Annotated in this window: 46 protein-coding genes, 1 tRNA gene and 3 pseudogenes; 21 read left to right on the forward strand and 29 right to left on the reverse strand. The window is 71.0% G+C overall.

Going from position 1 to position 57,671, the window contains the following annotated elements:
• Nucleotides 1-73: 73 nt before the first annotated feature.
• Both ACWG52_RS38310 and ACWG52_RS38315 read right to left on the reverse strand, forming a co-directional pair.
• Entirely contained in the window at nt 74-1,438 is a 1,365-nt protein-coding gene (locus ACWG52_RS38310) for a glutamate decarboxylase (RefSeq protein ID WP_161296521.1), read from the reverse strand.
• A gap of 150 nt (nt 1,439-1,588) precedes the next feature.
• A complete protein-coding gene (locus ACWG52_RS38315) occupies nt 1,589-3,583 on the reverse strand; it encodes a hypothetical protein (protein WP_453127333.1) in 1,995 nt (664 codons plus the stop codon).
• Between the two features lie 137 nt (nt 3,584-3,720).
• Here ACWG52_RS38315 and ACWG52_RS38320 point away from each other — a divergent pair, with 137 nt between their 5' ends.
• Nucleotides 3,721-4,926, forward strand: a complete 1,206-nt coding sequence (locus tag ACWG52_RS38320) for an SMI1/KNR4 family protein (protein WP_389817416.1) — start codon at nt 3,721-3,723, stop codon at nt 4,924-4,926.
• 156 nt (nt 4,927-5,082) lie between these two features.
• Here the strand turns inward: ACWG52_RS38320 and ACWG52_RS38325 are convergent, their stop codons facing one another.
• From ACWG52_RS38325 to ACWG52_RS38335, 3 genes are all read right to left on the reverse strand, one after another.
• Nucleotides 5,083-5,994, reverse strand: coding sequence for an ADP-ribosylglycohydrolase family protein (locus ACWG52_RS38325; RefSeq protein ID WP_453127335.1), 912 nt, complete (start codon nt 5,992-5,994; stop codon nt 5,083-5,085).
• 217 nt (nt 5,995-6,211) lie between these two features.
• Nucleotides 6,212-6,787, reverse strand: coding sequence for a hypothetical protein (locus ACWG52_RS38330; protein ID WP_390168667.1), 576 nt, complete (start codon nt 6,785-6,787; stop codon nt 6,212-6,214).
• A gap of 204 nt (nt 6,788-6,991) precedes the next feature.
• A tRNA-Ala gene (locus ACWG52_RS38335) sits at nt 6,992-7,065 on the reverse strand.
• A gap of 439 nt (nt 7,066-7,504) precedes the next feature.
• Between ACWG52_RS38335 and ACWG52_RS38340 the strand changes: the two genes are divergently transcribed.
• A complete protein-coding gene (locus tag ACWG52_RS38340) occupies nt 7,505-8,140 on the forward strand; it encodes a carbonic anhydrase (protein ID WP_453127337.1) in 636 nt (211 codons plus the stop codon).
• A gap of 289 nt (nt 8,141-8,429) precedes the next feature.
• Here ACWG52_RS38340 and ACWG52_RS38345 read toward each other — a convergent pair whose 3' ends face one another.
• Nucleotides 8,430-9,662 carry a GNAT family N-acetyltransferase gene (locus tag ACWG52_RS38345; RefSeq protein WP_389817404.1) on the reverse strand — a complete coding sequence of 411 codons (1,233 nt, stop codon included), beginning with the start codon at nt 9,660-9,662 and terminating at the stop codon, nt 8,430-8,432.
• A 464-nt stretch (nt 9,663-10,126) separates the two neighbouring features.
• On the opposite strand from ACWG52_RS38345, the gene ACWG52_RS38350 reads away from it, so the two are divergent.
• Nucleotides 10,127-10,633 carry a hypothetical protein gene (locus ACWG52_RS38350; RefSeq protein WP_390168671.1) on the forward strand — a complete coding sequence of 169 codons (507 nt, stop codon included), beginning with the start codon at nt 10,127-10,129 and terminating at the stop codon, nt 10,631-10,633.
• Nucleotides 10,634-10,711: 78 nt separating this feature from the next.
• Here ACWG52_RS38350 and ACWG52_RS38355 read toward each other — a convergent pair whose 3' ends face one another.
• From ACWG52_RS38355 to ACWG52_RS38385, 7 genes and pseudogenes are all read right to left on the reverse strand, one after another.
• Entirely contained in the window at nt 10,712-11,293 is a 582-nt protein-coding gene (locus tag ACWG52_RS38355; protein WP_389817399.1) for a TMEM165/GDT1 family protein, read from the reverse strand.
• 309 nt (nt 11,294-11,602) lie between these two features.
• Nucleotides 11,603-12,416, reverse strand: a pseudogene (locus tag ACWG52_RS38360) (ECF transporter S component).
• Nucleotides 12,416-14,059: an ABC transporter ATP-binding protein gene (locus tag ACWG52_RS38365; protein WP_453127340.1), complete on the reverse strand. Its 1,644-nt coding sequence runs from the start codon at nt 14,057-14,059 to the stop codon at nt 12,416-12,418. The pseudogene ACWG52_RS38360 and the gene ACWG52_RS38365 overlap by 1 nt, the downstream one beginning before the upstream one ends.
• Nucleotides 14,056-15,243 (reverse strand): annotated as a pseudogene (locus ACWG52_RS38370) (energy-coupling factor transporter transmembrane component T). The gene ACWG52_RS38365 and the pseudogene ACWG52_RS38370 overlap by 4 nt, the downstream one beginning before the upstream one ends.
• A gap of 4 nt (nt 15,244-15,247) precedes the next feature.
• A pseudogene (locus ACWG52_RS38375) lies at nt 15,248-16,178 on the reverse strand (hypothetical protein).
• Nucleotides 16,175-16,561, reverse strand: coding sequence for a hypothetical protein (locus ACWG52_RS38380; RefSeq protein WP_389817393.1), 387 nt, complete (start codon nt 16,559-16,561; stop codon nt 16,175-16,177). The pseudogene ACWG52_RS38375 and the gene ACWG52_RS38380 overlap by 4 nt, the downstream one beginning before the upstream one ends.
• Before the next feature lie 96 nt (nt 16,562-16,657).
• A complete protein-coding gene (locus tag ACWG52_RS38385) occupies nt 16,658-17,104 on the reverse strand; it encodes a hypothetical protein (protein ID WP_389817391.1) in 447 nt (148 codons plus the stop codon).
• 531 nt (nt 17,105-17,635) lie between these two features.
• On the opposite strand from ACWG52_RS38385, the gene ACWG52_RS38390 reads away from it, so the two are divergent.
• Genes ACWG52_RS38390 through ACWG52_RS38400 form a run of 3 tightly spaced genes read left to right on the forward strand, consistent with a single transcriptional unit; the run spans nt 17,636 to nt 20,434 of the window.
• The gene (locus tag ACWG52_RS38390) at nt 17,636-18,508 is read left to right on the forward strand and encodes a CPBP family intramembrane glutamic endopeptidase (RefSeq protein ID WP_389817388.1); all 873 of its coding nucleotides are present in this window, start codon (nt 17,636-17,638) and stop codon (nt 18,506-18,508) included.
• 22 nt (nt 18,509-18,530) lie between these two features.
• Nucleotides 18,531-19,838, forward strand: coding sequence for a sensor histidine kinase (locus ACWG52_RS38395; RefSeq protein WP_389817385.1), 1,308 nt, complete (start codon nt 18,531-18,533; stop codon nt 19,836-19,838).
• Nucleotides 19,790-20,434, forward strand: coding sequence for a response regulator transcription factor (locus ACWG52_RS38400; protein WP_386022235.1), 645 nt, complete (start codon nt 19,790-19,792; stop codon nt 20,432-20,434). The genes ACWG52_RS38395 and ACWG52_RS38400 overlap by 49 nt, the downstream gene beginning before the upstream one ends.
• Nucleotides 20,435-20,552: 118 nt before the next feature.
• On the opposite strand, the gene ACWG52_RS38405 is transcribed toward ACWG52_RS38400, so the two are convergent.
• Both ACWG52_RS38405 and ACWG52_RS38410 read right to left on the reverse strand, forming a co-directional pair.
• Nucleotides 20,553-21,203: a hypothetical protein gene (locus ACWG52_RS38405; RefSeq protein ID WP_389817382.1), complete on the reverse strand. Its 651-nt coding sequence runs from the start codon at nt 21,201-21,203 to the stop codon at nt 20,553-20,555.
• A 263-nt stretch (nt 21,204-21,466) separates the two neighbouring features.
• Nucleotides 21,467-22,060 carry a hypothetical protein gene (locus ACWG52_RS38410; RefSeq protein WP_389817520.1) on the reverse strand — a complete coding sequence of 198 codons (594 nt, stop codon included), beginning with the start codon at nt 22,058-22,060 and terminating at the stop codon, nt 21,467-21,469.
• A 485-nt stretch (nt 22,061-22,545) separates the two neighbouring features.
• Between ACWG52_RS38410 and ACWG52_RS38415 the strand changes: the two genes are divergently transcribed.
• The 4 genes from ACWG52_RS38415 (at nt 22,546) to ACWG52_RS38430 (ending at nt 24,988) form a co-directional block, all read left to right on the forward strand.
• On the forward strand, nt 22,546-23,019 hold the full coding sequence (locus tag ACWG52_RS38415; RefSeq protein WP_390168677.1) for a lamin tail domain-containing protein: 474 nt from the start codon (nt 22,546-22,548) through the stop codon (nt 23,017-23,019).
• 135 nt (nt 23,020-23,154) lie between these two features.
• Entirely contained in the window at nt 23,155-23,526 is a 372-nt protein-coding gene (locus tag ACWG52_RS38420) for a hypothetical protein (protein ID WP_389815879.1), read from the forward strand.
• Nucleotides 23,527-23,674: 148 nt separating this feature from the next.
• Entirely contained in the window at nt 23,675-24,133 is a 459-nt protein-coding gene (locus ACWG52_RS38425) for a hypothetical protein (RefSeq protein ID WP_390141674.1), read from the forward strand.
• Between the two features lie 351 nt (nt 24,134-24,484).
• Nucleotides 24,485-24,988: a hypothetical protein gene (locus tag ACWG52_RS38430; RefSeq protein WP_453127345.1), complete on the forward strand. Its 504-nt coding sequence runs from the start codon at nt 24,485-24,487 to the stop codon at nt 24,986-24,988.
• A 157-nt stretch (nt 24,989-25,145) separates the two neighbouring features.
• On the opposite strand, the gene ACWG52_RS38435 is transcribed toward ACWG52_RS38430, so the two are convergent.
• The 3 genes from ACWG52_RS38435 to ACWG52_RS38445 all read right to left on the reverse strand — a co-directional run bounded on the left by ACWG52_RS38435 (nt 25,146) and on the right by ACWG52_RS38445 (nt 32,118).
• A complete protein-coding gene (locus tag ACWG52_RS38435; protein WP_390141673.1) occupies nt 25,146-27,335 on the reverse strand; it encodes a hypothetical protein in 2,190 nt (729 codons plus the stop codon).
• A 78-nt stretch (nt 27,336-27,413) separates the two neighbouring features.
• Entirely contained in the window at nt 27,414-31,742 is a 4,329-nt protein-coding gene (locus ACWG52_RS38440; protein ID WP_453127347.1) for a hypothetical protein, read from the reverse strand.
• A gap of 4 nt (nt 31,743-31,746) precedes the next feature.
• Nucleotides 31,747-32,118 carry a hypothetical protein gene (locus ACWG52_RS38445; RefSeq protein ID WP_390141671.1) on the reverse strand — a complete coding sequence of 124 codons (372 nt, stop codon included), beginning with the start codon at nt 32,116-32,118 and terminating at the stop codon, nt 31,747-31,749.
• Between the two features lie 754 nt (nt 32,119-32,872).
• On the opposite strand from ACWG52_RS38445, the gene ACWG52_RS38450 reads away from it, so the two are divergent.
• Nucleotides 32,873-33,187, forward strand: coding sequence for a hypothetical protein (locus tag ACWG52_RS38450; RefSeq protein ID WP_453127349.1), 315 nt, complete (start codon nt 32,873-32,875; stop codon nt 33,185-33,187).
• A gap of 214 nt (nt 33,188-33,401) precedes the next feature.
• Here the strand turns inward: ACWG52_RS38450 and ACWG52_RS38455 are convergent, their stop codons facing one another.
• Nucleotides 33,402-33,713, reverse strand: coding sequence for a transposase (locus tag ACWG52_RS38455; RefSeq protein WP_453127350.1), 312 nt, complete (start codon nt 33,711-33,713; stop codon nt 33,402-33,404).
• An 853-nt stretch (nt 33,714-34,566) separates the two neighbouring features.
• On the opposite strand from ACWG52_RS38455, the gene lanL reads away from it, so the two are divergent.
• The 5 genes from lanL (at nt 34,567) to ACWG52_RS38480 (ending at nt 40,215) form a co-directional block, all read left to right on the forward strand.
• The gene (gene lanL / locus ACWG52_RS38460) at nt 34,567-37,245 is read left to right on the forward strand and encodes a class IV lanthionine synthetase LanL (protein WP_390168686.1); all 2,679 of its coding nucleotides are present in this window, start codon (nt 34,567-34,569) and stop codon (nt 37,243-37,245) included.
• A 43-nt stretch (nt 37,246-37,288) separates the two neighbouring features.
• Nucleotides 37,289-37,447 (forward strand): VenA family class IV lanthipeptide, encoded by a 159-nt coding sequence (locus ACWG52_RS38465; RefSeq protein ID WP_167745581.1) that lies wholly within the window; start codon nt 37,289-37,291, stop codon nt 37,445-37,447.
• Between the two features lie 108 nt (nt 37,448-37,555).
• The gene (locus ACWG52_RS38470) at nt 37,556-38,653 is read left to right on the forward strand and encodes an ATP-binding cassette domain-containing protein (protein ID WP_453127352.1); all 1,098 of its coding nucleotides are present in this window, start codon (nt 37,556-37,558) and stop codon (nt 38,651-38,653) included.
• Nucleotides 38,654-38,727: 74 nt separating this feature from the next.
• Nucleotides 38,728-39,525 carry an ABC transporter permease gene (locus ACWG52_RS38475; RefSeq protein ID WP_389815889.1) on the forward strand — a complete coding sequence of 266 codons (798 nt, stop codon included), beginning with the start codon at nt 38,728-38,730 and terminating at the stop codon, nt 39,523-39,525.
• 81 nt (nt 39,526-39,606) lie between these two features.
• A complete protein-coding gene (locus tag ACWG52_RS38480) occupies nt 39,607-40,215 on the forward strand; it encodes a DUF7691 family protein (protein WP_389815853.1) in 609 nt (202 codons plus the stop codon).
• A 206-nt stretch (nt 40,216-40,421) separates the two neighbouring features.
• On the opposite strand, the gene ACWG52_RS38485 is transcribed toward ACWG52_RS38480, so the two are convergent.
• The 5 genes from ACWG52_RS38485 to ACWG52_RS38505 all read right to left on the reverse strand — a co-directional run bounded on the left by ACWG52_RS38485 (nt 40,422) and on the right by ACWG52_RS38505 (nt 46,585).
• On the reverse strand, nt 40,422-40,871 hold the full coding sequence (locus ACWG52_RS38485) for a spore-associated protein (RefSeq protein WP_389815850.1): 450 nt from the start codon (nt 40,869-40,871) through the stop codon (nt 40,422-40,424).
• Between the two features lie 393 nt (nt 40,872-41,264).
• Nucleotides 41,265-42,053, reverse strand: a complete 789-nt coding sequence (locus ACWG52_RS38490) for a hypothetical protein (protein ID WP_453127354.1) — start codon at nt 42,051-42,053, stop codon at nt 41,265-41,267.
• 250 nt (nt 42,054-42,303) lie between these two features.
• Complete coding sequence (locus ACWG52_RS38495) at nt 42,304-43,509, reverse strand: vWA domain-containing protein (protein WP_390141680.1); 1,206 nt, start codon at nt 43,507-43,509, stop codon at nt 42,304-42,306.
• A 122-nt stretch (nt 43,510-43,631) separates the two neighbouring features.
• Nucleotides 43,632-44,912 (reverse strand): AAA family ATPase, encoded by a 1,281-nt coding sequence (locus tag ACWG52_RS38500; RefSeq protein WP_389815844.1) that lies wholly within the window; start codon nt 44,910-44,912, stop codon nt 43,632-43,634.
• Between the two features lie 230 nt (nt 44,913-45,142).
• Nucleotides 45,143-46,585, reverse strand: a complete 1,443-nt coding sequence (locus tag ACWG52_RS38505; protein ID WP_390141655.1) for a hypothetical protein — start codon at nt 46,583-46,585, stop codon at nt 45,143-45,145.
• A gap of 533 nt (nt 46,586-47,118) precedes the next feature.
• On the opposite strand from ACWG52_RS38505, the gene ACWG52_RS38510 reads away from it, so the two are divergent.
• The gene (locus ACWG52_RS38510; protein ID WP_453127356.1) at nt 47,119-48,447 is read left to right on the forward strand and encodes a hypothetical protein; all 1,329 of its coding nucleotides are present in this window, start codon (nt 47,119-47,121) and stop codon (nt 48,445-48,447) included.
• Between the two features lie 534 nt (nt 48,448-48,981).
• On the opposite strand, the gene ACWG52_RS38515 is transcribed toward ACWG52_RS38510, so the two are convergent.
• On the reverse strand, nt 48,982-50,346 hold the full coding sequence (locus tag ACWG52_RS38515) for an SMI1/KNR4 family protein (protein WP_390141677.1): 1,365 nt from the start codon (nt 50,344-50,346) through the stop codon (nt 48,982-48,984).
• A gap of 223 nt (nt 50,347-50,569) precedes the next feature.
• Between ACWG52_RS38515 and ACWG52_RS38520 the strand changes: the two genes are divergently transcribed.
• On the forward strand, nt 50,570-51,856 hold the full coding sequence (locus ACWG52_RS38520) for a DUF2716 domain-containing protein (protein WP_453127358.1): 1,287 nt from the start codon (nt 50,570-50,572) through the stop codon (nt 51,854-51,856).
• Nucleotides 51,857-52,045: 189 nt separating this feature from the next.
• Nucleotides 52,046-53,002: a transposase gene (locus ACWG52_RS38525; RefSeq protein ID WP_453129100.1), complete on the forward strand. Its 957-nt coding sequence runs from the start codon at nt 52,046-52,048 to the stop codon at nt 53,000-53,002.
• 72 nt (nt 53,003-53,074) lie between these two features.
• Here ACWG52_RS38525 and ACWG52_RS38530 read toward each other — a convergent pair whose 3' ends face one another.
• Nucleotides 53,075-53,215 carry a hypothetical protein gene (locus ACWG52_RS38530; RefSeq protein WP_389815824.1) on the reverse strand — a complete coding sequence of 47 codons (141 nt, stop codon included), beginning with the start codon at nt 53,213-53,215 and terminating at the stop codon, nt 53,075-53,077.
• Between the two features lie 13 nt (nt 53,216-53,228).
• Nucleotides 53,229-53,441 (reverse strand): hypothetical protein, encoded by a 213-nt coding sequence (locus ACWG52_RS38535; protein ID WP_453127361.1) that lies wholly within the window; start codon nt 53,439-53,441, stop codon nt 53,229-53,231.
• A gap of 59 nt (nt 53,442-53,500) precedes the next feature.
• Here ACWG52_RS38535 and ACWG52_RS38540 point away from each other — a divergent pair, with 59 nt between their 5' ends.
• Nucleotides 53,501-53,713 (forward strand): hypothetical protein, encoded by a 213-nt coding sequence (locus tag ACWG52_RS38540; protein ID WP_389815819.1) that lies wholly within the window; start codon nt 53,501-53,503, stop codon nt 53,711-53,713.
• Nucleotides 53,714-54,008: 295 nt separating this feature from the next.
• Nucleotides 54,009-54,143 carry a hypothetical protein gene (locus ACWG52_RS38545; RefSeq protein WP_390168693.1) on the forward strand — a complete coding sequence of 45 codons (135 nt, stop codon included), beginning with the start codon at nt 54,009-54,011 and terminating at the stop codon, nt 54,141-54,143.
• 23 nt (nt 54,144-54,166) lie between these two features.
• Here ACWG52_RS38545 and ACWG52_RS38550 read toward each other — a convergent pair whose 3' ends face one another.
• Entirely contained in the window at nt 54,167-55,831 is a 1,665-nt protein-coding gene (locus ACWG52_RS38550) for a glycoside hydrolase family 64 protein (RefSeq protein WP_389815816.1), read from the reverse strand.
• Between the two features lie 116 nt (nt 55,832-55,947).
• The gene (locus ACWG52_RS38555) at nt 55,948-57,207 is read right to left on the reverse strand and encodes a family 16 glycosylhydrolase (RefSeq protein WP_389815813.1); all 1,260 of its coding nucleotides are present in this window, start codon (nt 57,205-57,207) and stop codon (nt 55,948-55,950) included.
• Nucleotides 57,208-57,671: the final 464 nt, after the last annotated feature.

The following is a 57,671-nucleotide window of genomic DNA, read 5'->3' on the forward strand; positions in this document are numbered from 1 at the left end:
CGTCGCCGGTCGCCGGTCGCCGGTCGCCGGTCGCCCATGGCCCGTCACGTGGACAACCGCCCGACGCAGTGCGTCAGTAGCCGGTGCCGCGCTTGACCTGGGTCCGCTCGATGCTGTGGGCCGCCCCCTTGTCGTCCAGCGTGCGGCATGCGTCGGCGATGTCCTGGGTCAGGCGGTCGACCTGTTCGCGGCTCAGGGTCTCCTTGACCAGGGCGCGCAGGATCTTCACCCGTTCGGCGTTGGGCGGGAGGGTGTAGGCCGGCACCATCCAGCCCCGCTCGGCCGAAAGCTGCCAGGCGATGTCGGACTCGTCGTACGCGTGCTTGCCGGCGAGCCGGAAAGCGACCAGCGGCAGCTGCTCCAGGTCGCTCCCGATCACTTCGAAGCGGCCGCTGTCGCGCAGGTTGTCCGCCAGCGCGCGGGCGTTCTCCTGCATCGCCTTCATGACGTAGGTGTAGCCCTGGCGGCCGAGCCGCACGAAGTTGTAGTACTGCGCGAGCACCATCGACGCACCGGTGGAGAAGTTCAGCGTGAACGTCGCGTCGGTCTTGCCCAGGTAGTTCTCGTAGAAGACGAGGTCCTTGGCGAGGTCGGCCTCTTCGCGGAAGATCAGCCATCCGATGCCGGGGTAGACCAGTCCGTACTTGTGTCCCGAGACGTTGATCGAACGGACCTGCTCCAGCCGGAAGTCCCATTTCGAGTTCGGGTAGAGGAACGGCCAGACGAAGGCGCCGCTGGCGCCGTCGACATGGATCGGAATATCGAGGTCCCGCTTCTTGCGAACGTCCCGCAGGAGCTTGTCGATCCCGACGACGTCGTCCTTGTGGCCGGTGAAGGTGGTGCCGAGGACGGCGACGACACCGATCGTGTTCTCGTCGAGGCGGGGCTCGACGTCCTCCGGGCCGATCGTGTACTTGTCCTCGGCGAGCGGCACGATCCGCGGCTCGACGTCGAAGTAGCGGCAGAACTTCTCCCACACGACGTGGACGTCACCCCCGAAGACCAGGTTGGGCCGGTCGGTCGAAAGGCCGGCTGCCTGGCGGCGCTCGCGCCACTTCCACTTCAACGACAGCGCGCCGAGCATGATCGCCTCGGAGGAGCCCTGGGTCCGGCATCCGGTCGTCCGGCCGGGCGCGTGGAAGAGGTCCGCGAGCATGCGTACGCAGCGCTGCTCGATCTCGGCGGAAATGGGGTACTCGGCGTGGTCGATGAAGTTGCGGTGAAGGTTCTCGGCGATCAGCCGTTGGGCCTCCGGCTCCATCCACGTGGTGACGAACGTGGCGAGGTTGCGCTGCGGGTCGCCCTCCATGGCGAGGTCCACATCCACGAGCCGCATCGCGTCCGTCGCGGCCATGCCTTCTTCGGGGAAGGTCTCCGAGGGAGCGGGCACCGTCAGGAATCGGTTGCCGAACAGAGCCGAGTCGTCGCGCTTGGTCATGTCTCGATTCAACAGCGCCGGAGCCTGCCGGGGTCGAGGGACACACCGCGAGGCCGGTGACACCGTCACAGACGGGCCAGTCGCGCGGCGAGGAGACCTGGAACAGGCCGCCCGCACTGTCCGGACCGGCGGGCCCCGCACCTCCTGGGCTCAGTCGCGGCCGCCCGTCCCGCCGTCGAGGGCGGTGATCCGGGCTCCGCTCGCGAGCCGGGCCGTCAGGGACACGGGGGCGTCCGTCGCGCCGACGGGGGCCACGAGGCTGCGGCCGCCGGTCTCCGCACGGACGGTTCCGCTCGCGGTGATGGCGGTGACTTCCCGGCTGCCTGCCGCGAGCAGGTACCAGTGGCCCGCCGGGGAGCGCCAGCGGGTGCCCGCGAGCAGGTGCTGGCCGAAGCGGCCGCAGGCGGCGGTGGACCGGGCGCGGGCGACTTCCTGCGGTGGTCCGGAGGGCGGGCGCAGCTGGACGAGGACGTCGCCCGGGCCGGCCCAGCCGGAGGCGCGGGTGCAGCTCCAGACGGCCCGGCCCGCGCCGTCCGGGAGGTCGGAGTCGGCGAAGTCCCAGACGTTGACGGCCCGCACCCCGCCCCCGCTCAGGGTGCGCAGTCCGCACGCGCCGGCCGCCCAGGCGGTGCGGGCCGCGGCTCCGGTGGCCTCGCGGGGCTGCCGGGCGGGCACGGCGCCGGGGCCGTCGGGCAGCGGGGTGTAGGTGAGGTGGACGGGGGTGAGCGTGCCCAGGTCGGTCAGGACGAAGGAGTGCTTCTCCACGATGCGGGCGGAGGAGGTGAGTTCGACGACGGGCCAAGCGCCGCAGCCCCCGCTCCCACTCGGTACGGGGACCGGGGCGGTGACCCCGTCGGCGGCGATCGTGAGGGGCCGGGCGGTGTCGGCGGCGCGGAGCAGGTCGCGGGTGCCGGCGGAGGCGATCCAGGGCGCGAGCAGGTAGCGCGCGGCCGTGCCGTCGGGGGTTCGGGTGAGGGTGAGGGCGGCGGCGGTGGTGACGCCCGCCTCGTCGGTGCGGGCGACGTCGAGGGTGCGCGTTCCGCGCGGCCGCCCGGCCGATTCGGTGTAGCGCGCCACGCGGTCGCCCTCGGCGTCGAGCAGCAGCACCACGGCCGTCGCCCCCGGGTCGCCGGGCACGTTCCCCGCGTACAGCAGGTGGGGCGGGTGCGCCGGCGGTTCGGCCGGGGTGCCCGGCGCGGAGGTGGTGCGGACCCCGCCGGGCCGGGCCGCCCAGGCGCCCAAGGCGCGGGTGAGCAGTGCCCGGTCGGCGGTGCGGTCGCCCCGGGCGGGCCAGGCGGTGAAGTCCACCCGGGCGGTGTCCGCCCACGCCTCGGCCGGTACGCGGGCCAGTCGCGCGGGATCCAGCACCCCGGCGGCGACCGCTCCGGCGGCCGGGACCGCCTGGCCGCGCGGGGGCGAGCCGCCGGCGACGAGGACTCCGGCGGCCAGGACCGCCACCACGGCGGCGGCCCACGCGGCGCGCACCCGCCGGCGGCGCCGTAGCAGATCGGTGGGACGGGCGCTGACCACGCTGGCGTCGAACCCGGGGTTCAGCAGGGCGGCCGGCAGGGGCGCGCCAGGGGCCACCGCCCGCGCCGCGCGTACCGCCTCCTCGGGCCCCGCCGCGCCGGCCGCGCCGAGCAGCCGGGTCACGTCCTCCTCGGCCAGTCCGTCCAGCCGGTGCAGCACGAAAGCGGCCCGGACCGACCCCGGCGCCGCCCCCAGCAAATCCGCCGCCTCGTCGATCCCGCCCGCCGGGGGCCACAGTCGCAGCCCCCACACGAAGGGCGGTGCGGGGAGCCACCGGATCCGGGTCGGCAACCCCCTGGCCGCGCCCGCCGGAGCGAGGGCCGCGCGCAGGACCCGTACCCGCAGCTCCTCCAGGGTGCCGCCCGGTGCGTCCGGATCGCGGCCGCCGCCCGCGCGGGGCAGGGCCTGCTGGACGGCGCGGTGCGCGAGGAGCACGCGGGTGTGCCGGCCGAGGGAGGGCGGGAGGGTCAGGTAGGCGAGGCGCACCAGGCGCGGATACTGCTCGACCAGGACGGCCTCGGCCCGCTCGACCGCCCCGCGCGCGGAAGGTGTCGCGGACGCGGACGAGGGCGAGGCGCCGTCAGGCTGGGAACCGGATCGCGGTGTTGTGGCCACGGCCCGTCAAACGAGTGAATCTTGGGATGGTCACACGCCCTCGTCGGGGGCGCGTACCTGCCGCCGCCCGATTTCCGACTGGTTTGCGGAGACGGAAGAATGCGTCGATCACATGGCGCACGCTGGAAGGACGTCAATTGCCATCGGACATAAGCACGTTTGCCACCCCGTCATCCGAACGCCCGCCCTCCTCCGTACCCACCGACTGGGCGGCCGTCGAGCACTGGCTCGGGCTGCGGCTGCCGGCTGACTACAAGCGGCTCGCGGACCGGTACGGTCCGGTGGACTTCGGTGAGTACGTGTGGATCCACGTGCCCTGCGTCCAGCGGGACCGCTTCGACTACGGCGAGTGGCTGCGTACGACGCACCGGCAGGCGCGGATCGAGACACGGGGGCTTCCCGAAGCCGAGCGGCCGGTGTTCCACCCCGAGCCCGACGGCCTGTTGGCCTGGGGCTGCACCAGGGGCAGCGACGTGTTGTTCTGGGACACCTCGGCCTCCGCCGACCCCGACCGGTGGACCGTGGTCGTGCAGCACTCGGGGGCGGTGCCGGGCAGTGGCCTGCTCCGGTGGCACCGGTACGACCTGACGCTCACCGACTACCTGCGGCACACCGTCCGTGACACCTGGGAGCTCCCTTCTCCTCCCGGCCCGCTGATGGGCCCACTGCCGGGTAGCGTCGCGCGGACCGCCTTCCTCCCCGACGTCGAGGCGTGGATCCCGCCCGCGCCGGTCCCGCCTCGGCTCACCGAGGACGAGCGTCGCATCGCGCTGGAGACCGGCATCGGTTCGGACGGGCTACGGCTGCTGTCGCCGCCACCTGAGCGGCCGTACCTCGGCAACGGCTCCTGGGAGGGACTGTTCGCCGAGCTGGGTACGCGGCTGCCGGGGGAGTACGTGCGGCTGATGGACGGATACGGCGCGGGTATCTGGAGCGAGTGGCTGCGTTTCCACACCCCGCTCCGGGTCGGCGAGCGGCGCTTCCTCACGCACGTCGAGGACACCGCGGACGCCTACCGGGAACTCAAGGACGGCGACACCGACGCCACCTGGTACCCGCTGGCCGTCTGGCCCGAGCCCGGCGGCTTCCTCCCCTTCGCCAACTCCATCGACGGCGACTACCTCGGCTGGCTCACCGAGGGCGAGGATCCCGACACCTGGCCGCTGATCGTCTGGCCCCGCCACGCGCACCAGGGACCGCCACTCGACGGCGGCCTGATCGACACGCTCCTCGCCTGGCAGCGCGGCACGTTGGTCACGCCCGGGTTCGCCACCCTGGACGAGGACGACGACCCTGTCGAGTTCGCCGGCTTCCGGTCCTGGGACGACCGCGCCTACTGGTGAGGCCCCGGCCGGTGACCGCCCGTTGCCCGTTCGGCCGGTGCGCCGGGACCACAACCGCACGGCTGACGCCCTTCACGGGTATGCGTTCGCGGGTACGCGCCGTCCGCCGCGGTCGCAGCCGCACAGCGCGGTGGATCGCCCCGCGGATGCGGGTTCCTACGCAGACATGGCCGGGGGCAGCGGTTCTCGGGCCGCGTGCCAGGCACGCGGAAGGGCGGTCACGCCCGTGCGAGCGGCGATCACCCCGCCCACGATGGCGCACGTCGTGTCGATGTCGCCGCGCCCGGCGACGGTGAACCACAGGCCCTCGTGCAGGTCGTCGAGGTGCCCCGCCGCGCACCAGAGGGCGTAGGGAACGGTGTCGGGCCCGGACATCCGGTAGCCGGAGCCCAGGACCTCCGCGGCATGCCGGACCGAGGTGTGCTCCGGCATCCGGGCCGCGATCCGCACCCCGGACCGGACGTCGCCGACGGGCAGCCGTTCGGCGACGGCCCGGAGGAAGTCCGGCCGCGCCGGGGCGGCCCCGCCCCGGCTGCGCGTGGCCAGCGCCGCGGCCACGGCGACCGCCACCGCCCCCGAGACGGCCTCCGGGTGGTGGTGTGAGACCGCGCTCTGGCCGGCGGCCTGCTCGGCGACGGCGTCGAGATCGGCGGCGAGCCAGGCGCCGAGCGGGGCGACGCGCATGGCCGCACCGTTTCCCCAGGAGCCCTGGCCGTCGAACTGCACAGTGACCACGTCCCGCCAGGGCTCGCCCGCGCCGATCCGGCGGAGCACGTCGTGCATCGAAGCTCCGTAGCCTCGGTGCGTGTCGTCGGCGTAGGCCTCGGCGAGGCGCAGGGCGAGGCGGTCCTTGTCGACGGTGCCGCCGCCCTCGGCGAGCTCCCGGACGAGAACGAGCGCCTGTGCGGTGTCGTCACTCCACCGCCACAGCGGCTCCTGAGGCAGGAGCCGCGCCTCCAGGGCGGCCGGGCCTTCGCGGCGCAGGATGCCGAACCAGCGGTCGCCGAAGGCATCCCCGAAGGCGAGCCCGGACAACGAGTCCAGCGCAGCTGTGGGCAAGTCGATCATCGGAGCAGTATGGCAAGGAGAGCGTGCCCCTGACATTTCGATTTCGCCTCGCGATCCGCTGGTGGATCACCGTGAACCGGGCCGGGCTCGGCCGGGCCGGGAGCGCGGGGGACCGGCCCCGGTCAGGGGACGCGGTGCGGCCGGCTGCGTCGCGCGCAGCGGCCGCCGGGGGCCTCGGCCCGAGCATGGGCTGCGTACCGGCCAGGCACGGCGGGTGTCAGCCGATGTCGTCCGGGTCGTAGACGTCCTTGTCGGCCGGGACGTCCACCTGTACGGGCCGGTTGATGTGGGTGAAGGCGAGATCGATCGCGTCCGGGCCGCTGGTGGTCGCCTTGAGCAGGAACGGTTCGCCCTTGGTGGCCACGAGGAAGACCCCCTGCATCGTGTTGACCGTGACCGCTTCCCGTCCGTCGGTCTCGGTCAGCGCGCCCTTCTCCGCGTCCGGGACGCTGTACATGTCCCGGAGCAGGCCGTCCCGGTCGCACAGGTTGGTCAGTCCCTTCAAGGAGGGGTCCGAAGCCTCCATGCGCATCCAACGGCCCGACATCTCCTTGCGGGCCGGGCCCGCCTGTTCCTCGGGCATGCCCTGCGTCTGGGCGAGGACGAAGGCCTCGTCGCCGCGGAGGAACGCGTGATCCCGGGTGCGGACCACTTCGATGTTCCCGCCGCTCTGGGTCGAGAGGGTGCCCTTGCATTCGCCGGTTCCGCTGATCGACAGGTTCACCTGCGTGGATACGCCCTGGCTGGAAGTCGTGCCGCTGACGGTGAACGTGGACGCGCCGGCGGTGTGCACCGTGGCTCTCTCAGGTGGGGGCAGCGGGTCGGAAGGAGAGTACGGGCGTCCGCACAGCGGCCCCACAGCGGGTCGAACTGCCGATGAGCCCACACCGTCGCCGCACGAACCGTGCCGGGGCGGGAGCTGGGTCCGGCCTGCGGGTCACAACCTGCCACCGGGGCACGTCCCGCCGCCGGTCTTTTCGTGGGTACTGCACGGCGGGGGGACCGGCCGGATTCGAACCGGCGTCCTCCCCTCTTGCCAAGAGGGCGCGTCTACCTCTGCGCTACAGCCCCCCGCCGTGGTATGTGCACCTTATGCGCTCATGTCACAAGCCCCTAATGGGTTTTCGAGCGTGCCGTTCGTGGGCCGCCGTCCGGGGTTCGTAGCGTTCGGGCGGGTCCCGCCAAGGAGCCCTTCCGGAAAGCCCACAGGGCCCAGGGCCCCGTTGAAGACCCGCCGACCCGTCCCTCCGTCAGCTCATGAGGTCGCACCACGAACGGAGTAACGATGCCGGACGACGACGCAGCGCTGACCGACCTCGTCCGGGCGCAGCGCGACACCGCCGGCTGCGTCGGGCTTCACAGCTGGGCGGAAACCGCTGTCGAACCCCTCGGGTCGCGGGCCCGCTCGACGGGATCGGGCAGGCCGGTCTGCCGTTGTAACCGGGGGTTCTGGTGCTCCTGTGGTGAACCCCACGCTGTGGTGGGCCGGCCGGGGTCGTAGCCTGCGGCCATGAGTGATGACCTCTCCTTGACTCCGTCCGAGGCCTTCGAGCTGCTGTTGGCCGGCAACCAGCGGTTCACCGCAGGTACGCCCGAGCACCCGAACCAGGACGCGGCGCGGCGCACCGAGACCGCGCCCGCTCAGCGCCCGTTCGCCGTCCTGTTCGGCTGCTCCGACTCCCGGCTCGCCGCCGAGATCATCTTCGACCGTGGGCTGGGTGACCTCTTCGTGGTCCGCACCGCGGGCCATGTGGCGGGTGCGGAGGTGCTGGGCAGCATCGAGTACGCGGTCAGCGTGCTCGACTGTCCCCTGGTCGTGGTGCTGGGCCACGACACGTGCGGTGCGGTGGCGGCCACCCGTGCCGCCCTGGCCGACGGTGTCGTTGCCACCGGATACGTACGAGATGTCATCGAGCGTGTCACGCCCAGTGTCCTGGCGGCCCGTGCCGCCGGACTCACCGAGGACGACGACATCATCGCCGAGCACATACGCCACACCGTCGAGTTCCTCCTGGACCGCTCCCGCGTCCTCGCCGAGCAGGTCGCCGCCGGCCGGGTGGCCGTGGTCGGTCTGTCCTACCGGCTGGCCGACGGCAGCGCCCGGGTCGTCACCACCCGCGGCCTGCCGCAGGAAGCGGCCGCCTGAGCAGAGCTCGCCCAGGCCTCTGCCCGGGCCGGAGCCGTGATGCTCTGCGGGCCGCCGCCCGAGCGAAGCCTCTGCACAACCCCGGCGCGGGCCGCCGTGTGTCCGAGGCAGGTCCGTGTACCCCCGCAGAGGTGCGTCTTCCCTCGCGTAGCCGTACGTGGCGGCGACGAGCCCCCACATCCGCCACCGCATGACGGCCGCTCCGTCCGGGCGAGCCGTCATGCGGATCCCGGCCGTGCCGGGCCTTCGACGCCCGCGACAGACCCCCGTCCCGCGCAGGCCGAGCCGACTAGAAGGGGAGGTAGTAGCTGAGTACGTCCGCGGTCAGTGGAGGGAAGAGCACCTCGAACAGCTCCTCGTCGGCGGAGTAGACGTCGGGGCGGATCCGGGTCAGTCCTTCGATTCCGTGCGGGCCGAACAGCAGAGCGGCCAGGTGGTCGGGCGCCACCCCCGCGCCCTTGACCGCTCCGGGCGACTGGATCGGGCCGCCGGTGACGACCTCACCGAGTCCGTCGGCGAGAACGGGAATCCGGTGGTGGGCGCCGAAGGTGGAGAGGACGATGTCTCGGCCGGTGCGGTCGATCCCGGCCGCGGTGAGGCGCTGCCAGAACAGCGGACGCAGCCTGTCGAGCAGTGCCGCGGCATCCGGGATGCGGATGTAGTACTGCTCCGCGTTGCCTCGCGGCTCGTGGTCGAGGAACTCCTGCCACGCGTCGCCCGTCACGGTGCCTGCCCGATGGACGATCCGTAGCGGGTCGTCGCCGGATGCCAGAGCGGCGACGCCGCTCAGGAGGTTCCTTGCCGCCGCCTCGTCGCGGGCCGCCGCCTCGGCCAGGAGCATCTCCTCACCGGGAGGCGTGGTGCGCGCGGTGGCGATGATCGTGTCGGCATGCTCGAGAACCCAGAGGTTGCTCGACTCGTGGTCCAGGAGCCATCGCCAGCATGCCGCGGAGTGCGGCATGGTCACATCGAACCCGCTCTGGGCCGAGCCTTGCAGGGCAGCCATGGCGGGGATGTCCGAGGGCCGGGCGGCACGGAGCGTGCTGCTTCCTTCGGCAGGCGGCGCGGCCTTCACGTTCAGCACCTGCGGTATGTCGATGGCGTACTCGTAGCCGAACCGCCGGTAGAAGTAAGGGATTCCGATCATCGCCTGGACGACGTGGCCACGGGCAGCGGAACGCTCGTGAGCCCAGTGCATCAACGCCCGTACGAGCCCCCGCCCCTCGTACTCGCTGTCGGTGGCGACCAGTTCTACCTGGCCGGCGGGCAGCCGGACACCTCCGATGTGCACCTCCTCGTCGAGGAGCGTCGCGGTGGACACGATCCGGTCGCCGTCGACGACCACGGCACAGGCGGACCAGCCCGCGTCGGGGTCGGTGACGACCAGCCGGTGGTCGATGGCGTCGTCCGGCTCGCCCCGCTCGGACAGGAGCGCGCCGATCTGGTCAAGATCCGCGGGCCTCGCCTCTCGCAGGGTGAGGCCGTCGGCCAACGAAACAGGGACGGAAGAAGCGTCGGTCATGATCACAGCCAGACTGTGGCATCGCCCGGCCATGTCGGCCAACACGTTTTTCGCGGCTCGTCGTCAGCGCCGAGGGGGGCAACGGTCGAAGGTGTCCGGCAGGTAACCCGCCGGCCCAACCCCCGCCCGTTCTCTTCCTATGAGACTGCCCCTCAGGTTCCCCGCGTCGCCGGTACGATCCACGGATCCACCTCGGGCGGTGAGGGCCGACCGGGGTGCCCAGTGAGGGGAACCATCGTGAATCGCACCTCCGTCAGGGCTGCCCTTGCCGTGGCCTTGGTCCTGACCGCGGCAGCTTGTAACGGCGGCAACGACGACAAGCCCAAGACCACTACCACCGCCGCCGCCGACGGTACGGGGCCGTCCCCGTCCGCCTCGTACACGACCGACTCCTGGACGAGGGGCAGAAGCGGTTCCTGACCGTCGTATGGAAGTACACGCCCAAGCGGTCCGAGATCTCCGCGATGTCCGCGCAGGACCTGAAGGCCATGACGGAGACCTACGCGGCCGAGTGCTCGGGCCGTCGCAAGGACCGCGAGCAGTCGCTCAAGGGCTCCCCGACCGGGCAGAAGGTCACTCCGGAACAGTTCACCGAGGTCCTGAACGCCTGGGACGAACTGTGCGGCATCAAGCCGGGCGCCCGCGAGGAACTGCTGAAGCACGTCAAGATCTCGAACGGGCACGTCGACCCGGACTACGGGGGCGGCCCGGTGTATCTGTACGACCTCTCGATCACCAATCTGGGCAAGGACACGGCCGATTACCGCGTCACCATCGAGGCGTACGACAAGGACGGCGACTTCCTCGGCGAGCAATCCGGATTCGCCGAGCGCCTCGGCCCCGACAAGACCAACCGGCAGCCGGAACAGCTGATCGTCCCGAACGGGGTCTCCAACGGCACCATCGCGGACATCGCCGACCTCAAGGTCACCGATGTGGAACGCGTACCCGGCGGCACACTGCTGCAGTAGGCCGCGACCGACGTCCCCACTCCCGCTCCACCACCGATCGGCAAAGGCCCGCCTCCAGGCCGGAGGCGGGCCGTCAGGTCAGCCGGTGAAGGCCTCCACGAGGGTCCAGAGGGCGAGGCCCGCCATGCAGACGGCGCCGATGCGTTGGACGGTCTTCAACGGCACCTTCTTCGCGATGAACTGTCCGGCCACGAGGGCGAGTGCGGAGACGGACATCAGGGCGGCGGCCGAGCCGATGGCGGTCGGAAGCCAGCCGTTGGAGGCGGCGAGGTTGGCGGTGGTGATCTGGGTCAGGTCACCCCACTCGCTGATGAAGACGGCCATGAAGGCGGTGGTGTAGACGGGCCAGAAACCCGTCACGATCTTGCCCCCGCCCTCTTCCTCGTCGTCGTCCCCGCCCCGGAGCAGTACGAACGCACCGAAGGCGAACAGCGCGGCGGAGACCAGTTTGACGGCCATGGTGGGCAGCAGACTGAGCAGGCTTCCGGCGCTCACCGCGATGGCGACGTGCACGATGAAAGCGGTCGAGGTGCCGAACCATACGTACAGCGGGCGCATGCGGGTGCCCATGGCCAGCGACGCGAACATGGTCTTGTCGGGGAGCTCGGCGAGGAAGATCAGCCCGAAGGCGGTGAGGATCGCCACAGGGTCGAAGGACATTCCGGGGTCTTTCTGCAGGGGCCGGGCCGCCTGCTCCTTCGACGCCCGACCTGGGCGATGGGAAGAACCATTCGGCCCGGCACGACGAAGCGGCCCGCACGGTGATGCGGGCCTGGTCATGCCGTAGCCGAAGGTCTCGTCCACCCCGTATGCGGGGCCCGATGGCCGGGAAGCCCGAGGGCTTCCAGTGTGTCGACCAGCGGTATCGCAGGACTACTCCCCTTCGCTCCTCCTATCGTAGCGCCTGCCGGCCTCCTCGGATCCGGCGGGCACGCGGTCGCCCTCTCCCTGATCCGTGCCGAGCGCGGCTCACCGCTCGGCCGGGACCGTACGGGGCCTGAAACGGATCGGGGCCTGGAAGCGGGCCTTGCGGGCGGCACGGCGGAAGACCGTGAGGACGGCGGGGCCGGCCAGGCAGATGCAGACGAAGTTGGTGACCGCCCGGCCGGTGTCCCAGCCCAGCGAGGTGGCCAGGTCGAAGGCGAGGTAGCGCTGGAACTGCTCGGTGAAGGGCAGGCCGGGCAGGTAGGCGATCGAGCTGTTCGGGTCGAGGGAGAACGGCCAGAAGGAGAGGTTCAGCAAGAACCCGAAGAGGTAGCCGGAGACCGAGCCGTAGACGGCGAGCATGCCCACCTCCTTGCGACCGGAGGCCTTCGGGAGGAAGCCGGCGAGCATGCCGACGAAGGCGCAACCGAACATCTGGTAGGGCATCCAAGGGCCCACCCCTCCGGTGATGAGGGCCGAGGCGAAGAGTGAGGTGCAGCCCAGGGTGAAGCCGAAGCCCGGTCCGTACACCCGGCCGGCCGGCACGAGGATGAAGAAGACGGTCTCGATGCCGGCCGTGCCCGCTCCGAGCGGCCGGATGGCGGCGTTGACGGCCGACAGGACGCCCAGCATGGCCAGCGCCTTGGAGTTGATGCCGCCCTCGGCGATCTCCGAGATGACGACACAGAGCACGATGACGAGCAGGACACCGAAGATCAGCGGCGAGGTAGTTCGAGCCGAACTTCCCCGGCGCGACGAGGAACGGCCAGAAGAACGCGACGATGCCGAGGAAGGCCGCCATGGCGATGACGATTCCGGCCCGCGCGTTGATCCGGATGGCTGCGGCTCGTGCGGTCATCAGGCCGGGTCCGTCCCGTGGTCGGTGAGGGTGGCGGCCACCTGGGCGACCGTGAGGTAGGGGAGCGGGGCGAGGATCTTCGCGGTCTGCGGGGCGAAGGCGGGAGAGGCGACGATCACCTCGCCGGTGGGGCCGTCGGCGACGACGTCGCCCTCGGCCATGACCACGACGCGGTCGGCGGCGCGCGCGACGAACTCGACGTCGTGGGTGGAGATCACGACGGCCCGGCCTTCGGCGGCGAGGCCGTCGACGATGCGGATCAGCTCGTTCTTGGCCCGGTAGTCGAGGCCGCGGGTGGGCTCGTCCAGGAGCAGCACCCGGAGTGCGGCGGTCAGCTGGATGGCGAGGACCAGAGCCAGCTTCTGGCCCTCGGACAGGTCGCGGGGGTGGGTGGAGTCGGGGATGCCGGGTGCGAGCCGGTCCAGGACGGTACGGGCCCGGATCCCGTCGGCGGCCACCCCGGACTCGGCGTCGGCCTGATCCAGCTCCTGCTTCACGTTCTCCAGGTAGAGCAGGTCGGTGGGGGTCTGGGGAACGAGGCCGACGAGCTGCCGGGCCTGCGCGGCGGACACCTTCCGCGGGTCCACCGGCTTCGGTCCCCCTGGACCACCGACGGCCACCGAGCCCGCCCTACGCGGTCCGGACCCCTGGAGCGACCACAGCAGGGACGACTTGCCCGAGCCGTTGCGGCCCATCAGCGCGGTGATCTCGCCGCCGTGCAGGGTCAGGTCGACCTCGCGGACCGCCGGCACGCCGTGATACGTCACGATGATGCCGCGCGCTGCCAGGAGTTCCGGGCGATCCGGGGCCGGGGCGGGCCGGACCGGCGGGGGAACGGTGCCGACCAGCCGGGTGCGCAGGGGGGCCGCCGCCCGGCGGGCGTCACGGATCGAGAGCGGCAGCGGGTTCCAGCCCGCCACACGGCCCAGTTCGACGACGGGCGGTGCGATGGACGACGTCCGGAACACATCGGCGGGCGCACCGGAGACGACGCGGCCGTCACCGGGGAGGTGGATGACGCGATCGGCGTACTGGACGACGCGCTCCAGACGGTGTTCGGCGAGCAGGACCGTGACACCGAGGTCGTGGACCAGGCGGGTGACGCCGGCCAGGACCTCTTCGGCGGCCGTCGGGTCCAGCGCGGAGGTCGGCTCGTCCAGCACGAGCACCCGCGGGTGGGCGGTGAGGACGGAGCCGATGGCGACCCGCTGCTGCTGGCCGCCCGACAGCTCGTGCAGGGCGCGGTGACGCAGGTCGGCGAGGCCGAGCAGATCGAGGGTCTCCTCGACGCGCTTGCGCATCGTGGCCGGCGGGACGGCCAACTGCTCCATGGCGTAGGCGAGTTCCTCCTCGACGGTATCGGTGACGAAACCGTCGAGCGGGTCCTGGCCCACCACGTCGGCGAGTTCACGGGGCGGGTGGGCGGCGGTGTCGCGGCCGTCGACGAGGACACGACCGAGGAGGGTGCCGCCGCTGAAGTGCGGGACGAGCCCGTTCACCGCACCGAGGAGGGTGGACTTGCCGACGCCGGTGTGGCCGACGACCAGACAGAGTTCGCCCTCCTCCACGGTGAGGTCCACATCGCGCAGGACCGGCTCGGTCGTGTCCTCGTACTGGACGGTGACCCGGTCGAAGGTGATCACTTGGGTTCCTCGGTGCGCTGCGCAGGGACGATCGGGCGGGCCGGCGCGGTCGGGGGCGGTGCCAGGAAGCCCGCGGTGCCCGCGAGGAGGATCGCGGCGGCGGGTACGAGTGGCAGGGTGGGCCAGCTGAGCGGGTAGATCGACGGGTTGAGCTCGGCCGCGTCGAAACCGACATGGGTGAAGAGCAGGACGGCGGAGAGGACGCCGCAGCCGGCTCGGCCCATTCGGCGAAGTGCCACGGATCGGGCCGGTACGAGGTCCGGGTGATCCGGCGGCCCCCCAGACGCAGCCCGGCGAAGCACAGCACGGCTCCGGCGCCCATGGCAGGCAGCCCGAGCAGCTTCGGCGCGGTCGCGTCGAGCAGTTCGTAGGCCCCGGCGCACAGGCCGCACATGCCGAGCAGCATGAGGGCGCCGGTCAGGCGACGGGACCGCCGGGTGGCCGTGCCCGCGCGACCGTAGCCGCGGGAGTCCATGGCGGCGGCCAGGCGCAGGGACCGTTCGAGCGCATCCTCCAGGACGGGGACGATGATGCCGCGCAAGGCCCGGAGCCCCTTCGAGCGGCCTACCCGCAGGCGCTTGGCGCGGTGGACGCGCTGCACGCTCTGGACGAGCTGCGGGGCGACGGCGAGGGAGACGGTGACGGCGACCCCCAGCTCGTAGAGGGCACCCGGGAGGACGCGCAGCGCCCGTTTCGGATTGGCGAGGGTGTTGGCTGCGCCGATGCAGCAGAGCATGCAGGCGAGCCGTAGTCCGTCCGTCGCGGCGGAGAGCAGGGCTTCCAGGGAGACGGGCCCTCCGAGTTGGATGCCCGCGTACCAGTCGGGCGTGGGGATGTGCGGCAGGGAGAAGAGGAAGTGGTCGCGCGGGGTGATGCCGGTGGCGAAGACGGCGCGGAACAGCACGCGGATCGCGACGACCGTGAGCGCCAGGTACAGGTAGTACTTGAAACCGCGGGCCCAGGGCGCCTCGGTACGGCGCATGGTGGACGTACCCGAGCACCGCGAGGACGAGGAACAGCAGCAGCGGATTGTTGGTGCGGCTCACCGCCGTGGCCAGGGCCAGTGCCCAGATCCACCAGGCGACCGGGTGCAGGGTACGGGGAAGCCGGCGGCCGCCCACCTCCGGCGCGGGGCCGGAAGCGGGCGGGTCCGCCGTCTTCGCCGACGCGGTGGTACGTGACACCCGGCTACTCCGCACGACGGCGGCGCCTGGCCGCGAACACGGCGGCGGCGCCGATCAGCAGGACCAGCGCTCCGGTGGCGACGGCGGGCAGGTACGACCCGACGTCGTGCTGCGCGTCGGCGGCAGGCGCCGCTTCGACCACCTGGGGGCCGGGAACGGCCACGGCCGGAGCACCGGACGAAGGCGGCGCGGAGGGCGTGGGTACGACGCCCTCCGAAGGGCTCGCCGAGGCCGAGGGGCTTTGCGGAGCCGTGGGGCCGGGCGGCGGTGTCGTGGCCCGCGGGGCGGGCGGGGGCGGATTCTCCGGCCTGGGACCGGTGTTGACGTTCGGCGGCAGCGGCGCCGCCGTACGGGTGTCCTGGGGCGCGGGGCCCCCGGTCGGCTTGGTGTTCTTGGCGCGGAGCTGGTCGGGGGTGACCGTGGGTTTGCCCTCGGTCACCCCCGACGTTCGTCCCGCCGAAGATCCACAGGTCGACGCTGCCGGGCTTCGGCTTGTAGAGCATGGCGCCCAACTGGCTGTACTGCCAGGTGTTCTGCCCGGGATCGGCGTGCCAGTACGACCAGTACGCGGAGGCGGGCGGGGTCAGTACGCAGTCGTCCTGCTGCGGGGTCGGGTACTGCTTGCCCCCCTGGTGTCCGCTGTAGCCGATGCGGCAGATGAAGGCGGGACCGTCGTGGCCGGTGCCGGTGGTGGCCCAGCCGCCCTGGTTGAGGAGTTCGTAGCCGGTGGTGGGGGTGGTGCCGCAGGAGCGGTGGACGGGGCCGCCCCAGTGGCTGAAGTCCACGGCGAGTACGACCCCCGAGGCGGTGGTGCACTGCCCCATCGGCTGCGGCGCGGCGCCCGCCTGGGCCGCGGTCGCGGCGAAGGCCGCCACCGTCAGACCCGACGCGGCGGTGGTCCTGGCGAGGGCGCGCACGACGCGGTCACGGCTCATGCTCCCGCTCCCGTCCGGCGGCGGCGCTTCGCGGCGCGGGTGAGGCCCCAGCCGCCGAGGGTCAGTGCCAGCGCCGCGGCGGCGAGCGTGCCGACCTGGGCTCCGGTGGAGGCGAGAGGACCGCCACCGCCCCCGGAGCCACCCGTGGAGCCCGAGCCGCCGCCGTTCTCGCCCGGCGTCACGATGACGGGCGAGCCGTTGCCGCCGGAGGTGCCGCCGGAGGTGCCTCCGGACGTGCTGGGGATGGGCTCCGGGGTGGTGCCGCTCAGGTCGCGGGTCAGTGGTCCGAAGGAGATGCCGGTGGCGCCGCCGACGGCCTGGGTGGAGGCGCGGAGGTCGGAGCCGGTCTGGCCGCCAATCGCGACATGACCGCGTGCACGCACCGCTCCCGCACCGGAGAAGGCTGTGTCCGGTGCGTGGCGGATGCGCGGTCATGCGGGAAGTCGGACGGGAGGCTCCAGAGCACGAAGAGTTCTCTGTTACGGCAGCTTCAACCAGGGGCTCCTGTTGGCCAGGGTGGCGGTGTGGCTGCTGGTCCAGAAGATGGTCGTGTAGTTCCCGTAGGCCTTGCCGGCCTTGCCCTTGAAGTCCGGTGAGGTGAAGTGCTTGTTCGTCACGGCTCCCGCAGGACAGTCGTAGATCTTCTGCGACACGATTCTTGAGCCGCCGGTCTCCAACGTCTGGAGCATGATCTTGCAGGCGGGGTGCCCCGCGCGCAGGGTGACGTACGCGTCGGGTCGGCCGACGCCCGCCCTCGGGGCGCTGATGCAGGACTTCCAGTCGACGTAGCTGGAGCCGAAGCCCTCCGAGTACTGCCAGCAGCCGCCGCCGCTCGCCGCGTTCGCGGTGGGAGCGAATACCAGTGACGAAGCGAGGATCCCGGCCGCGCCGAGGAGGCCTGCGGTGGCCCGAGTGATCTTTGACATGCCCATTCCCCCATGGTGTATCTGTCGGGTGACGGATGGTCAGGATCGAAATTATGGGCCACCCGGCAAGCCGCCCACCGGAAGGGCCACGCTGTTCAGAGGTTGATTTGAGGAAGTTCGAGGAGGCGCGACCACGACCGCCTTGCCCCGCGACCGTGACGAGCGACGGAGTTCGGGACAACCGCGACGATTGCGGCCGCGCGATCGACACCGAGTCCTACGGCCCCGCCCGTGGCGGGGACGGCACGAGGTCCGCGGCGCAGCAGGAGACGAACCGGCGAGGATCGCTACCCCGAGCCGCCGCGTGGCCGGCCCAGCCGTGTCGAGCCACAGCTGGAGCCCCCCCGAACCCGCCGGAACACTCCACCGCCACAACCTGACCCGCCCCGGGGAAGGGGTGTACCTGGAGGTGTACCTGGATACACCCCTTCCTGCACCCACGTGCAAGGACGGCCCCCGACCCCGACCGGCAGAGTCGAACGCGGGGCGTGACCGCCGCGCCCCCAGCGACCCACGGGGAGGCCGGGCACCATGCCGGACCACAAGCAGCACCAGGACCGAACGCAGGCACAGCGGCCCGCACCGCGCAGTGGATGGGCGGCGCAGGCAGGGGTGTTCCTCGGCGTCGCCTTCCTGGCGGCGGGGCTGTGCGGGGCGCTCCAGCCCTCGACCGGCATACCACCCGAGGTGCTGCAACTGACCCAGTTCGGCCCCGCCCTCGCCGTGGCGGCCGTGGCACTGCTGTGGCCCGGCCGGATCAGGGACCGGCTCAGGGGAACGCTGCCCGCCCGCAGCAAGGGACCGGCATTCCACGCGACCCGGCGGCCGTCGTCCGCCAACCGGGCCGCCCTCCTCCTCACCCCCGCCCTGATCACCGCACTGTCCACCGGCGGCGCCGTGCTCACCTCCGGCTCCCTCCCCGTCACGAGCCCCCAAGCCCTCGCACACCCCCTCACCCTGCTCGTGACCGCCCAACTCATCGGTGCCTGTGCCGAGGAGATCGGATGGCGCTGCTACCTCCAGCCCCTGCTGCGCACCCGCTTCGGCCCGGTCACCGCCTCCGTCCTGGTCGGGACGGCCTGGGGCCTGTGGCACGTACCGGCCCTCACCCAGGGGCCGGTCCGCGCGGCCGGATTCCTGACAGCCACCATCGCGATGTCCGTGATCCTCGGCCTGGCCCTGGAACGCGTACGGAGCAACCGGCTGCTGCTCGCGGGCGGCTTCCACACCCTGGTCAACCTCGGGATGCTGTTCGTGACGGACGAGACGTCCCCGGCAACCACGCCGATGGTGGTCTTCGGCGCCGCCTGCCTTGCCGCAGCGCTCCCGTGGGTCGCCTCAGCCCGCCGGGCGGCGACCACGCCGGATAGGATCACCGCCGCAACAGCGGACGGACCGCGCTGATATGACGGAACCACGGGTGGGCATGGCACAGGGAGACGGAAGCCCCGGCATGGGCCTCAGGGCCGCCCTCGTCGACATCGGCCGCTGCCAGCTGCTCTCCCTCGCCGCGTTCGTCGTCGCAGGGGCCGGGGCTCTCGTGGTCGGGGCGCTGCTCCTCCTGCCCATCGGCATCGGCTTCCTCCTGCTCCCGCCCGCAGCGGTGGCCCTGCGCCGCATTTCCGACCGCTACCGCGACCGGGCCGCCCGTTGGACGGGAACCGTGATCAGCCCACCACGACCGCTCCCGTCCCGCTCGACCCCACCCGAGAACCCCACCGGCCGCCACCGGCAGGCCCGCGCCCTCCTCGGCGACGACGGGTTCTGGCACGACCTGCGCTGGGCCTGGGCGGAGCCGGCGACCGGCGCACTGCTCGCCGTCGTGCCCCTGGCCCTCGTCGAGTACGGCCTCTTCGGCGCGGCCGTACAGCCCTTCGTCTGGCGGCTGCTGGGCGACGGCAACTGGTACGCCTTCATCCCCGTCGACTCCACCCCGGCGATGCTCGCCGCGCTCCTGCTCGGCCTCGGATTCGTCGCCGCGGGACTGAAACTGGCCCCCGCCACCCTGCGCGTACACGCACGCTGGAGCCGACGCCTGCTCGCCGCCCCGCACACCACCGAACTCGTCCGCCGCATCGAACACCTCGCAGGATCCCGCGCCGACATCCTCGACGTCCAGGCCGCCGAACTGCGCCGCATCGAGCGGGACCTGCACGACGGGGCACAGGCCCGTCTCGTCGCTCTGGGCATGACCCTCGACGAAGCCACCCGACTTCTCGACCACGACCTCGCAGCCGCCCGTGTACTGCTGCACGAGGTTCGCGCCACCTCCCAGAGGGCTCTCCAGGACCTCCGCGAACTCGTCCACGGCGTCCTGCCCCCGATACTCGCCGACCGCGGGCTCGGCGACGCGGTCCGCTCGCTGGCCCTCGACAGCCACCTCGACGTGCGCGTCGAGACGGCCCTGCCCGGCCGGCTCCCGGCCCCCGTGGAATCCGCCGGCTATTTCGCCGTGGCGGAACTCCTCGCCAACGCCGCCAAACACTCCGGCGCCCCCGAGGTCCACATCCGCCTCAGCCACACCGACGGCGCCCTGCGCGCCACGGTCACCGACGAAGGCCGCGGCGGCGCCGACCCCGACGGAAGCGGGCTGCGAGGCGTACGCCGCCGCCTGGACCCCTTCGACGGAACCCTCGTCCTGCACAGCCCGCCGGGCGGCCCTACCACCGCGACCTTGGAGATACCGTGCGCGTCGTCCTCGCCGAAGACCTCTTCCTCCTCCGGGACGGGCTGACGCGCACCCTCCAGGAGCACGGATTCGAGGTGATCGCCGCGGTCGACAACGGCCCCGCCCTGCTCAGGACACTCCTCGAAGAACAACCGGACGTCGCCGTCGTCGACATCCGCCTGCCACCCACCTTCACCGACGAGGGCCTCCAAGCAGCCCTGGCAGCACGCCGATCAAGGCCGGCGCTCCCGGTCCTCGTGCTCTCGCAGTACGTCGACCAGCTCTACGCCCACGAACTCCTCGCCGGGGGCCACGGCGCGATCGGCTACCTCCTCAAGGACCGGATCACGCACACCACCCAGTTCATCGACGCGGTACGCACGGTCGCCACGGGCGGTACGGTCATGGACCCGCAGGTCATCGCACGACTACTGGCCCGCAGCGACGCCCGGGGCACCACCGCCCAGCTGACACCGCGCGAACTGGACGTACTGGCCCTGATGGCCGAGGGCCGCTCCAACGCGGCCGTGGCGCAGACCCTGTTCATCAGCGAGAGCGCCGTCGCCAAACACACCGCCGCCATCTTCACCAAACTCCGCATCGAACCGTCCGCGGACGACAACCGCCGGGTGCTGGCCGTTCTGGCCTACCTCAAACGCTAGGGCCTGTCTTTCAGATCATGCCGGGCCACCGGCATGCCGGAGGCGCCTCGCACCGTGGTGACGCCGGAGCGCCGTACCGTGCGCGGGGATGGGCCTGGCCGCGTCCCGGGCCAGGGCCTCAGGCGGCGAACGGGTCGGCGTGGCCGGGCAACTGCTGCCCAGGGCGCAGGAACCGTTGGTTGCCCTGTTCGTCGCGCACCGCGAGGAACCCGACGGCCGTCAGCCGCTGGGCGATCTTCGCGCGGCGGATCGTGCCCACTTGGAACGCCACGGTCATGAGCAGCGCGACCGCCCCGCCGGAGACGAGCGCTTCGACCGGCGATTTGTCGATGAGCAGGATGACGGTGAGGACCGCGCACGCGAGGTAGCACATCACCTTCTGGCGCCGGTCGGCGATGTACAGGGCCATGACGTCGAAGGTGATGAGGTCCTGCAGCACGGCCGCGGCACCGACCGCTTCGGGGAGGGGCATCAGCGAGCCCGGCGCCAGCCCGGGTACCGTCCCGCCGTTGCCCGCCTGCGGATGGGCGGTGAGGGTGGCGGCCTCGCGGACGCGCGCGTCGGGCCGCGGGTCCCGGTACATCCGGACCTGGACGAGTGAGTTCCTGAACCCGGTCCTGTACGCGATGCCGTACGTGTACCCGTACTGCTCCGCCACGTGGGCCAGGGCGGCAGCCTTTCGCGCGGAGCCCTGGGGGGCGATCTCGACGACGTCCTGCTGACGGGCGATCTGCTGGAGCATCCCCGCTATGTGACGTTCTATGGACATCCTGTTCCCCGCCCCCTGGAACCCCGTGCCTGGGGCCGACCGCCGCTCAGCCTAGGGGTATCAGGGGCCGCACCGCGAAGGAGGTGTTCGGGGTGCCCCCGGTGACGGGGCCAAGGGTCGGGCAGCCCTGCGTCGGAAGGCCTTGGTTCCTGCGCGGCCCGGTCAGTCGGTGGCATCCGAGCAGCGGGATCGCGTTCCCCGGTGGCATGACCCGGCGCGTCCGTGGCGGGTACGAGGGTGAGCGTTCGGCGTACGCCGCGGACTCAGGTGGCAGCGTGCTCGACGGTGGAGAGGACCCGCACCAGCGCCGGCGCCGCGGGGGCCGACGCGAAGCCGAAGCGTACGGGCGGGATGACGGGAGCCAGTGCGCCGAGGTCGGTCCCGTCGAAGGAGACCCGGGCGCTCACGATCGGCCACAGTCCACCTGCCCCGTACCACTGGCGACATCCTGGGCGTGAGCTGCCCCGGGTCCGTACGCCGGACATCAGGCGTGCGGGCACGTCTGTCACGGCCGCCCACAGCGGCCGTCGGACGAGCGGCCAGGGGACGGCCCGCAGGACCAGGCCGAGGGCTCCCTGATGTCCGACCTGGAAGCGCAGATCCAGGGGCCCCGCCGCGACGGCCCAGGTGCTGTCGCGCGTCCGCACCTTCACGGGGTCCGTCCGGACCTCGTCGAAGTGGTAGGTGCCGGCGATGTACTCCGCCGTCCGGGGGGTGGGGGCGACCAGCGTGCGCCATCCGTCGGCGCGCTCCAGCATCACGTCGCTGAACGGCCCGAAGGGCGATCGTGGCCAGTGGCCCACGATCACGCGCGTACCGGACGCCGTGCCGACGGCAGCGATCCAGCCGTCGAACATCAGCCGTTCGCATCCCACGCCCCACTCGTACCCGTTCCGCGGCCACGTACACCGCCGGGTGGTCGTCCTCGTGCCGGCCCCCTTCTCGCCGGTCCGCGGTCCGCCCCCGCCCGTACGTCCGAGCGGTGGTGCACCAGTGGTTCGAGGAGGCGGCGGGAGCGCCTGTTACAAAGCGCCGAACCCATTCGGCGCCGGCATCCGGTATGGCGTGAATGAACTGCTTATCTGGCCGAAATCTCCTTGCGCCCGACAGGAAGGGCTGTCTCCACTTCCCGCGTCGAGCGAGTCAACTGACGTTTGACGCTTGCCTCTTACAAGGGAGAGTTACGGACATGTCCGCATTGGGCAACGCGCGTCGTGAGTTGTGGCGGTTGATGGCGGGTGCGGGCCAGAGTGTGGCTCCTCGGCAGGACGCCGGGAACCGCACGGAGCCCGCGCCCGGCTCACACGAGGCCGGGCCGGCTGACTTTGAAGGAGCCGTCTGCATGTCTGCTTCCCTCGCCACCCGCCGCGCCGTCACCACGGCACTGGCCACAGCCGCACTGATCGGTGCCGCCGCCCTCCCGGCCGCAGCCCACGACGACGACCGGCGTGACCACCGGGGTGGGCAGTCCTCGGTGGTCATCAGCGACGTCCGGTACGGGACCGCCGGCCGCGACCGCTCCGCCCGTGCGCTGAACCGCGAGTGGGTCGAGGTCAAGAACACCGGGCGCAGGAGCGTCAACCTGCGCGGCTTCACCCTCACCGACCGCCAGGGCAACCGCTACCGCTTCGCCGACTTCCGCCTGGACGGCCGCTCCAGCGTGAAGGTCCACACCGGCCAGGGCCGCGACACCCGCCACGACGTCTACCAGGACCGCCACCACCAGATCTGGGACGAGCGCGACACCGCCACCCTGCGCGACAACCGCGGCAACGTCATCGACACCGAGACCTGGGGCCGTCGCGGCCCCCGCTGATCCGACCCGGCAGCCACACCGTCGGGGACCGTGAACTGCCGGACACCACCAGCAACGGCGTGCCGCGGCCGACAGCCGCGGCACGCGACCCCCCGACGTGGCAGCAGTGGCTCACCCAACGCAGGTAGGTCCTTCGTGGAGTTCTGGCAGTACGACCCGTCCGAGGTCACGGTCCCTCAACTGGACCTCGACCCCTACCGTTTCCCCGGCGCCGACACCGCACCGCCCGCGGCCTACGACGCCCTTCCACAGAACCGCACCGGTGACACCGACCGGCAAACACCTCGCCTCGGCGCAGGGGAGCCGGTGGCACACGGGCGGGCGTCCGACCCCCGTCTTGCCTGGCCCCTGACGCCCGTGGACCGGCGGAGGCTGGACCTGCAAGCGGCGCTGACCACCATCGGCGTACCACCGCTCCCCGGTGATCTGGAATCCATCAACATCCTCTCGTCGCTCGACGACACGACCCACGCCACCCTCGTGCGGTGGATCACCACCTACCGCTGAACCCGAGGTCGGCGTTCTCGTCCCGGGCAAGCCCTCGCACGACGGGCCGGCCCGGTAAAACGGAGCGCGGACGTGGGGGATCCGTGTCTACGATCCGACCACGCGGCACCCAGCGGCCGATACCGGCGGCCTCTCGAGAGAAGGAACGATGGAGATCATCTTCCGGAAACTTCCGGACAACCGCCACGATCTCGAAGTGCGGGACCGGCGGGGCCCGGACGTGCGCCTGATGTCCCAGGCGACCGGTCCGAGCATGCCCCACGACTTCGTGCACGCGGCCGTCGAGAGCGCGCTCGCGATCACCGACGGATTCTGGGGAGCCATGGCGAGAGGGGCCACCTTCGAGGGATTCGAACCGACGACCCCGACCCGTCACCGCCGATCGGGCCTGAAGGTCCTGAGGCGCGGCGGAGAAGCGGTCCTGCGTGCCGAGCTCTGCGTCAACTGGGCCTACCGCGTCTGGTCCGGGCTGAGCACGGAGGGCAAGGGAGTGGGCCGGAGCCCTCTCGACGGCCGACAGGTCGCCCTTGCGTGCGCGGCGCTCGACCGCACCGCCGAGCGCTGGGCCGGACTGGGGGAGGGCCGAACGCTCACCTGGCGCTGGTAAGGACCGAGGCGCGCCACGAGGCGCAACCCCGCCCGCGGACCCGAGCCTCCCCACCACCCCTGCCGATCGGTGCACTGCGGGGTCGGCCGATACTGGGTGCCGGTAGCGCGATGAGGGTGGGGCATGGTGGGGCGAGGTCGGGCCGGGCGGGTCGTGGTGTGGGGGGCGGGGCTGTTGTTGACGGCGGGATGCCTCCCGTCCGCCGGCGGGTCGGACGCCCGATCCGGATCGGAGCGGCCGCGGGATCGACTCCTCGACGGGGGTGGGGTCGCCGTCCTGAGCGCGTGCGGGGAACGGGGTCATGTCCTGGATCCCGGACCGCGTCCGTCCGGGGGCTCGGCGACCCCTCAGATGGTGGTGCTCGCCTACGGCTACTCCAGCGAGGGGGCCGACGATCCGGGACGGATCACGATCAACCTGTCCATCGCCCCGGGCAGCGGTACACCGCTGGCCCTGGGCAGACCGCTGGGCGGGCGGGGCCCCGGTGTGGAGATCCATGGCCCGGACGGAATGGTGTTGGCCGCCCACAGCATGCCGGTGACGCTGGAAACGGACCCACTCGGCGAAGAACTCGTGGCGGGGCCCGAGCCGCTCAACTTCGAGATCGTCGTCCCGGCTGCCGCGATGTGCCCGGGTCACAGCCTCCGCGAGGCCGTGACGGAGGGCACCGAACCCGGCGAGAAGGCCCACACCCTCACGGTCGGCGTCCGCGACCCGGCCGTCGCCCGCCACGGCGTCGACGACGGCGGTGACCTGCTGGTCGCCTCCTGGCCTCCCGGCCCCGGACCGGCCGACGGCGGTGGCACCTTCCCCGACGACGAGACGCCCGGATCGTCCGCGGAAGCCACCGGCTGACCCCGCTCCCGGCCGGCGCCCGCGGAGCGTCAGGGCCCGCGCCGAACCGATTTCCGGACACGGTGGTTCCTACGGTGTCGGGTCCGGGGTGGCAGTTCCCAGGGCGGGCATCCGGTGCGCGAGGAAGCGCACACCGCCCGACTCTCCGGAAACGGACTCACCCACCCCGAGATCGGCGCGGCTCTTCCTCAGCCCTCACGCCGCCGGACGGAGCCTGCGGGAGGTCTTCGCCGTACTCGGCGTCTCCTTCCGCATGGAGATCCCTTCTGCGTCCCACCCAGCGTCGGGCCCATGCGCGAAGGCCCTTCCTCGGTGATTCCCGCTGCTCCGGCACCATCAGTTCGAGGTTGTGCCGGTAGAGGTGTTCCTGGGGATGGTTCTCCGGCAGTGCGGTGAGGGCTTGCTCTGCGGAGGCGATCGCCGCCCGCAGGTCGTCGCGGCTGCCGGCCAGCTGAAATCTGGCGTACAGGGCCGAACCGAGGTTGACGAGCAGTTGATGCCGGTTTGCATGGTCCTCGGGAGTCGCCGCCAGGGCCGCGCGCAGGGTGGACACGCCCGATTCCAGATCGTCGGCCCGATGGAACAGCTGGTACCGCTTCAGCCGTAGTGCGCCGAGTATTCCGAGGAGCCTGCGGCGGTCCATCTCTTGGAGACCGGGCGTATTCACGGCCCGGTCGCAGGCCTCGATGGCGCCGTCCGCGCCCTGGCCGCCGCCCGAGTGCTCGTGCTGAAGAGTGAGTACGACGGCGAGGTTTCCGACTGCCGCGGGCCACACGCGGTCGTTCTCGTCGGTTTCGGCGACCGCCTCTTCGGCGGCCTGCACCGCCGCCGCCAGATCGTCGGGGTCCGCGTGTGCTTCGAACAGGACCCTGAGGCTGAAGGACAGGTCGCTGAGGCAGGACGCCCGCACGGGGTCGCCGGGCGGCGCGGCGGCGACAGCCTGCCGGATGGCCTCGACCGCCTCCGTCAAGTGCGCCGTGTTTCCGTTGCGTTCGTACAGCCGGTGCAGGGAACTGCCGAGGCCCGACAGATGGACCGGTACGTCGCGGTGCCCGGCGGGGATCGTGTCCGCCGACTCCCGGAAGGCCGCTACGGCCTCCTCGATGTCCTGCGTGGCCCCGTTCGCCTCGAACCTGATCCGAAGGCTGAGGCCCAGGTTCTGGAGGTGGGACGCGTGCTGGGAGAGGTCGACGTGAGGTACCCGAAGCGCGTCGCGCGAGGCCTGCACCGCCGCGTCGAGGTGGCTCGGCACACCGGTCCGCTCGTAGCGGGTCCGGTGGGCACTCGCCAGGGCGTCGAAGGCCGTGGCACGGTCCCGGTCGCGCATCGTCGCGCCGGCGACGGCCTCGGTCGCGGTGCGGATCGCGGCGTCGGCGTCCGCGGCGGGGCCGTCCGTGCCGGCCGACCAGTCGGCCAGGGTCGCGAGACGGCGCGGGGTCTCGCGGTCGTCGGCCCGGCTCGCGCGCACCGCCCGGGTCATGGCGTCGACGGCGGCGAGCAGGTCGTCGGCCTGCCGGTCGCGGCGATGGCGTTCGTGCAGGACCTCGGCGAGCACCGCCAGATGGCTCGCCCGCTCCGGGCCGTCCTCCGGGATGTGCGGCAGGGCCTCTTCACAGGCCTGGACGGCTGCCGCGGCATCCTCGGCTCCGCCCGTGGCCCTGTACCGGTGGAGGAGCAGCAGTGCGTACGAGCCCAGGCTCGACGCCCATCGGCGGGTGCCGACGGGTTCGTTGCGCACCGCTCGGCGACAGATCGTGATGGCTGTGTCGAGGTCTTCGGGAAGCTTGGTCACCTCGTGTCTGGCGAACTGGATGTCGGCGTACGCGGTCCAGGCGGAGCGCTGGTCGCGGCTGCCGAGCGCTTGTCGTACGAGCGTGTCGGCCCGGTCGAGGTCGGCGACGGTCCTCGTCCGCCTGAACCGGGCGAGGAACGCCCGCGCCGCGTTCGTCAGCACCATCGGACGGTTGGGATCACCGGCGAGGGACAGTCGCAGCGCCTCCTCGATCGAGGAGACCGCCTCCTGCACGTCCTCATGGCGTCCCGTCCGATCGGCTCGGGCGAGCAGCGACACGGAGAGATTGGAGCGAAGGGCGGTGTGCGCGGAGTGACCGGCCGGGCAGGTGGCGGTCGCCAGGCGGCCGTGCTCGATGGCGCGGTCGAGATCGGCGGGGTCACCGCGCAGTTCGAAGCGGAGCTGCAGAGCCGCACCGAGTGCCGCGAAGTGCACGGGCAGCGCGACATCGTCCCCCGGTGTGCCGGCGACCGCCCGGTCGAGGAGGGCGACGGCCCGGTCGAGGCACGACGGATCGTCCGAGGCCCGCGCCTCGGCGATCAGGGAGAGCGCCACCCGTCCCAGGCGTGTGGTCTCGGGTTCCGCTGGTGGCTGCAGGTCGATGAGAACTCCTCGTGGTGATGCGTGATGCCGTCAGCCGATTTTCGAGATGCAGAACGTCGGCCGGTGAGCACCGGGCCGGAGGGCTCGCGTGACCCCTTGCTCCAGGACGCGGGCGGCGCTCTTCACCGGCCATGGCATCCGCTCGGCCAGCGGCGACCCGGACAGGCGCTCCCACAGGGCGCGCATGCGCTCGTCGAGGTCGGATCGGGTCATGGCGCCAACCGCGTCCAGCGCACCCTGGCAGGCGCGCAGGCTCCCGTCGGCGGGTAGCCGCCGGCCGAACTCGGCGACGACGACCGCAGACATCAGGTCGTTGACGGGCAGGATCGGCGCGACGACATGGCGGCAGCCGGATACCAGTGCCGCGTTCGACAACGACACCGACTCGCGTTCATGGTGCTCGTCGAGGCGACGGCCCATCTCGCACGAGGCGAGGAAGAGCATGTCGATGTGGGCCAGGGAATGCCGGGTGGCGATGTCCAGCACGGACAGGCCGTCCGCGCCGATCATCAGCGAGGACCCGAGCAGGCCGCCACGGCCCTGTGCGCCGTGGCAGCTGGCGACGATGACCGAGGCGTCGGGAAGGTGACGGCCGAACGTCTGCGCGCTCGAGTCCGAGCCCAGGAGGCTGCTGACCTCCAGGCCGGCGATCTCCCGCAGTGCCGCCGCCTCCAGCCAGGGACCCAGCAGGGTGTTCGAAGCATCCCCGATGTGCAGCAGCCGGGTCGGTCGTTCCGAGACGACGGGGTCCGCTTCGCGCGGCTGAGCGAATCGCACGCTGGGCAGGTGGTTCAGCGTCCGGGACTCCCCGAGTTCCACAAGAGCCGCGGCCGCGAACGCATGTTCGTTGAGTAGGGCCAGCTCCGGCCGCTGACCGGCCGCGATCAGGATCGGCCGCAGATCCTCCGGATCGAATCCCCGGTCGGCGCACTCCCGTAGGGCCGATGCCCACGACCGGCACAGTCCTCGCAGCAACTCCTCGTCGTCCGCGCCGAACACATCCGTGTCGGCCACGTCGAGGGGACCGAAGGTCAGTGCGCCTCGACCGGCGACGAGATGGACCATGCGGAGGCGGCCGTCATGGACGAACTGATAGGTCACGATGCCAGAGCGGTCGGCGACGCCCACAGCACCGTCGACGTCGATGTCCTGGAAGATGTGCTGCCAGTCCTCCCTCGCGATGCCGAACTCCGCGGGGGGCGTTTCGCTCGCGTGTGCGGCCAGGCGTTCCCACAGGGCGCGGCCCGAAAGATCGGTGTCCACGTCGTCGTTCGGGTCGGCCGCTTCCTCGTCGATGCCCAGCCGGAGTCGTCTGAGGAGCCGGAGGCGTCCCTGCTCCAGCACTTCGACCACGGAAGGGATGTCCTGCGCGTCCGCTGCCGCCGCAGCGACCATCAACTGAGCCGTGTCGCAGTGGTCGTCATGGGTCAGTTCGTCGAAACGGGTGGCCACGCCGATCTCTTCGTCCTGAAGGAAGGTCAGCCGGTCGAGTTCGGCCCGGATGGAGTGGATGTCTCCGAGGCGCATCAGAGCCTGCACCCGGACCTGTCTGATGTACGCCTCGAGCGCGGGCGTCGCTCGCCGTGCCAACGCGTCGAGGTCCGGCAGTGCCGCGGACAACGCAGCGGTGTCGCCCGTCACCAGCAGCAGATTCGCCCGGCACACCGGGGCCCGGGACCGGACGGCCATGTCCGTGGCAGGGTCCGTTTCCGTCGTGACCGCCCGCTGCAGCGCACGTAGTGCCGCCTCCGCCTCCTCCTCCAGACCGTCGGAGCCGAACTTCCGTGCCAGCACCGTGACCGCGAGTGCCTGATGGACCGCGAACGCCGGGTGGTGAGCCAGCGGATTGCGTAGCAGCACACGCAGTTGGCGTAGGCCTTCCGCGCGATCACCGTCGGACGCGGCGGATTCGACCATGAGCATCGCGTAGTCGCACTCGATGGCGTCGGCGGGGACCGGCGGATCCGGCATCGACCGGGCTTCCTCCAGGGCGAGGCGCAGATACTGCTGGGCGACGACGCGGAGACCGGCGTGGCGCGCGCATTCCCCCACCGCGTAGCGGACGGCCGCCCTGATCGGTTCCGACACTTCCTCGGAGGCGCGCACGAACTCTTCGAGCACCTTGGCGACGGCCCAGTGGTGGCGGCGGGCGCGGCGGTCGTGGTCCGGCCGGTCGGCGTTGGCCAACAGCCAGCTCAGCAGGGTGGCCGCCGCTTCTTCGTCGTGCCCCCGCTCGCTGTAGCGGGCGCAAGCCTTGAGGGTTTCGACGAGCGTCGTCTCCCGCGTTCCGAGCTGTGTCGTCACGTGGACGTCAGGCCCTGAGGCCTCCTCGGCACGATGCGTGCGCACCATGGCTGCGGCCAGGCGGATGTCCTCGGGGCCGAGGCAGGCGAGGTCGGCGATCCAGCGCTGGGTCAACGCCGCCAGGGCGGCCAGCCCCATCTCACCGTGACTCAGTACGCCGGGCAGGTCGTCGAACAGGGTCCGGGCCGCGAGCGCGGTCTCCCGTCCGAACGGTCGCGCCGTCGATCGGGTGGTGTCCGAGACGGCGTTGATCAGATTGACGGCGGCCACCCTCCAGGAGCCGAGGTTCAGTTCGGGGTGCGTCGCCATCAGCCGCAGACAGTCCGCGTGATGCGTCACCAGGGCGGTGCCGTCCGCGCACTCCCGGGCGACCAGGGCCCGTACCCGGGTCAGATCGACCTCCAACGCGACGGCCGCCGTCGCGTCCACGCGACGATGCTCCTCGATTCGACGGCCCAGGTCGACGACGACGGCGTCCATGTCGTCCCCCTCGATCAGGGTCCGCACCTTGGCCGCCTGCAGTTCGGCGCGCAGGACGTCGTAGGCGGCGGCGTCGGAGGGCTCGGCCCGTCGGGCGTGCTCGGCGAGACGGACCATTTCCCGGGTCCACCGTGCCGCGATGCGCTCGTGCCGCATATCGACGGCGACGGGCATGACGGTTCGCCAGCCTTCGTACAGGGCCTCGTACCGCGCGGATTCCGGCAGCCGCAGGGCCAGGTCGTACATGAAGGACAGCAACTCGCCCCAGCGCTCAGCGGGAGTCCCGCTGCCTGCCAGGTCCATGCAGGCGTGGAAGAAGTAGCCGGCGGCCTGGGGGGTTTCCTGCTCGTCCAGCGATCCGAAGAGCGACATCAGCTCCGGCAGAGCCGACTCCTCACCCTGCTGACCGGCGAGCACCGCCGCGGACACCCGGGACGCCAGGTCCGTCAGCATCGCCATGGATGCCGGATCACGCGCAGCGTCGCGCCAGTCCGGGACCATCAGTTCTTCCGGCGGCACAAACCGTCCGCCGAGCCGGTATCCCATCAGGATCACGACCAGGCCCAGGGGATAACCCCCGACGAGGAGGAGCGCGGACGCGTACTCCCGCAGATCCTGCGGAAGAGGGGCGCCGGCGGGAAGCTCCTCGGCGAGCGGGATGTCGTCGGCCTCGGCGGAGAGCAGGAAGCCGAACCAGTCCGTGAGCGGGGGACGCAGGGATTCGTCGGGTGTCGGTTCGTCCAGCTCCCGGAGCCAGTCGCCCGCCCACCGTTGCCAGAGCCGCAATCGCAGTCGCCACCGGTCGTGTTGCGGCAGTTCGGCGAACCGGGACCGGTGCAGGCATGCCAGGATCCTGACGCGTAGGGAGGCTCCCTCGGCAAGATCGTGCGGGTGTACCTCCTCGGCGGCGAACGAGAGGTCCAGCGCTTCGTGGAAGGCCGCCGGCCCCCGGGCGCAGAGCAACCCCAGGAAGCTCCGGTTGGCCAGAGTCAGGGCGATCCGGCGCTGATCCGGCTGCGCGTCCTCGTCGAGCAGCCGGATCGTACGTTCGAACGCGACGCACGCCTCGTCGAAGTGCTCCTGGAGGGCGGGTTTCGGCCCGGTCTCCATCAGCTGGAGACGGCCCTCGGCCACGCCTTGTTGGAGTTCGCTGTGCGCCGACAGACCGCGGAGGATCAGCAGGTTCCGGTCGAGGAAGGACTGTGCCGCACGGAGCCGAGCCAGGTCGACGCCCTCCAGCCGCACGGTCTGAGCGAGGAGGTCCACATCCCGTTCCAGATCCTCGACGGACCCCTGGAGGACGTAGCCGACATCCGTCTGGCACGCCAGGAGGGCGTGGTCGACGGCCTGTACCGCGTGTCCGCGGCAGCCCAGTTGCGTCAGCCGCCGATGTCCGACACTCACGTCGTGATGCACCAGCGCACGGAGTTCGGTCGCGGGGATCAGGTCGAGAACCGTGGTCAGGAGGGCAACGGCCTCGGTGAGGGAGGGCTCGGTTCGTCGGTCGAGCAGCCGACGGCCTTCGGTCCACATCTCGTACGCACGACGGTAGCCGTCAGCCGTGGGCTCGTCCACGGACTCATCCCTGGTCAGGCCGGTTCCCTCGGACGCGCCTGAGGTAGGCCGCGATCTCCTCGTCGGTGGTGTCCGCGTCGATCACCAGCGGGGTGTCGTCGTCCGGCGTGCGCAGTGTCGGCCGGTCGTCCGCCTTCCGCTGCTTCAGCCAGCCTTGTATCGCGGCGGTCAGCGAGGCGACGGCGCTCTCGGTGAGCTTCGTCGCCACGACGGTCGACACGGCGGTCGACACCGCGAGTACCACGGCAGGCACCAGGGCGGGATCGATCCGGTCCTCACGTATATACGGCCAGACGATGTCTTGTTCCATCAGCCCGTAGGCGAACTCGGACGGCAACTCCAGCAGGACTTCCGGTGGGGAGTCGGTCTCGGACATCGTTCTCCCTAGCTCGGGCGCCCACACACGGCGTCCAGTCAGATGATCAAATGACAGGATAGAGGCGGATGTTCTCCCCCACAGGAGAATGTGCCATTCCGGACCGAGCTGTTCGTAGGCCCGGTCGGTGTCGAGGGAAGTGGGGAGAGGGTGAGTCCGTAGGGTGCGCAGCTTCCCGGCGGTGGCCGTTCCTCTGAACCAGCCGTGGACGCCCACGCATCCGCCCGATGGAGATCCAGGGGGGAGCATCGGTACTGCCTGCAGCCATCGATGGAGCTGCGCCACGCACGTGACGGAGCCTGCCGTTCGGTGGCGTCAGAACGTATCGCCTGAAGGAGACCTTGATGGCCACACGGACCCCGCGCGCCCAACGCCCGTAGGGGAGAAGGGTCGTCGAGACCCCGCCCGCCGATTTCCTGATCAGGCCCGATGGTCGGCCCACCTCGTCGTCTCGACCTCCCATTGCGTCCGATCGGTGACGTGGAGCTCGGTGAGGCACCCGTATCGAGAGGGCTGACCCTTTCGCGGGGCCGACAACCGGCTGCCGGGCCGCCCGGGCGGGCCGCCGATATCCTGGTATCGAGATCGGGGGCTTTCCTCATCCGGAGGGCAGCACGATGCGGCGTCGGTACCTCATGCTCCTCGCAGCTCCGCTGCTCGCCTCCTCGGTGGCCCTCGCCCCCGCCCACGTGGCGCAGGCCGCAGCCGCCGGGACGAGCGGGCTCCAGCAGGCGGTGAAGTCACCAAAGTCGAAGTGGTCACCCTGCTGAAGCCGGGGGAGACCGTCGAGTGCAACGGCACTCCTGCAGCCATGGCCTTCGACGGAAAGGTCACGGCGACCGGGCCGGGCACGGTCCGCTACCACTGGACCGTGAACGCCGACCGGGCCCGGGTCTCCCCGGGAACCTTCGCCTTCGGCGCGGGAACCTCCACCAAGGTCGCCCTTCAGGTCGTGGACATGCCGGCGCCCAAGAACGCCAAGGCGGTGACCGGGTACGTCACGCTCCACCTGCCGGACCAGAAGAAGAGCGTCCGCAGTGAGCAGGTCACGTTCCCCTGCAAGAAGTGAGCCCTGCTTCTCCATGCGCTCGCCCAGACGTGCGTCGGGGCGTTTGCGGGGGTGGCCGACTCGGCCGGCGACCGGTGGGATGCCCTCGACCAGGGCGAGGGCCCGGGTGACGGCGTCGACGTCGGCCGCGGTGGTGATGACGTTGAGCAAGTGATGGTTGCTGCCGGTCTCGCGGGGGTCGACCAGCGACGCGTTCGGCGCGGCGCCCCACTCTTCACGTGCACGTGGCAGCATTCCCGCAGGCGCACGTCCGGTCGTTCAGGCGGGCCGCGTTCAACTCGGCCAGGAGTACGCGATGCAGGGCATCGAATACCCCGGCTTCCCGCCGGCGACGGAGTTGGCGCCGGCAGGTCTGCCCGAAGCAGAGACCCAGCTCCACCGGCAACTGCTGCCAGGCGATGCCGGTGTAGAGCACGAACAGGATGCCCTGCGGGCACAGCCGGTCGGTCGGGGACCGGCTCGGGTCCGGGCGAGCGTTCCATGCGTACAGATCCGTACAAGTGCGCGACCGGGCAGGTTGGTTCACGTCCGGTCGCCTGCGCGCGGCCCAGCCCCGGACCCCGTCCGGCCAGGCACTCGGCGGCCGATGGCGACGGCGTGAGCGCGGGCACGGCCGGCTCGTCCATCACCGAAGCTCACTTGTCCGCGGGCTCGTTGATCAAGTCGATCCATGCGACTTCGCGAGTGGCCGGTGGGCGCCCGCGAGATCCCTCTCCTCATCGCCCGTCTCGGCGGCCATCGCATTCCTGATCAGACTCCGGGAAAGACCGGGTTGCTGTTTTCGGTCGAATCCGGCTCGCGTTCGCGCTCTCGCCGGCCCTTGCACGGTTCCTGTCGGGCTGCAGCTCAGACGCGTGATCGAAAATCATGGAGACGTATACGATCACGCTCCGTAGCTGGTTGGCGACGTGGCGGAATCGGGCTCTTTACTGGGAGTCGGATCGAGGGAAAGCTGTAGGGCGGAAGCAGCGGCCGATGGAATTCGCCGCAGAAGTGGATGCGTCTCACGGCGAATGTGAATTCAGGAAGAATGCTTTTTCGCTTCACCGGGATTCAATGTCTCGCAGGATATGTGCAGCGGTTCGTTTCTGATCGACCCGGTCGACTCCATTCCCTCCCGTTGCCCAAATACAGCAGGTGTGCCAGTGGCGCAAGGTGCGTCGGTCACGTCAGTGGTGCTCGCGGGCGGACATGCGGAGGATTTCCCACCCTTCACGCTCCCTCTTCGCCCTCCTCCTGCGCTGGTGTGCGCAAGTCGGTAATGGAACAACACCGTGCGCTCGCCGCAACGACTGACGCCGGCCGGGCGCGGAATATAACGTTCTTTCTTACCCAAGGCATATTCAAGTCGGCGGTCCTCACCATCGAGAGGGACGGGCATGACAAGCCACGCAACCGAAGTCGACCTCGAAGATCTGCTCCGCCAGGCGCTGGACGCCACCACCGAGGGCGCGCTGTGGACCACCGAAGTGGACGAGACGTGGTGCCGCCTCACGCCCCCGTCCGCCACGCCGCGCAAGCAGGGCTGGAAGCTGCACGTTTCGGCGACGTCCGCGTCCGCACCGACAGTCCTCGCCAAGGCCCTGGACGTGCTGCTACGGGAGGAGTCGGCGTTCAAGTTCACCCGGTACCTGTCGAAGGTCAGCGCGCTCAACTCCCGCGGCACGCCACGGGGGAGCGCGGGCAAGTTCATCACCGTATACCCGAACTCGGACACCGATGCGGCCCGCATCGCTCTGGAACTTCACAGGGCGACACAGGGGCTGGCCGGCCCCCGGATCCTGTCGGACCAGCCCTACGCGGCGGACAGCCTGGTGCACTACCGCTACGGCGCGTTCGTCGCCCGGCGGCGGCTGGCCGAGGACGGGCTGATGGTGTGGTACATCGAGGACCCTGAGGGCAACCCGGTGGAAGACGAGCGCCTCGGTCGGTACTCCCCACCCTCCTGGGCGGTCAGTCCCTTCCCCCCTTCGGTACCGCTTCCACCGCGTGCCGAGAAGTCGCCGAGCGGACCGGTCCTGCTGGGCGGTCGCTTCTCGGTACGGGAGGCGATCCGCCACACGAACAAGGGCGGCGTCTACCGAGGTTCGGACGTCACCACAGGCGCACCCGTCGTCATCAAGGAGGCACGGCCGCACGTCGACGCCGACGCATCCGGCCGCGACGTCCGCGACTGGCTGCGCGCCGAGGCCCGAACGCTGGAGAAGCTCCACGGCACCGGCCTGACACCGGAACTGCTGGCCATGTTCGAGCACGGCGGACACCTGTTCCTGGCTCAGGAGGAAATCCCGGGCATCTCCCTGCGCAACTGGGTCGCCGAGCACTTCCGCGATGTCGGAAGCGAGCGGTACCGCGCCGACGCCCTCGCACAGGCCGGCCGCCTCGTGGACCTCATGGCATCGGCCCACGCCCACGGGTGCGTCCTGAGGGACTTCACGCCCGGAAACATCATGGTGCGGCCGGACGGTGCCTTGCGCCTCATCGACCTGGAGCTCGCCGTCCTCGACGACGACGAGGCAGAAGCCCTGCCGACGAAGGTCGGAACCCCCGGCTTCAGCGCCCCGGAACGGCTGACGGACGCACCCGTCTCAGCGACGGCCGACTACTACAGTCTCGGCGCCACCCTGTGCTTCGTCCTCATCGGGACGGTCCCGCACCTGCTGCCCGAGGAGCCCGCGACCAGGGCCCCCGAGCAGCGGCTCGCCGAGTGGCTGGCCGCGTGCGACGGTGCACTCCCGCTCCCCGACGGCCTGAGCGAGGTGATCCTCGGGCTGATGAGGGACGATCCGGCCGATCGATGGGACCCGGCCAAGGCGAGCGCAGCCCTGCGCCGCACGAAGCGGGCGTTCCCGAACCGCCCCGCCTCCGGCGCGGCGCGCACGCAGCCGTGGCACGACACGACGGACGAGGTGGTCGCGCGGACGGTGGACCACCTCGTCGAATCGATGACCCCGCAGGACGCGGGGCGGCTGTGGCCCGTCTCCACCATGGCGGGGGAAGCCGACCCCTGTACGGTGCAGCAGGGCGCGGCCGGGGTCCTGGCCGTCCTCGCACGGTACTTCGAGCTCACACGCGACTCGCGCCTGCCGGAGCTGATCTCCGCCGCCGGCCACTGGATCGTGGCCCGCACGGACACCCGTTCCATACGCCCCGGCCTGCACTTCGGTGGCCGCGGCACCGCCTGGGCGCTCTACGACGCAGGACGTGCCATCGGCGACGAGGCCCTCATGGGCCACGCCACGGCCCTGGCCCTGGCCCCGCAGGAACCGACGGCCAGCCACGACATCACCCACGGCTCCGCGGGCAGCGGACTCGCCGCCGCCCACCTGTGGCAGCGCACCGGCGACCCGCGCTTCGCCGAACTCGTCGTCGACGCGGCCGACCGGTTGGCCGCCGCCGCTCGGCACGAGCCGTCCGGCGTGAGCTGGCCCGTTCCCGCGGAGGCGGTTTCCAAGGAGGCCGGCAAACGCTACCTCGGCTTCGCGCACGGAACGGCCGGCATCGGTTGCTTCCTCCTCGCCGCAGCGGCCGTGTCCAAGCGCCAGGAACACCTGGACCTGGCCGTCGCCGCAGGGGAGTACATGACGGCCAACGTCGTGATGGTCGGCGAGGCGGCCCAGTGGCCGGCCCAGGCCACGGACGCGCCCACGGCCCCGTACTGGTGCCACGGCTCGGCAGGCATCGGTTCCTTCCTGCTCCGGCTGTGGCGGACCACCGGCGACGACCGGTTCGGCGAGCTCGCCCACCACGCGGCACAGGCCGTCCTGGAGCGCGCCACCCGCGCCCCCCTCACCCAATGCCACGGACTCGCGGGCAACGGCGACTTCCTCCTCGACATGGCCACGGCCACGGGGCGCCCCGTCTACCGCGCGATGGCCGCAGACCTGGCCCGTCTCATCGTCTCCGAACGGGCCCACCGCGACAGCCACGTCGTCTTCCCCAACGAGTACGGGGACGTCTCGACGAGCTGGAGCGACGGATCCGCAGGAATCCTCGCGTTCCTCCTGCGGATCCGCCACATGGACCCCCGGCACTGGATGATCCAGCAGCCGGGTTGAGCGGCAGGAACCCTGCCGCCGCCTCGAAGAGAAGGAGAATGTCATGGAGAACCACGACCTCGAGCTCCTCGCCCACCTCCACGCCCTCTCGGAGACCGACCCGGTCGGCGTCGACGGAATCCCGTTCGACGGCACCTGCCAGTGCGCCGGCATCCTGACCATCATCCTGACGGTCTGTGTGGGCAACACCTGCAACGGCTGACCTGACAACGGCTAGACGAAATCCGGCCGGGGGCCGCCCTCGGGCAGCCCCCGGCCGGTGCGCAGGTGCCCGAACCCGCCGACCGGAGCCGCAGACGAGGACCTCACCATGCAGACACATTCCGGTGACGGAGCCCCCACCCGGGCGACGCTCCTGACGGCCGGCGCCACAACCACGGGAGCGACCACGACCGAGACCCCCCCGGATCCGGTGTACGCCATCAGCACGCGCGGTCTGGTGAAGAGCTACCCGGGCCCCGACAACACCACGACGCACGCCCTTCGAGGCGTGGACCTGGACGTGTTCCAAGGCGAGACCTTCGCCTTCCTCGGCCCCAACGGCGCGGGCAAGTCCACCACCATCGCCCTGCTGTGCGCCCTCGCCCGCCCCACCTCCGGAAGGGCGACCGTGGCCGGTGTCGACGTCCTCGACCGACCGGACCTGATCCGACGCCAGGTCGGCATGCTCTTCCAGCACAGCGCCCTGGACCCGGACCTGACGGCCGAGCAGAACCTGCACATCCACGCACGCCTGTACGGGCTCAGCCGCGGCGACGCCCGCCGACGCGCCACGGAGACGCTGGAAGCGGTCGGACTGACCGACCGGCGACGCTCGCCCGTACGCACCCTGTCCGGCGGCATGCGACGCCGCCTCGAACTGGCCCGCGGCCTGCTGCACGCGCCGCGGATCCTGTTCCTCGACGAACCGACCACCGGGCTCGACCCCCACGCCCGCGCCCAGGTCTGGGAGTACCTGCGCGCACTGCGCGAGCGTCAGGGCACCACGCTCTTCGTCACCACCCACTACCTGGAGGAGGCGGAGAACTGCGATCGCCTCGCCATCATCGACAGCGGCCGTCTGGTGGCACAAGGCACGCCCGGCTCCCTGAAGGCCGAGATCGGCGACGACCGCGTGGTGCTCCGCACCGGCGACGACCAGGCGGCCCACCAGGTCGTACGCCGCACCGCACCCCCGGGCACACCCATCGACCTGGACGCTGAGGGGATCACCCTCCGCGTACCCGACGGCAGCTCCTGGATCCCCCGCCTGTGCGAGGCCCTCGGCTCCCGCGGCATCCCCGTACACGCGGCTTCCGCGACCCCTCCGACACTCGACGACGTCTTCTTCCACCACACCGGCCGCAGCATGCACACGACCCGGCCCCTCGCGCCCGCAACCACCCCCCGACCCGAGGAGAGCCCGTGACCACCACACCCGCCCTCCACGCCACGGACTCCTCGGACACCCCCGACGGCACCCATCAGCCGACAGGCAACGGCCTGCGCCGCGAACTGCGCGCGATCCACGCCCTGGTCCACCGCGATCTGCTACGCCTGTCCGCGCAACGCACACACACCGCCCTGATGCTCATCCAACCGGTGCTCTACCTCTTCATCCTCGGCGGCGGCCTGGCCGCCCTGATCCCCAACTCCTCGCTCGGGGTCGGCTACCAGACCTACCTCTTCCCCGGCATGCTGATGATGACGGTCCAGGGCCCGGCCATCGTGGTCGGTGTCCGCCTGATCACCGACCGGCAGAGCGGCTACCTGCGCGAACTCCTGATGGCCCCCGTACGACGCTCCACCCTGCTCCTCGGCAGCTGCGCCGGCGGCACTGCGGTGGCCGCGACCCAGGGCGCCGTCCTGCTCGCTCTGGCCGGCGCCGTCGGCCTGCCCTACGATCCGCTCCTCCTGTCGCTGCTCCTCGCCGGCATGATCCTGGCCTCCTTCACCCTCACCGCCCTCTCCCTCGCCCTGGCCGTGACCCTCCAGCGGCCCGAGGTGTTCCACATGATGCTGGGCGTGGTGATGATGCCGCTGTTGTTCCTCTCGGGAGGCTTCTTCCCGCTCCAGAACCTCCCGGGCTGGGCCAACGCACTGGCCGCCGTCAACCCGCTCGCCTACGGAGTGGACCTGCTCCGCCGCACCATCGCGTTGCGGCTGCCCGAGGGAGCGGCGCCGACCGGCATCGAATGGTTCGGCTGGAGCCCCCCACTCCTCCTGGAAGCCGGCGTCCTCCTGGCAACCGGCACAGCAGCCCTCCTCTGGGCGGCCCACCGCTTCAGCCGCCCCGAATGACACCACGTACGGAGCTCCGGCAGCCGGTGCCCCTTCGGACTCGCGTCGGTCGCTGTCGGTGGCGGAGCCTAGGATCGGGCCATGAGCACCGCGTTGAGTCTGTATCTGCTGGAAACCGAGCGCACACGGGGGTGGGTCGCGTCGGGGGACAAGGGGTTCCTCAAGGCCGTGCGCTCCGAGTACGCCGCCGAACTGGTCGAGGACGACACCTGGTTCGGGGATCAGATAGCCGCCGGAGCCCCCACTGCCTCCGAGGCGCTGGAGGCAGTGGTGAACGGAGGGCCGTTCAGCGCGGAGGCGGGCCACGCCTTCCAGTACGGCTACGCGTACCGGCGGATCTGCGCGATGGGCGGACCCTTCCTCGACAACGACTGCTTCTCGCCCTACCGGGGCGACTGGCTGTCGACGGTGGACGAGGGGCTGCGTGCCGTGAACGTCACCGCCGTCTCCGTGGCGGACTTCCAGTACGGCGGCCTGCCCGCCGGCCTGCCGTACACGGACATCCCGGGTTGCGGTGAGTGGTCGCCCGAGGATTGCGAGCGGGCGCTGGACCAGTTCGAGGAGGGCGAACGCCTCGGGCTCGCCCCCGCCCCGGACCGGGAAGTGGCCGCGGCGGTCGCCCAGGTGATCGGCTGGCTGCGCCGGGTGCCGCGCGGGTCCGGGTACGGGATCATCGGGTTCCGTTCCTGAGGCCCGTACGGCACGATCCGAAGGACCTGTCGGAGTGCCTGTCCACGCAGTCGCGGGGTGCCCCGGTTGCGGCGGCGCGCCGACCGGACGGCCGCGCACCCGAAGGAGGTGGCCGGACGCGCCCTCGCCCCGGCAGAACTCGGCGAGTCTGCCGGGGCGAGCCGGACCACGACGGCACAGCACGTCGCGGTCAGGAGGCGATCGGGTCAGCGGACCTCGGTGACCCGGTGTTCCTTGAGCGCGCCACAGTTGGAGTTGTACACCTGCACGTGCACGTTGCTGATGCCCCCGCCCCAGTCGACGCAGTGGCCCTTGCCGTACACGTAGGCCGGGCCCGCGTACGACGTGTACCGGCCGTAGTCCTCGCCCCGCTCCCAGGTTTCGGGAACTTCGATCCAGAGCGCCATGTCCACGGCGGCACCCGGGTTGTTGCGGATGGTCGCGACGCAGTTCTTGCCGTTCGAGGCGTTGTACGTCAGGTAGACGGTGCCCAGCGAGCCGACGGGGGCCGAGTTCACGGTCTTGTAGGCGCTTCCGCAGACCTTCTGCGGGGTGGTGTTGGGTGCGGCGCTGGCGGGCGCCGCCAGCGCGGTCGTGGCCCCCAGAGCCAGGGCGGCGCATGCGGTGGTGGTAAGGACGGAACGGGTGAATTTCATATTTCCCCCTGGTCGTCATCGGAGTTGCTCGCTCCTGCATGGTGGGACGGGAAGGACGGCGGAACGGTTGCGCGTCGTCGGCAAAGGATGTGACCGCGCCGCCTTACGAGACCGACAAGCGCCTCGCACACACCCTGGCCAACATCCGTCCCAACCAGGCAGAACCCACCGCCCGGCGCGTAGCCGTCGCCGGCCCCGAGCGTTCGCCACAATGCCCAGCAAAGGCGCCGCCGCGCCGCCACCGACTGGACCGCCTACCTCGAAGCCCGTAGCACCAGCCGGGCACCGGGAGACGACACGACCGGGCCCTGATGGCCCGGCCGTTGCCCCACTGCGTTCCTTCTCCAGGCCAGGCGCTGTCTTCAAGGGGTCCGGGATTGTCCGTCGCCTCCCTCACCGGAGCACGACGGTGACGCCCTTCTCGCGCAAGAGGTTCGCGGTCACCTCGAAGTAGGACAGGCCACCGAGGTGGGCTCCGCCGAGGACGGACGGGCGTGCCTCGACGATGTCCAGGTCGAGGCGGTACCCGGTCATCGCCCGGCCGTGGCGATCGAGGCGCCAGAGCGTGATCGGGTCGCCCTTCTGCGGAAGGGGACGAGACAGCAGGGCCAGAAGCGGTGCGGCGGGTTCGCAGCCGATCAGGTGCACGGGCTCGGTGGGTCGCCGCGGGCGCGGGGTGAAAAGGCCGTCGATGGAACGGCAACTGCCCGCTGGGCTGTCCCCTCCGATCGAGGAGAACCACAGGTCGAACCGCGGACTCGAAGGCAGCCGCTTGCCGCCCCAACAGTCGTCCTCCCTGACGCCGGTGCCCACGACGATGTCCACGCGCCCGGGATCGCCAGGCGTGGGCCACTGGGCCAGGACCGCCGTGTCCTCCAGGTCCCAGAAGCGGGGCGGCCCGTCGTTCGAGGGATCCACAGGCTCGATCGAGAGCATTCCGTCCCCCAGCAGCCGCACCGGTTCGGCGCTGTCCGCCACGGCCTGGACCAGCAGACTCTCACGCGGACAGCCGCGCAGCGTCAGGACCTCTCGCGGCAACGGAGGCGCGTCCATGAACAGGCCCTCGACCTCCGCGCACCGCCCCCACAGCTCGCCCTCCTCCTCACCGTCGATGTCCTCCCGCACCAGGAGATACCGGACCGGGAAGTGCCGTTCCCACCCCACATGTTCCTCGTCCCGCACGCTTCTCCCTTGCTACCAGGCTGTCGTGGCGCGCCAACCCTACGGCTCGCCGATGCCGTAGCCCTCCGAATATCGCTTGCTCGGAATGACGCTCCCCGTCGCTAGGGGCCGGTTCACGGACCGTCCCGCCCACCCCTCGACGACGTCTTCGGCTCAGCCGCTGCCCGAGCTGCTGCAGCGGGCAGGACGGCTCCTGGAGCCAAGCCTGCTGCGACAGCTGTCGGGCAGACGGGCGTCCGCGTCGCCTCGCTCAGCCGATGGTGACGACGCGGGCCCACGTGGGCGGCACGTCAGGGACGTAGTCCGGATCGTCCTCGCTCACGGCGCGGCGACCACGAGGAAAGAGGCCGACGACCGTGCGGCAGGGCGGCTGCGCGGAGGGCCAAGGCGTCTGTCCGTCCGTCAGGGCGACGATCACGTCCGGGCGGGGACGGGAGCGGAGCGCACGGGCGAAGCCGGACCGCAGGTCCGTACCGCCGCCGCCGATCAGTTCGAGGTTCTCGGCCCGGCACAGCGGTACGGCGACACCCGCTGCCGCGTCGCAGGAGATCACCGAAACCAGGTCGCGTCGCCCGCCCACCGCCCGTGAGATCGCCGCCACCTCCAGCAGCGCTCCGCCCAGCTCGGCATCGCTCACGGATCCGGAGGTGTCGATCACGACGCAGACCCGGGGCGGCATCCGGCGCAGGCTCGGCAGGACGACGCCTGGGACGCCGGCAGAGCGGCGGGAGGGGCGCCGGTAGGTGTGGTCCTCGCCCGCCCCGGGGGCGCCCGCGGCCGCGCGGACCGCCGCGCCGAGCAACTGCCGCCATGGTTGCGGCGGGTGGAACGCCTCGTCCGCCCAACGCCGCCATCCCTCCGGAGCGTCCCCCGGCCGACCGGTGATCGCCTCAGCCACCCGGAACCGCACCGCGTCGCGTTGTTGCCGGCTCAGAGCGTGTGCTCCTTCGGGCCCCAGCTCCCAGGGCCGCGCGTGTCCGTCGGCGCCGCTGCCGCAGTCCAGCCAGGCCAGCCGAGGTGTGCGGCCCGCCATCGAGGACCGCCCCAGGTATTCCTCCATGAGCAGCCCGTCGGGCAGGCCCAGCATCTCCGGAACCACTGCCCCGGCCGGCCTCGTCAGGCCGTCGCCGTAGATGTCGTCGTTGATCTCGAAGTCGGCCGCGACGTTCTGCCGCAGCCGCTGCCCCGGCCCTTGTTCCCCCTGCTCCCGGGCGTACCGCGTGCTGCGTTCGTGATGGTCCCGCAGCAGGTGGGAGACCTCGTGCACCCAGACGCCCGCCAGCTCCTCCAGTGGCGTGCGCGACACGAAGGACGGGGAGACGTAGCAGCGCCAGTACGCGTCCACCGCCATGGTCGGCACCGACCGGTCCTCCACCACATGGAGGGCGAAGAGCGCGCCGGCGAGGTAGGGACGGACGGCGACCGCGTGCAGCCGGGCGGCCAGCAACTTGTCCATGTCCAGCGCGACCACGGGGCCGGGCGGTGGTCCGGGAACTGAGGGTTGCAGCGGCCGCGGCGGCGGGGGCGGGGCCATCGGGCGCGGCAGCGGGCGCGGCCGCGGCTGCTTCACGGCCCCGGTCATCGGCGCCCACCCGCTGCGCTCTTGGCGCCGGCGGCAGCCGCGGTACGGGCCACCGAGTTCTCCGCCCGCCGGGCGAGGCCGACCACCGCCGCGAGGCGCTCCACCGTCTCCGGGACCTCCCATCCGTCGCGCCGCAGCGCGGCCAGTGCCTTCGCCGGGGCGACCAGCAGATCCGGTGCGCCGGTCTCCAGTGCCCGAACCAGCACTGCCCAGCCTGCCTCCCAGCGCTCCCGCTCCGGGCGCGCCCCGACGGCGGCGACCACCGCTTCCAGCGTGGCCTGGCGCAGGTCACCGCGCTCGGGCAGGTCGGCGGAGGCCGGGTCGGCGAGGAGCAGGTCCGGGTCGGGCAGCTCCATACGGTCGATGTGGGCGAGCAGTTCGAGGCCGGGCCCATCCCCGACCGCACCTCGGACCAGCAGTGCCAGCACGTCCCGGGAGACGGAAGCCGCCGTGCCGAAGGCGAGCAACGTCATCGCGGCCTCCCAGCTGCGAGGCGAGGGCCAGGCACCACCGCGCCGGGTCTCGGTGGTCGGGAGCCGGTGGATCAGCGTCGGCCGGGCGTTCAGGAAGCCGCACACCGCGCGGCGGGCGAACGCCACCGCCTCCGGCAGTCCCGCCGGGTCGAGCCGGGGCAGTTCGGCGCGCGGCCAGACCCCGCCGAGACCGCGCACCACCACGTCGCGGTCGTGCACCCAGTACAGGTGCACGAACCGGTTCGCCAGCGGCGGGCTCAGCTCCCAGCCGTCCGCGGCCGACGCACGCGGGTTGGCGGCAGCCACGATCCGTACGCCGGCGGGTAGTTGCAGCGCGCCGACCTTCCGCTCCAGGACGACCCGTAGCAGTGCGGCCTGGACGGCAGGCGTGGCGGTCGACAGCTCGTCGAGAAAGAGCAGCCCCCGCCCGGCGCGCACCAGCTCCACGGCCCACTGCGGAGGTGCCATGGGCACGCCGTTCGCTGCCGGGTCATCGCCCACGATGGGCAGTCCGGAGAAGTCGGTCGGCTCGTGGACGCTGGCGATCACGGTCGTCAGCGGCAGATCGAGGGAGGCCGCGAGTTGGGTCAGTGCGGCCGTCTTGCCGATGCCGGGCTCGCCCCAGAGCAGTACGGGCAGGTCTGCCGCGACGGCCAGGGCGAGCGCCTCCAACTGTTCGTCGGGGCGCGACTCGGTCGTGGTCGTCCGCAGGAGGGTCAGGAGGTCTTCGGCGAGGGAGAACTGTGTGCGGCCTGCCGGGAGCGGCATGGGCACGGGCACGGAGAGGATGGTGCTGGAGGTCATGGGCATCACCTGGGTGTCTTCGGGGACGGCGGGCCGTCCTGGATGTCGTGGTTCAGCGGCGTACAGCGCCGTACGGCAGCGTGGGCGTCGTACGGGCGGTACGGGCGGTACGCGCAGTACGTGCGGGGGTCGCGTGCGGTGGCCGGCGTCGGGCCCGGTCCGGTCGGTTGCCGGTGTGAGTCAGGTACGGGGAGCTTCGGACGAGGCCGTGGAGCCGACGGGGGCGCGGTTCAGCGCTGCAGGCCGTTCCGGGGCCGGGCACGGCTGCCCAGCTTGCGACGCAACTCCCGCGGCAGACGGCGGTCGAGACGTGGCCGGTAGCCCGTGCCCCTGGTCGCAGCCGCGGCGGGGTGTACCGGTACCAGCCCCGAGCGGAAGAGCCCGTGGACGAGGCGGCCGGCCACCGCCGCTTCCAGGGCTTCCCGCAGGGGTCCTTCGCGCAGGACGGCGCCGGGGCCGAGGAGCCCTTCGACCACGGCCAGCGCCCCGGTCACGTCGCCGTGGCCGAGCCGCTCACGGACGGCGGGCAGCGCCTCAGGGCTGCGGTGCACCGTGTCGATCGCTCTCAGACAGGGGAGTCCGGGCCCTCCGAGCGCCATGAGGAGTTCCTCACGAGCCAGTTGGGCCGGATCGTGGTCGACCGCCGTCAGCGTCCCGTTCCGCAACGCGATCCGGTGGATCATCCCCATGCACTCGACCCGATGATGATCCGCGGGCCCGGGCGCCGAGTCGTCCGCCGGCTTTCCGGGGCCCGGCAGCGCCACCGGACCGGAGGCGGGACCCGCGAATCCTGGGGCGGACAGCGCTGCCGCGACCAGCGGGTGCAGCCGTTCGGCACGGACCAGGCCGGCCCGCAGCAACTCCACGTCCGGAGCCATCCGAACAGCGGCCTCCGGAAGCACCGGGAGCGCCGCGATCTGCTGCGGCGACAGAAACTCCCGTACCGGCCGGAGTACCGGGGCATGGCTGTCGTCGGGGGCGACGAGTTCGAGCACGAAGTGGCTGCGCGTACCGAGCCGCACGGTGAGGGCCCCGCGAGGACGGCCATCGGCCTGCAGGAGCAGTTCTGCCTCGTCGGCCCAGTGGTCCGGTGGCCACGAGGGATCGTCGTCGGCGGGCCGGTACGGTGCGTCCGCGCCGCACCTGTGTGCCAGTTCGGCGCTGCGCGTGGCGTCCCAGAGGTGGCGGTGCAGGTCGAGACGGAAACGCCGGTCGGGGTGGGGGTGTGGATGGTGCGCGGGTGCGCCGTCCCGAGATTCCTCCCAGAGCGCCAGGGACATCCGCTGGCCCGCGTCCGCCCAGGCGGGCGGTGTCCGTACGACGAGCTGTGGTGCCGCAGTGCCGGGGGCGCCGTAGCGGGCAAGCGAAAGGGTGAGGCCGGGCCGGAGCCGCCCGTCGGGGGCGATTCGGGGCATGTTCCAGCGCAGCAGATCCGGCGCCAGTCGACGCAGATCGGCCCGGAGGTGGGTGGTGAGGTCAGTGCCGTGGCGATCGCGCACGGCGCGCAGATCGAGATCGACGTCGATCCGGGCGGCGGCGCAGGCCCCCGCCCAGTCACCAGCCGCACGGCGCGTGGCCGCGTTCTCAATCATGGACGGTGGCACGGCGTAGTCGCGTACGCGCTGCCACATCAGAAGGCGGGCGGGAATCGGTTCCGCGAAGTGAGTTGCCATCAGCACTCACCTTGCGCGGACGATTCCCCCAATCCGAAGGAGGGGAAGTTGTTCATCACCGGCATCATAAGCACGTCCCGGATGATCTGTCAGCCACAAACCTTGAGGTCCCGCGCCCATGGCGCCTGCTCTTCTCACGGCGGCGCTCCCACCGAGGTCCCGCACCGCCTTACCTGTCCACCCCGCCACCGTCAGGTCGAGGCGCGCCGCCCACTACGTCTCTCAGGCTCGGGCCGCAAGACAGGTTCAGCGACGAGCCTTACCTGAACAAGGCACCCCGCCTGCCGATCCGGTTCGCCGCGTCCGGCTCTTCGGTGTTCCTGCCCGACGACGACGTCACCACCACGCGCCGCATCGACAGGACCCGAACAGCTCACCGACAGCCCGCTGACACGCTGCCGTCGTCCCTGCCGCGATCACTGTGTCCTTTGACAGGCGATCTTGATCGATTGACAGGTGAGTTTGACCGCTGGGCTCAAGGAGACAGCTTGCCTGCGGGATCGGTGTCAGCGGTCCCTGCGAGCATATGGATCATGAAGCGATCCGACGATCTACTGGCAGGGCTCGACGACATTGACTGGGCAGCACTGGGGCACGCCTACGGCAGCGCCGAGGACGTGCCCGGCCAGCTCCGGACGGTGTGCGGGCTGGACGAGGAGGCCCGGGAGAGCGCCTTCCGCAGCCTGTTCGGCAACATCTTCCACCAGGGCACCCGGTACTCGGCCTCTCCGTACGCCGTGCCGTTCCTCACCCGAATCGCTGTCGCGGGACCGGTCGGCGCCCGCGCCGGCGCGCTGCTGCTGCTGACCCGTCTGGCCATTGATTGGCACGACGAGTACGACCTCCCGCTCGGGATTGATACCGCCGCGTGGCGCGCCGCAGCCATCAGCCCCGAAGAGAATCTGCGCTGGTACGACGAGAAGATCGCCGCCGAGACCGACGAGGAGCGGCTGAAAAACCTGTGTGAGGGACGGGCGTACTGTGCGGCGGGGCACCCCGTCGACGCCCGCGAAGGCGCACTGCGCTCCTATGACGCGGTCCGTGCCCAGCTTCCTGTCCTGCTCGAAACCCTCGACGACCAGGACCTGGAGATCCGTACCAAGACCGCGTACCTCCTCGGCTGGTTCCCTGAGGAGGCCGACGCCACCCTGCTCCCATTGCTGGCCTGCCTCGACGGCGAGCGGGACCCAGTCTGCGTCGCCACGGTCCTCGTCTCGGTCGGACTGATCGCCGACCACGACCCGGACGGCCAGCTCCGGCACTACCTCGACGACGAGCACCCCTTGCCGCGCTGGGCCGCCGCCACGGCCCTGACCCGCTTGCTGGTCGCACACCCGGCCACCGCGCCCGGCCTACCGCCGGCGCAGCGCATCGCCACCGAGTTGGCGGCCTTCGGCGCCGGACCGGCCCTCGAGACCGCCACCGCCCACCACGGGGGCGACCTGCACAGCTACACCGTCCGCAGCCTGCTGCACCTGATGGGCGCCGCCGAGGACCCGGACGGCGTCCTTCTGGAGATCGTCCGGGTCCTGCCTCGTATCGAGGAGACCGGAGTCGTGCCCCGCCCGCTGGCGGTCAGCGCCGGGAACCTGCTGGAAGCCCTGTTCGACCCCGCGGACACCGTACCGGTGTTCGCCGAGCTCTCCCCTGGGCGCCGGGAGTTGCTGAGGGTCTTGGCCGAGCTGCTGACCGCCGCGGACTTCCAGCCCGTGCCGTTCGGCTCCGACCTCCACGAGCCATTCACTCAGTACGGCCTCCCCGGTACCCGCCCTGCCCTACGCGCCTACGTCGGACTGTCCACCGAGGGTGATGACCCGAGCGTTCCCCTCCCTGACCCCTGGGCACCGCTCCGCAACCACTGATCCCACCGCAACTCACCGAGCGCCGGCCGCTGGCCGGGACGGGGGAACAGGAACGCAGCAGCGGTCAAACATCACCTGTCAGAGGACAGTTGACCTCAACAAACGATCCAGACGGGGCGCGTCGAGGGCCCGCCGAATGGTGCGAAGGGAGACGCCGTGGCGTTCGGCAAGGATGCGGACGCTGAGCCCCCTCTCGGCATCTTGCTGAACGCGGAAGAACAGTTCCGACCGGATGGCATCGCCGTCTTGCTCCTTCCCCGACTGCGGGCGGCGGAGGAGGAGGCTTGGATCGGTGAAACAACGTTGGAGGTCGTCTCGGGTGCGTCCGGCGAGAACAGCAGGCGGCCCAGGCGAGGTTTCCCGAACCACAGCCTGGGACCGGCGATGAAGCAGTGGAGGTGGCTGCGCTTGAGGTGGTTCGCGCCGGCCAGGCGGCAGATGTAGGTGTCGGCGGTCTCGCCGAGTAGGGGCCGGATGCGGACAGGCAGCGGCCGTAGGACCTCGAAGGGATCACTCACTGGGTGCCCGTGGGAGTTAGGCCGGAGGGCCGAGGTCTCCCGCGAGGAGCGTTTGTACGATCTTGGGCCGGTCCCAGAGGGCCAGGATCTCGTTCGCGAGGCCGACGACGGGCAGGTGATCCTGATTCCGCACCTGGATGGCTGCCGCCTTCAGGGTGCGCGGTACGGCTCCGGCGTCCAGGAGGACGCGCCATTCCTGCGCGCCGATTTCCAGGAACTCCAGTGCGGTGAGTTCAGCGATCTCCAGGGGGTCGGCCAGTGTGCCGGGCATGGCGGTCAGTGTGCGCAGGCGGGGTAGTCCGGCGACGGGCGCGAGGCTGAAGGGTGTGCCGTCCCAGGCGCCGATGGACAGGACCTCCAGGGCGGGATGGGCGGCGGCCTGGATGGTCCCAAGGCATCCGGTGCCGACCTTGGCCGCGGCGGAAGGCTCGTCTGCGCGGCGGTCACGGGGTTCTTCCCGCATCCGGCCCAGGACGAAATCGGTGAGGGAATCGGCCACGAGGTCGGCACCGAGGCTCTGCTCGTGGCTGACCAGGATGATCTGCCCGAAGTAGCCGGCGGGGCCAGGGGTCAGGTCGACGGCGAATTCGTCGCCGCCGTTGCTCCCGAAGCCGATCCAGCCAGGAGAGCCGGCCAGACCCTGCACCGCGACGTCGGGCGCCCTGCTGACCGCACGCGTCGCGCCGTAACCCCAGCCGGGGTTGCGCACTGCCGCGTCGACGCTGTTCAGGTGCTCCAGGCTGGAGAGCTCGCAGCCGACCGCATCCCCGGCCCGGTCCGCCTCCTCGAGATCGAACTCGTCGGCGCTGCCGTACACCCGTGTCACCCGGTACAGCACCTTGAGCTCATCGGACAGCGTGACGCCAAGGCGCGCTTCGGCGGCGGCGATCTCGTCCTCCGTCGCTCCGACGGCGCCGGGCAGAAGATCGCGCAGCGTCCGCTCCAGCAATTCCGGATCCGCCGATGGCGCCGTCACCGCTCCAGGCACCGGATCGGGACGGCGGAGCCAGGGCTCGGCGGGGGAGCCCTCGACCAGAACGAGCACTCCCAGATCCGGGTAGCCGAGAGCCGGTTCCACGACCGGGCTCGGCCAGACCAGGCCGAGCGTGGTCCGACCGTCCGGCTGGGCCTCCGCCCTGAACGCGATCTCCTGGACTCCGCCGCGCGCGAGCGCCCGCTGAATGTCCTCCACCGCGGCGGCCGCTGTCGATGACATGGATCCCCGGTACGCAAGGCTCATGCCGTACTGGCTGATGCGCCCTGCGACACGCGCCGGCCGGGCGGCACGCCGATCTGTGTCGCCGGCCAGCATGAGCCGCAGAACGGGCTCCCAGGTCGTGAATTCGGATACCGATGACAAAGGGGGTCTGTGATCAAGCATGCGCAGACCGTACGTGGAGCCTATGACAATGGGGGCGCCGGGGCGGCTGCTTGTCGACAGGCCTTCCAAGACGCGAACACCGGCCAACTGGAAGGTTCTGAACACCCATCCGTGATGACCACGCCAGAGGGACGGCCCTCGTCCAGCCCGGCAGCCCGCGCCCCGATACGGCCGTCCAGAGCCCGGTCGCTGGAGTATCTTTCGGCCCCTTTAGGCTCCGATCATGGAATTGTGCGAGCGGTGGGCGGAGTGGAACAGGCAGCGGGGCCGGGTGCCCGCGTGGCATCCGGTCGGGGTGGTGATCGACGCTCAGGGTTCGGTCGTGCGCCGGCACTACGGGACGCACGGCACCGTCGAGCACTCCCCCCTCGTACCCGGGACGGACATCGCCGGGCTGGTGCGCGTCCAGCAGGGGGCGTTCGCGGAACGCGGTGAGCCGGTGGAGTGGAAGGTCTACGGGCACGACTCGCCGGGCCTGGATCGGGCACTGACGGCAGCGGGATTCACCGCGGGCTGGGAGCGTTCCGTGCTGATCGTCGGCCCCCTGCCCGACGAGGAGCGCGACACCCCGCCCGCAGAGGCGGCGGAGCGTCCGGCGGAGCCGCCCCGGCAGGGGGTGCACAACCTGTACGGCGTGCGGGATCAGGCCGGGCGGGCGTGGAAGGTCGCCGTCGGGTCCCCGGGACCCCACGCGGTGCCCTACGCGGAGATGATCGCGGACGGCGCTTCGGAAGACGGTGACGTGCGCATCGAGGTCCTGCTGGAGGACGGCCTCGTCGTCGCCGTCGGCTGGGTGCACCCCGAAGAAAGGGGCACCTTCGCCGTCGTGGGAGGTCTGACCCGCGACGACGCGGATTTCATCAAGGCCTGCACCGACAGATGGCGCGGGCTCTGGTCGGGCAGGGCCCTCCTCGCGGAGGCCGACGGACCCCTGCGCGCGCGGCTCCTGGAGGCAGGGTTCAGCGAAGCCACCACCGTCCGCTCCTACCATTGGAGCCCGCCGGGCGCCCCCGAAACGACGCGCCCCGCACAATTCCTCGACTGGCTCCACGACGACGGCCCGCTGTGGGACCGCTTCTACGCGGACTTCGACTTCAAGCCGAGCATGACGTACCGGCCCACGATCACGGACCCCTCACCTTCAGCCGTGTGGAACCTGCACTCCCACCACAGCCTCGTCCCGAACCTGCCGGCGGAGCTGGACGCGATCGTCAGCCGCGGACTGCTCGCCGCCACCGAGCCGGGGGAGTTCGTGTACTGGCTGGACTGGCAGCACGACGGCTACCGCTACGACCCCCGCCGCACCGACCTCCCGGGACGCCCGCCCCGGCCCGGCGAGGGCACGTACCCCAACGGCGACTACTACCTCAACGTTACGCACGACCTGCGCCTGGGCACGTTCGGACACCCGTGGGAACAGACACTGACCGTCTGGGGACCGACACTGCTCGCCGCCGTCGAGGCCGAGCTGACCGACCTGCTCGGAGAACCGGTCAGGCACCGCCAGTGAGCGTGACCCAGATCCGCAGTCAGCCACGATCATCCGCAGCAGACGGAACTGCCTCGCAGCCCAGGTGCCGCACGCATGGGGCAGAGGCATAGCGATGACCTCGCCATGGGGATGGAAACGCTTGAAGACGTACTCTTCCCGGGCCTGAACATCGTAGTGAGCCAAGCCACGGTCGTGGATGACAGCATCATGGTCGACGCGGCGTGCTGCGGACCGCCAGGGTCTTGTCCCCTGTGTCAGCATCCCGCGGCACGCGTTCACAGCCGGTACGGGCGTTACGTTGCCGGACTGCCCGCCGGGGGCCGTCAAGTGATGGTCCGTCTCCGCGTGCGTCGGTCTTTCTGTGATCAGAGCCAGTGCCGGCGCCGGACATACGTGGAACAGGTGGCCGGCCTGACCGAGCCGACCCATGCCCCGCGGGTACTTGGAATCGACGAGTTCGCGTTCCGCAAAGGCCGGACCTACGGCACCGTGCTCGTCGACGTCGAGTCCTCCAGGCCGGTGGACGTGTTGCCCGATCGTGAGACTGGCACGGTCGCCGCATGGCTCCGGGAGCATCCCGGCGCCGAGATCATCTGCGGGGACCGCTTGATGGCATTCACCAGGGCCATCAGGCAGGCCGCCCCCGACGCGCTGGAGGTGGCAGATCGCCGGCACCTGCTCCAGAACCTCTCGACGGCGGTGGAGAAGACCTGCCGCCGGCACCGTGACTGCCTCCGACGGCCAGCCGGACCAGAGGTGAGCCCGCCGTTGGCCACACCAAACACTCCGCTCCTGGACCGGATCCGGCGACGCCACGCTGAGGTCAACGAGCATGCCGCCACCGGCATGTCGCTGAACGCCATCGGCCGCCGACTACATCTGGACCGCAAGAAGGCCCGGCGCTACCGGAACAAGGACCATCCGACAGGACCTCCACGCCGTTACCGCCGGCCTCACCCTGCCCTGCAGCTCCGGCCTCGTCGAAGGTCACGTCAACAGGATCGAAACGATCAAGCGCCAGATATACGGCAGAGCCTCATTCGCCCTGCTCGGAGCCCGCATCCTCCGGCAGGCGTAGCCATCACGGAAGAGCGGTCAGAACCAACTGGAACGCTCAGGGGCCATGTGCAGCACCCAGTCACAACAATGCGACTGAGCGCCTAAATGGGCGAGTTGAGCGTCCATGGGACAGTTCGCTCGGGTGGATGCCGCAGCCCGCTCGCCGCGCTCTGCACCTCAGAGCATCCGCTCGGCCCTCGCAGCCCGAGCTCGCAGCGCATCGGCTTCCTCGTGCCGGCCCCGGACATGCAGGATCTGCGCCCGGTATTCCATCGCGTACCCGTCACCCAGCTCCTCGGCGCGCAGGAGCACCTGCATGGCGCGCTCCAGGTCACCACAGTCCCAGAAGGCCAGGCCCAGCGCCGTGATCGGGAAAGGTCTCGTCCTGTGCAACGATCACCGGCGCCCAGCGTTCGACACCAGACGCATCACCACGCTCAAGTGCCTGCTTGACGAGGCCCAGCATGGCGTCTGGATCGCCGAGCGCGGCGGTCTCGGGGAAATAGTTGACCGCGATCGAATATTGTCCCGGATGCCCGGCCACCCTGCCCGAACGACAATGGGATTGGAAAGAAGCACCCTCTTGTCAAGGGAGGCTGGACAGTGGGTGTCAACACCGACCTGACCGAAGATCAGAAGCGAGCACTCAAGGAGAACGCGGACGACCTGGAGCAGTTTCAGAGCCATTTGGATGAGGTGCATGAAAGGGCCCGGTCCCGCCTGGAGCGCGCTGGGCTGGTGACCGGCCTGGACAACATCAACTGCCTGATCTGCGTCGCATGCGAGGGGTGGAAGCCCGGCGATGACGGCAAATGAGCCAACTGCCCCCACCCGTTCTTCTTGCACAACATCATCTAGGGCCTGAGGCGAATCAGTGGGCCCGGCTTGAGCCGTTGCTGCCGCAGGTAATCAAGTCGGACCGGCCGCAGGTGCCGACGCGCAGCCGAGGCGGATGCCAAGGGCTTGATCACCTGGGAGGTCAATGTTGGCTCCACCGTCCGCTGGGCCCACCCGCCAGCACGCCGCGGTGCTGTGAATAGGGGTACCTCCAAAAGAAGCCGCATGCGTCGATCCATGCGACGACGCGGTGTTCAATCGGTCGCAGCTCAGAGTGCTCATCCCCGAACTGCGGGCCTTGGTGGACGGCTCAGCCGCCGAAGAAGCCGAGGCGGTGCACAAGATCCTTGCTCTGACTGTTCAAGTCGAGCGCAAGGCTCACCGGTATCTCGACTTCAACGGCGACTGACGACGCCACCTTCACAACAGGCCTTAGGCGAAGGAGAACCAGTTGACGTTGACGAAGTCGGAGGACTGGCCGCTGTCGAAGGTCAGATAGACGTCGTGGGTTCCTGTGGTGCGGCGGATGTCGGCGGGGACGGTACGCCAGGCCTGCCAGCCGCCGGTGTTGGCGACGGCGAAGCCGCCGACCGGGGTGGCTGTGGGGCTGCCGAGGCGGACCTGGACCAGGCCGCTGACTCCACCGGCGGCCCCTGAAGCGACGCGGGCGTCGAAGCGGGTGGCGCCGGTGGAGCCGAAGGCGACGGCCGAGAACTTGAGCCAGTCGCCGTTGGACAGATGGCCGACGGCGGATCCGCCCCCGCCGTCGGAGCAGGCCTCGACCTGTGCTCCGGACTGGGCGTTGAACGCCTCGGCCTGGATGGTGGTGAAGGCGCTGACCCCGCCGCCCGTGGCGGTGGCGGTCGGCGTGGGGTCTGGTGTGCCGCCCCCGGCCACACCGCCGACCGTGATGGTCCAGCGGCCGGGGGTGCCGGACTGCACCTTGCCCTCGAAGTCGACTCCGGCCGGGTGCACGTCGTCGTACGGGAAGGCGTACCCGAGATGGTCGGGGGTGGTGTCGTGCAGGATGCGGGAGTAGTGGTTGGTGCGCGGCCGGGTGTAGAAGGCGGCGGGCTTCTCGGCGGTCGGCTGGTGGGGGTTGTCCAGCAGGGTGGTGCGGTTGAAGGCGGCGGCGAGCCGTGCGCTGATATTGCCCATCAGGTCGTTGCCCGTGGTGAAGGGCGCGTCGCTGCAGGAGAAGATCGAAAGGGTGGACGGCTTGGCGAAGCTGCCGACTCCGGGGAAGGCGAGGACGTCGCCGTTCACCCGGCCGGTGACGGTTCCCCAGGTGAACTGGGTGTCGATGCGCAGGTCGGTGGAGCGGTACTTGTTCCACACCTCGTCCACGTAGCCGTCGAAGTAGCCGCGGAACAAGGCGTTGTTGCCGCGGATCGCCAGGTTGGGGCTGAGTACGCGCACGTCGCGGCCGCCCGCGGTGACGATCAGCCGGCTCCAGTCGCTGCCGTCCGCGGCGGACTGGGCCCGCAGCGCGGCGGCGACCCGGGACAGTCCGTCGGCGGGCAGCCCGCGCACCGTCTGGGTGCCTTGCCCGGTCTCCAGTTGGAAGGCGATCGGCAGCGAGACCATGTCGACGAACGTGATGTTGGCGTACAACTGGTCGCTGTTGAAGGTGAATTCGCAGAAGTCATGAGCGACGTTCGCGTTGGGGTCGGTGGGGTTGCTCACCGATGGCAGGGCCAGACCGCCGCCGCGGTTCACCAGGAAGGTGAGCTTCGCGCCGACGGAGAAGTAGATACGGCCGCTGTCCAGGCGCGGCAGCGTCACCCTCCGGGCTCCGGCGCCGGACGCGTTGAGCGGGATGGCACAGTCCACCCCGAGCGGGGTCTGATCGTTGGCCGGAGCCGGAGGGTGGTACAGGCTGGAGCCGTTGGCCTGGACGAAGGCCCAGGTGCCGCCGGCCGCGGGGTCACGACCGAGCACGTAGGCGTACACCGTGTCGTTGCCGGTGGTGTTCACCAGGTCCAGGGGGAGCGTGGCGGTGGTGGTCGCGTTGGCGCTCATCTCGAGCCAGGCTGCCGCGGCGGGCACGCCCAGGGCCAGGCCCGCCGTCACGGCGAGGAGTTTTCTGCGGGGCATGGTTCGTTGGTGGCGAGCCGGCACGGTGGGGGTCCGTTCTTCGGTGGGTCGGGCGGGGGAGCGGAGCGGTGGGACGCAGGAACGGGGAAAGGAGGGAGGGCGGTGGGGCTGGTGGGTCAGCCGACCGTCCACTTCTGGTTGGCGGCGCCGGTGCAGGTCCAGGTCTGCAACCGGGTCCCGTCGGCGGAGGAGTTGCCCTTGGCATCCAGGCACTTGCCCGCACCTGTGTTGGTGAGGTCACGAGCGGCGGTGTACGTCCACTTCTGGGCGTTGGTGCCGTTGCAGGTGTAGAGCTGGACGACGGCGCCGTCGGTGGTGGAGCCGCCCGCGACATCCAGGCATTTGCCGAGGGCGCGGACGGTGCCGTCTGCCCCGATGGTCCACTGCTGGGCCGCGCTGCCGGTGCAGTCGTGCAACTGGATGGGGGTGCGGTCGGCGTCGGAGCCACCGGCGACGTCGACGCACATGCCGCCGATGCCACGGATCTGGCGTGCGGCGGGTGCGCCGGCGGAGGAGGCGCGGACATAGTCGACGGTCATCGTCTGCGGGAAGGACGTGGAGGCGTCCGGGCTGCCGGGCCAGTCCCCACCGACCGCCAGGTTGAGGATGATGAAGAACGGGTGGTCGAAGACCCACTTGTTGCCGCCGGTGTCGGCCGGCGTGAGGGTCTTGTACGTCGTGCCGTCCACCGACCAGACGAGGGAGTTCGGGCTCCAGTCGACGGCGAACACGTGGAAGTCGTCGGCGAAGGCGCGGCCGCCGGGCAGGCTGTACGCGGCGCCGAGGCCACCCGCTCCGGAGTAGCCGGGGCCGTGCACCGTACCGTGCACGGTGTTGGGTTCGCGGCCGATGTTCTCCATGATGTCGATCTCGCCGCTGCTGGGCCAGCCCACGCTGCCGAGGTCGTTGCCGAGCATCCAGAAGGCGGGCCAGATGCCTTGGCCGCGGGGGATTTTGATGCGGGCCTCGAAGCGGCCGTACGCCTGGGTGAAGGTCTTGGCGGTGTTCAGCCGGGCCGAGGTGTATTGGCACTGCCCGTACCAGCAGCCGAGGCCGGCGTCGGTGTTCTTCCGCGCGGTGATGACGAGGTTGCCCTGGCCGTCGAGCGCGGCGTTCGAGGTGCTGTTGGTGTAGTACTGCAGCTCGTGGTTGCCGAATCCCGAACCGCCTGTCTCAAGCGTCCACTTGGCGGCGTCAGGAGCGCGGCCGGCCGCACCGTCGAACTCGTCGGACCAGGCCTGTGCGACCACTGCGGCACCGGCGTTCGGGGCGACAGAACGGGTGAAGGACATGAGCACCGCCGCGACCAGGGCGGTGGTCACGAGGAGCACCACTCCGCCGAGTGAGCGGCGACGTGCGCGATGAGCAGCAGCCATGGGCATGGTTCCTTGTCTGGGTGGGGGAGGGGAAAGGGATGGGAAAGGGGGGCAGGTCGGGCGCGTCGTGAAGGGTGACAGAGGGGTATGAGAGCGCTCCCACGCGTGACGCAATGTCACCTGAGATGGCGAGTATTACGGAGGGGTAACCATCATGGCAACGTCAGACGTCCCTCTTCGTACCCCTCTGACCTGCGGTTTTCTCTGGTGGACTTCGGCTTAACGATCTCTTAAGGCTGCCTTGATGCAGAGAGGTGTGAATCGGAGCCTCACGTGATCGTCGGCCGGACGGCCGCCGGGGGTACTCCGCGCGGCATCCGGACCGCGTGCTCCCGGCCGCGAACCCGGCCCCGACCGACGGTTCCTCGTTCATGTGCCGGTGTCCGGCGCCGAGCCCCCCCGTCGATCGGTGCACCGGCGTTGGTCCGCGACACCACGGACACGTAGACGAGCAGCGCCGTCGG

Source organism: Streptomyces sp. CLCI03, assembly GCF_053615355.1.

Coding starts and splice junctions, on each gene's coding strand:
- ACWG52_RS38515 (WP_390141677.1), bottom strand. CDS start 50,346: ATGCTTGATCACAGACCCCCTTTGTCATCGGTATCCGAATTCACGACC.
- ACWG52_RS38350 (WP_390168671.1), top strand. CDS start 10,127: ATGTCCGCGCAGGACCTGAAGGCCATGACGGAGACCTACGCGGCCGAG.
- ACWG52_RS38425 (WP_390141674.1), top strand. CDS start 23,675: ATGGAGATCATCTTCCGGAAACTTCCGGACAACCGCCACGATCTCGAA.
- ACWG52_RS38465 (WP_167745581.1), top strand. CDS start 37,289: ATGGAGAACCACGACCTCGAGCTCCTCGCCCACCTCCACGCCCTCTCG.
- ACWG52_RS38445 (WP_390141671.1), bottom strand. CDS start 32,118: ATGTCCGAGACCGACTCCCCACCGGAAGTCCTGCTGGAGTTGCCGTCC.
- ACWG52_RS38385 (WP_389817391.1), bottom strand. CDS start 17,104: ATGTCAAAGATCACTCGGGCCACCGCAGGCCTCCTCGGCGCGGCCGGG.
- lanL (WP_390168686.1), top strand. CDS start 34,567: ATGACAAGCCACGCAACCGAAGTCGACCTCGAAGATCTGCTCCGCCAG.
- ACWG52_RS38500 (WP_389815844.1), bottom strand. CDS start 44,912: ATGACCTCCAGCACCATCCTCTCCGTGCCCGTGCCCATGCCGCTCCCG.
- ACWG52_RS38510 (WP_453127356.1), top strand. CDS start 47,119: ATGAAGCGATCCGACGATCTACTGGCAGGGCTCGACGACATTGACTGG.
- ACWG52_RS38530 (WP_389815824.1), bottom strand. CDS start 53,215: ATGCAGGTGCTCCTGCGCGCCGAGGAGCTGGGTGACGGGTACGCGATG.
- ACWG52_RS38525 (WP_453129100.1), top strand. CDS start 52,046: ATGGTCGACGCGGCGTGCTGCGGACCGCCAGGGTCTTGTCCCCTGTGT.
- ACWG52_RS38345 (WP_389817404.1), bottom strand. CDS start 9,662: ATGACCGACGCTTCTTCCGTCCCTGTTTCGTTGGCCGACGGCCTCACC.
- ACWG52_RS38310 (WP_161296521.1), bottom strand. CDS start 1,438: ATGACCAAGCGCGACGACTCGGCTCTGTTCGGCAACCGATTCCTGACG.
- ACWG52_RS38430 (WP_453127345.1), top strand. CDS start 24,485: ATGGTGGTGCTCGCCTACGGCTACTCCAGCGAGGGGGCCGACGATCCG.
- ACWG52_RS38550 (WP_389815816.1), bottom strand. CDS start 55,831: ATGCCCCGCAGAAAACTCCTCGCCGTGACGGCGGGCCTGGCCCTGGGC.
- ACWG52_RS38410 (WP_389817520.1), bottom strand. CDS start 22,060: ATGTTCGACGGCTGGATCGCTGCCGTCGGCACGGCGTCCGGTACGCGC.
- ACWG52_RS38415 (WP_390168677.1), top strand. CDS start 22,546: ATGTCTGCTTCCCTCGCCACCCGCCGCGCCGTCACCACGGCACTGGCC.
- ACWG52_RS38520 (WP_453127358.1), top strand. CDS start 50,570: ATGGAATTGTGCGAGCGGTGGGCGGAGTGGAACAGGCAGCGGGGCCGG.
- ACWG52_RS38470 (WP_453127352.1), top strand. CDS start 37,556: ATGCAGACACATTCCGGTGACGGAGCCCCCACCCGGGCGACGCTCCTG.
- ACWG52_RS38555 (WP_389815813.1), bottom strand. CDS start 57,207: ATGGCTGCTGCTCATCGCGCACGTCGCCGCTCACTCGGCGGAGTGGTG.
- ACWG52_RS38355 (WP_389817399.1), bottom strand. CDS start 11,293: ATGTCCTTCGACCCTGTGGCGATCCTCACCGCCTTCGGGCTGATCTTC.
- ACWG52_RS38325 (WP_453127335.1), bottom strand. CDS start 5,994: ATGATCGACTTGCCCACAGCTGCGCTGGACTCGTTGTCCGGGCTCGCC.
- ACWG52_RS38405 (WP_389817382.1), bottom strand. CDS start 21,203: ATGTCCATAGAACGTCACATAGCGGGGATGCTCCAGCAGATCGCCCGT.
- ACWG52_RS38480 (WP_389815853.1), top strand. CDS start 39,607: ATGAGCACCGCGTTGAGTCTGTATCTGCTGGAAACCGAGCGCACACGG.
- ACWG52_RS38505 (WP_390141655.1), bottom strand. CDS start 46,585: ATGGCAACTCACTTCGCGGAACCGATTCCCGCCCGCCTTCTGATGTGG.
- ACWG52_RS38395 (WP_389817385.1), top strand. CDS start 18,531: ATGGCACAGGGAGACGGAAGCCCCGGCATGGGCCTCAGGGCCGCCCTC.
- ACWG52_RS38495 (WP_390141680.1), bottom strand. CDS start 43,509: ATGGACAAGTTGCTGGCCGCCCGGCTGCACGCGGTCGCCGTCCGTCCC.
- ACWG52_RS38390 (WP_389817388.1), top strand. CDS start 17,636: ATGCCGGACCACAAGCAGCACCAGGACCGAACGCAGGCACAGCGGCCC.
- ACWG52_RS38340 (WP_453127337.1), top strand. CDS start 7,505: ATGAGTGATGACCTCTCCTTGACTCCGTCCGAGGCCTTCGAGCTGCTG.
- ACWG52_RS38485 (WP_389815850.1), bottom strand. CDS start 40,871: ATGAAATTCACCCGTTCCGTCCTTACCACCACCGCATGCGCCGCCCTG.